The sequence below is a fragment of the Bradyrhizobium sp. STM 3843 genome, assembly GCF_000239815.1.
GTDB lineage: Bacteria > Pseudomonadota > Alphaproteobacteria > Rhizobiales > Xanthobacteraceae > Bradyrhizobium.
Genome location: NZ_CAFK01000097.1, coordinates 1 through 40515 on the forward strand (window position 1 = coordinate 1; position 40515 = coordinate 40515).

The window sequence follows — 40515 nt, forward strand, 5'->3', positions numbered from 1 at the left end:
CCGTGACGAGATGGTTCTGACGAGCGGGTGCGCGTTTGCGCCTCGCGCGTCGTTTTGCGTTTTGGTGGTCTGAAGAACGAAGTTGGGACGTTTTGGTTCCGAACCTCGCGCTTCCGACCTTCGAAATGGATCGAAATTCAACCCGAAAGGCGGTGGCAGCCGCCGTTTCGGAAGGTCCGCCCCTCCGGGCGACGAAATGAGAGGCCACGATGGCGCAGCAGACATTCACCGGTCGCAAACGCGTTCGCAAGTTTTTTGGACACATCAAGGAAGTCGCGGAGATGCCGAACCTCATCGAGGTTCAGAAGGCGTCTTATGACCAGTTCCTGATGGTGGACGAGCCCACCGGCGGGCGGGCGGACGAGGGCCTGCAGGCGGTGTTCCGCTCGGTGTTCCCGATCTCCGACTTCTCGGGCACCTCGATGCTGGAATTCGTCCGCTATGAATTCGAGCCCCCGAAATATGACGTCGACGAGTGCCGTCAGCGCGGCATGACCTTTGCTGCGCCGCTCAAGGTGACCTTGCGCCTCATCGTGTTCGATATCGACGAGGAGACCGGCGCCAAGTCGGTGAAGGACATCAAGGAGCAGGACGTGTACATGGGCGACATCCCGCTCATGACCATGAACGGCACCTTCATCGTCAACGGCACCGAGCGCGTCATCGTTTCGCAGATGCACCGTTCGCCGGGCGTGTTCTTCGACCATGACAAGGGCAAGACCCATTCGTCGGGCAAGCTCCTGTTCGCCGCCCGCGTCATTCCCTATCGCGGCTCCTGGCTCGACATCGAGTTCGACGCCAAGGACATCGTGTTCGCGCGCATCGACCGTCGCCGCAAGCTGCCGGTGACGTCGCTGATGTTCGCGCTCGGCCTTGACGGCGAGCAGATCCTGTCGACCTTCTACAAGAAGATCATCTACAAGCGCGCCAAGGATGGCTGGCGCGTGCCGTTCGACGCCAACCGCTTCCGCGGCTACTCGACCAGCAACGACCTGATCGACGCCGACACCGGCAAGGTCGTGCTCGATGCCGGCAAGAAGCTCACCGTGCGTGCCGCCCGCCAGCTCCAGGAGAAGGGGCTGAAGGCCTTGCGCATGGGCGACGAGGAGGTGCTCGGCAACTACATCGCCGAGGATCTCGTTAACCCGAAGACCGGCGAGATCCATGCCGAAGCGGGCGAGGAGATCACCGACAAGCTGATGAAGCTGTTGAACGAGCAGGGCTACAAGGACCTGCCGCTGCTCGACATCGACCATGTCAATGTCGGCCCCTACATCCGCAACACGCTCAATGCCGACAAGAACATGACGCGCGAGGACGCGCTGTTCGACATCTACCGCGTGATGCGTCCGGGCGAGCCGCCGACGCTGGAGTCCGCGCAGGCGATGTTCCAGTCGCTGTTCTTCGACGCCGAGCGCTACGACCTGTCCGCGGTCGGTCGCGTCAAGATGAACATGCGCCTCGAGCTCGATGCGCCCGATACCCAGCGCACGCTGCGCAAGGAAGACATTCTGGCGGTCATCAAGACGCTGGTCGACCTGCGTGACGGCAAGGGCGAGATCGACGACATCGACCATCTCGGCAACCGCCGCGTCCGCTCGGTCGGCGAGTTGATGGAGAACCAGTACCGTATCGGTCTGCTCCGCATGGAGCGTGCCATCAAGGAGCGCATGTCGAGCGTCGACATCGACACCGTGATGCCGCAGGACCTGATCAACGCGAAGCCGGCGGCCGCCGCGGTGCGCGAGTTCTTCGGCTCCTCGCAGCTGTCGCAGTTCATGGACCAGACCAACCCGCTGTCGGAGATCACCCACAAGCGGCGCCTCTCGGCGCTTGGCCCGGGCGGTCTGACCCGCGAGCGCGCCGGCTTCGAGGTGCGCGACGTGCACCCGACGCATTACGGCCGCATCTGCCCGATCGAGACGCCGGAAGGTCCGAACATCGGCCTGATCAACTCGCTCGCGACCTTCGCGCGCGTCAACAAATACGGCTTCGTCGAGACGCCCTACCGCAAGGTCAAGGACAGCCGGGTCACCGACGAGGTGGTCTATCTGTCGGCGATGGAAGAGGGGCGCTATCGCGTCGCGCAGGCCAACGTGCCGCTCGACCCGAAGGGCCGCTTCACCGAGGATCTCGTGGTCTGCCGTCATGCCGGCGAAGTCGTGCCGATGACGCCGGACAAGGTCGACTACATGGACGTGTCGCCGAAGCAGCTGGTTTCGGTGGCCGCGGCGCTGATCCCGTTCCTCGAGAACGACGACGCCAACCGCGCGCTGATGGGCTCGAACATGCAGCGCCAGGCGGTGCCGCTGGTTCGCGCCGAGGCACCGTTCGTCGGCACCGGCATGGAAGGCGTGGTGGCCCGTGACTCCGGCGCCGCGATCGCGGCGCGCCGCTCGGGCGTGATCGACCAGATCGACGCCACCCGCGTCGTCATCCGCGCCACCGAGGATCTCGATCCGACCAAGTCGGGCGTCGATATCTACCGGCTGATGAAGTATCAGCGCTCCAACCAGTCGACCTGCATCAACCAGCGTCCGCTGGTGAAGGTCGGCGATATCGTCAAGAAGGGCGACATCATCGCCGACGGTCCGTCGACCGACCTCGGCGAACTCGCGCTTGGCCGCAACGTGCTGGTCGCGTTCATGCCGTGGAACGGCTACAACTTCGAAGACTCGATCCTGCTCTCCGAGCGGATCGTGAAGGAAGACGTCTTCACCTCGATCCACATCGAGGAGTTCGAGGTGATGGCCCGTGACACCAAGCTCGGCCCTGAGGAAATCACCCGCGATATTCCGAACGTGTCGGAAGAGGCGCTGAAGAACCTCGACGAAGCCGGCATCGTCTATATCGGTGCCGAGGTCCGCGCCGGCGACATCCTGGTCGGCAAGATCACGCCGAAGGGCGAGAGCCCGATGACGCCGGAAGAGAAGCTGCTCCGCGCCATCTTCGGCGAAAAGGCCTCCGACGTCCGCGATACGTCGCTTCGCGTGCCTCCGGGCGTGCAGGGCACGATCGTGGAAGTCCGCGTGTTCAACCGCCACGGCGTCGACAAGGACGAGCGTGCGCTGGCGATCGAGCGCGAGGAGATCGAGCGCCTCGCCAAGGACCGTGACGACGAGCAGGCGATCCTCGACCGCAACGTCTACAGCCGTCTTGCCGACATGCTGGAAGGCCGCCAGGGCATCGCAGGCCCGAAGGGCTTCAAGAAGGACACCAAGATCTCCCGCGCGGTGCTCGACGAGTATCCGAAGTCGCAATGGTGGCTGTTCGCTTCGCCGAACGACAAGCTGATGGCCGAAATCGAGGCGATGCGGAAGCAGTACGATGAGTCGAAGAAGGGGCTCGAGCAGCGCTTCCTCGACAAGGTCGAGAAGCTGCAGCGCGGTGACGAATTGCCGCCTGGCGTGATGAAGATGGTCAAGGTCTTCGTCGCGGTGAAGCGCAAGATCCAGCCCGGCGACAAGATGGCCGGCCGTCACGGCAACAAGGGCGTCGTGTCCAAGATCGTGCCGATCGAGGACATGCCGTTCCTGGAAGACGGTACGCACGCGGACATCGTGCTCAATCCGCTCGGCGTGCCCTCGCGCATGAATGTCGGCCAGATCCTCGAGACCCATCTCGGCTGGGCCTGTGCCGGCCTCGGCCGGCGCATCGCGCAGACCGTGGATGCCTATCTGTCGAAGCAGGACATCAAGCCGCTGAAGGAGACGTTGAAGCGGATCTACGGCGAGGACGAGACCATCAGGACGCTCAACGACAATGAGCTGATCGAGCTTGGTCACAATCTGAGCCGCGGTGTGCCGATTGCAACGCCGGTGTTCGACGGTGCCAAGGAGAGCGACATCGAGGAGATGTTGAAGCTCGCCGGCATGGACGCTTCCGGCCAGTCGACCGTCTATGACGGGCGCACTGGCGATCCGTTCGATCGCAAGGTGACGGTGGGCTACATCTACATGCTGAAGCTGCACCATCTCGTCGACGACAAGATCCACGCGCGTTCGATCGGTCCGTACTCGCTGGTCACCCAGCAGCCGCTGGGCGGCAAGGCCCAGTTCGGCGGCCAGCGCTTTGGCGAAATGGAGGTGTGGGCGCTCGAAGCCTACGGTGCCGCCTACACGCTGCAGGAGATGCTGACCGTGAAGTCGGACGACGTCGCCGGCCGTACCAAGGTCTACGAGGCGATCGTCCGTGGCGACGACACGTTCGAGGCCGGTATTCCGGAATCGTTCAACGTGCTGGTCAAGGAAATGCGCTCGCTCGGCCTCAACGTCGACCTGCACAATTCCAAGATGGGACCGGCGCCCACGTCGGAAGCCGCCGAGTAGTTCAAGATATCAGGCCCGGCCGCCTTTGACGGCCGGGCATCGGCGCTCTTGTCCGCGGGTCAGGGCAGGGCGCCGTCTTTAAGAGATTTTCGAATTTGCTGCCGCCCCCCGATCGGCATGCGAGGAGAAGACGATGAACCAAGAAATCATGAATCTCTTCAATCCGACGACGCCGGCTCAGGTCTTCGACCAGATCCGGATTTCGATCGCGTCGCCAGAGAAGATTCTGTCCTGGTCCTACGGCGAGATCAAGAAGCCGGAAACGATCAACTACCGCACCTTCAAGCCCGAGCGCGACGGCCTGTTCTGCGCCCGCATCTTCGGGCCGATCAAGGACTATGAGTGCTTGTGCGGCAAGTACAAGCGGATGAAGTACAAGGGCATCATCTGCGAGAAGTGCTCGGTCGAGGTGACGCTGTCGCGCGTCCGGCGCGAGCGCATGGGCCATATCGAGCTCGCAGCGCCGGTCGCTCACATCTGGTTCCTGAAGTCGCTGCCGTCGCGCATCGGCCTCCTGCTCGATATGACGCTGAAGGATCTCGAGCGGATCCTGTACTTCGAGTACTACGTGGTGCTGGAGCCGGGCACGACCCCGCTCAAGGACCGTCAGCTGCTGTCGGAAGACGAGTATCTGAAGGCGCAGGACGAATACGGCCAGGACAGCTTCACCGCCATGATCGGCGCCGAGGCGATCCGCGAGCTGCTGCGCGGGCTCGAGCTCGAGAAGCTCGAGGCGACCTTGCGCGCGGAGATGCAGGAGACCGACTCCGACATCAAGCACAAGAAGCTCGCCAAGCGGCTGAAGATCGTGGAGGCGTTCCGTCACTCCGGCAACAAGCCGGAATGGATGATCATGACCGTGGTCCCGGTGATCCCGCCGGACCTGCGGCCGCTTGTGCCGCTCGACGGCGGCCGCTTCGCGACCTCGGACCTCAACGACCTCTACCGCCGCGTCATCAACCGCAACAACCGCCTGAAGCGGCTGATGGAGCTGCGCGCCCCCGACATCATCATCCGCAACGAAAAGCGCATGCTGCAGGAGGCGGTCGACGCGCTGTTCGACAACGGCCGCCGCGGCCGCGTCATCACCGGCGCCAACAAGCGGCCGCTGAAGTCGCTCGCCGACATGCTGAAGGGCAAGCAGGGCCGCTTCCGCCAGAACCTGCTCGGCAAGCGCGTCGACTATTCGGGCCGCTCCGTGATCGTGGTCGGTCCCGAGCTGCGCCTGCATCAGTGCGGCCTGCCGAAGAAGATGGCGCTCGAGCTGTTCAAGCCGTTCATCTATTCGCGGCTCGACGCCAAGGGCCTGTCGACGACCGTGAAGCAGGCGAAGAAGCTGGTGGAGAAGGAGCGGCCCGAGGTCTGGGACATCCTGGACGAGGTGATCCGCGAGCATCCGGTGCTGTTGAACCGCGCGCCGACTCTGCACCGCCTCGGCATTCAGGCGTTCGAGCCGGTCCTGATCGAGGGCAAGGCGATCCAGCTGCATCCCTTGGTCTGCGCCGCGTTCAACGCCGACTTCGACGGCGACCAGATGGCCGTGCACGTTCCGCTGTCGCTCGAAGCGCAGCTGGAAGCGCGCGTCCTGATGATGTCGACCAACAACATCCTGCATCCGGCGAACGGTCAGCCGATCATCGTGCCGTCGCAGGACATCGTGCTCGGTCTCTACTATCTCTCGATCATGCGCGAGGGCATGCCCGGCGAGGGCAAGTCGTTCGGCGACATGGCCGAGCTCGAGCACGCGCTGCATGCCAAGGTCATCCACCTTCACAGCAAGATCAAATATCGCTGGGATGGCATGGACGAGACCGGCAAGATGGCCAAGCGCTGGATCGAGACCACCGCGGGCCGCGTGATGCTCGGCAACGTGCTGCCGAAGCATCCGAAGATTTCGTACGAAATCATCAACAAGCTGATGACCAAGCGCGAAATCTCCGGCGTGATCGATCAGGTCTACCGTCACTGCGGCCAGAAGGAGACCGTGATCTTCTGCGACCGCATCATGGCGCTCGGCTTCTACAATGCCTTCAAGGCCGGCATCTCGTTCGGCAAGGACGACATGGTCGTGCCGCAGGGCAAGTGGAAGATCGTCGATACCACCCGTACGCTGGCGAAGGATTTCGAGCAGCAGTACAATGACGGTCTGATCACCCATGGCGAGAAGTACAACAAGGTCGTCGACGCCTGGTCGAAGGCGACCGAGGAAATCGCCAAGGCGATGATGAAGGAGATCTCGGCGACCAAGAAGACCGCGACGGGCGCGGATGCCGACATCAACTCGATCTACATGATGGCGCATTCCGGTGCGCGCGGTTCGCCGGCCCAGATGCGTCAGCTCGCGGGCATGCGCGGCCTGATGGCCAAGCCGTCAGGCGAGATCATCGAGACGCCGATCATCTCCAACTTCAAGGAGGGGCTCTCGGTGCTCGAATACTTCAACTCGACCCACGGCGCCCGCAAGGGCCTCGCGGACACCGCGTTGAAGACCGCGAACTCGGGCTACCTGACCCGCCGTCTGGTCGACGTGGCGCAGGATTGCATCATCACGCAGGACGATTGCGGCACCAAGCTCGGCATCAAGATGCGCGCCATCGTCGATGCCGGCACCGTGGTGGCTTCGCTCGGCTCGCGCATCCTGGGTCGCGTCCCTTGCGACGACGTGCGTGATCCCTCGAGCAACACCGTGCTGGTGAAGGCCGGCACGCTGATGGAGGAGAGCCATGTCGACGCCATCCAGCAGGCCGGCGTCCAGGAGGTGAAGATCCGTTCGGCTCTGACCTGCGAGCTCGTCAACGGCATCTGCATGATGTGCTACGGCCGCGATCTGGCCCGCGGCACCCCGGTCAACCACGGTGAGGCCGTCGGCGTCATCGCCGCGCAATCGATCGGTGAGCCCGGCACCCAGTTGACCATGCGCACGTTCCACATCGGCGGCGCGGCGCAGCTCAACGAGCAGTCCTTCGTTGAATCGAACTTCGAAGGCAAGGTCGTGATCAAGAACAAGGCCATCGCCCGCAACAGCGAAGGCCATCTGATCGCGATGGTGCGCAACATGGTGGTGTCGATCGTCGATCCCGACGGCAGCGAGCGTGCGACGCACCGTATCCAGTACGGTTCGCGCATGCATGTCGACGACGGCGACATGATCAAGCGTGGCCAGCGCATCGCCGAGTGGGATCCTTACACCCGCCCGGTGCTGTCGGAGGCTGAGGGTACCATCGACTTCGAGGATCTGGTCGAGGGGCAGTCGATCTCCGAGACGCTCGACGAATCGACCGGTATCGCCAAGCGCGTCGTCATCGACTGGCGCTCGACGCGTGGCGGCGCCGATCTGCGTCCCGCCATCGTAGTCAAGGGCAAGGACGGCAAGGTGCTGAAGCTGGCCCGTGGCGGCGATGCCCGCTATATGCTGCCGGTCGACGCCATTCTGTCGGTCGACGTCGGATCGACGGTCAAGTCGGGCGATATCCTTGCCCGTATCTCGACCGAGAGCGCCAAGACCCGTGACATCACCGGCGGTCTGCCGCGGGTGGCGGAGCTGTTCGAAGCGCGCAAGCCGAAGGATGCGGCGATCATCGCGGAAATCGCGGGCACCATCCGGTTTGGCCGCGACTACAAGAACAAGCGTCGCATCTCGATCGAGCCGATGGACAAGACCGAAGAGGCGCGCGAGTACCTGATCCCGAAGGGCAAGCACATCCATCTGCAGGACGGCGACATCGTCGAAAAGGGCGATTTCATCGTCGAAGGCAATCCGGCGCCGCACGACATCCTGGCGATCAAGGGCATCGAGGAGCTCGCGGCCTATCTGGTCAACGAGATCCAGGAGGTCTACCGGCTGCAGGGCGTGCTCATCAACGACAAGCACATCGAGGTGATTGTCCGTCAGATGCTGCAGAAGATCGAGGTCACCGACCAGGGCGATACCGACATGATCGCGGGCGAACAGGTCGACAAGATCGAGTTCGACGCGACCAACGAGAAGGCCAAGGAGGAGGGCAAGAAGCCCGCCACCGGCACCCCGGTTCTGCTCGGCATCACCAAGGCGAGCCTGCAGACCCGGTCGTTCTTCTCGGCGGCATCGTTCCAGGAGACCACCCGCGTCCTCACGGAAGCGGCGGTCAACGGCAAGATCGATCCGCTCGAGGGTCTCAAGGAGAACGTCATCGTCGGCCGCCTGATCCCGGCCGGCACCGGCGCCTCCATGGCGCGAATCCGCGAGGTCGCCGTGAAGCGCGACAAGCTGATTCTCGACGAGCGCGAGAAGCAGGCGGCCATCGTGCCGGCCCAGCCCGAGCCGCAGCCGCAGCCCTTAGCGCTGCCGCCGGCCGAATAGCCGTAGATCTACGGGGTGCGCCTCGGCGCCCCCCGCAAGTCATTCATCAAGCGGAGAAGAGGCCGGCTGTCGCCGGCCTTTTCTTGACATTTTCTTGTCGTGTTGCAGAGGCGCATCCCTGTTGTTCATCTTCCCTTCAGGCAAAAAGGCGCTTCTGAGGACCATCTGATCCGCCATGATGATTTCCTCCGACCACCACGACGCGCGCCGATTTGCTTGAGCGCAAAGCTTGTGCGGACAGGTTGGGCTATGGCCGATCGAGCCCCGAGGGTGGCAAGACCCCCTGATATCGACGACCGGCGACGTTATGGACGCCCGGAGATAGCGGAACGCTGATGCTTGACCTTGCAATTGTAGGCGGTGGCCCCGGCGGGCTCATGAGCGCCTGGTACCTCCGGAAGAAGTTGGGCGACCTCTGCAAGGTCACGATCTTCGAAGCCTCCGACCGGCTGGGCGGCAAGATCGTCTCGCGCAAATTCGACACTGCGCCGGCGATGTACGAGGCGGGCGTCGCCGAGATCTACGACTACTCGATGACCGGCCCCGATCCGTTGCGCGAGCTGATCCAGCATTTCGGCCTGCAGACCATCCCGATGGATGCCATGCAGGTGCAGCTCGACGGCGATCTGCTCGACGACGTTCCGGGCCTGCGCCGCAAATACGGACCGAAGACTGCGGCCGCGGTCGAGGACTTCCGCAAGCGCTGCACCGAGGTGATCTCGCCCGTCGAATATTACGAGGGCGTCGGCGCGCACGACAACGAGCATCCCTGGGCCTACATGACCTGCGAGCAATTGCTCGACAAGGAGGTCGAGGATGCCACGGCCAAGCGCTTCTTCAAGGTGATGGCGCGGTCCGACATCGCGACAGAGGCCCACAACACCAACGGGCTGAACGCGCTGAAGAACTTCGTGATGGATATCGACGGCTATATCGGCCTGTATTCGATCCAGAACGGCAATGAGCAGCTGATCGAGTGCCTGCGCTCCGAGGTCGATGCCGATATCCAGCTCAATCACCGCGTGCTGAAAGTCGGCAAGACCGATTCCGGCCGCTACCGGATCAACATGATGAACGGCAAGGGGCCGGAGACGCGCGAGTTCGATCTCGTGCTGGTCTGCCTGCCGCATTCGTGGCTCGCCACGCTCGGCTGGGAAGGCGAGAGCCTGCGCAAGTCGATGGTCAAGCACGTCGCCTATTTCGACCGTCCCGCGCATTATCTGCGCGTGTCGATCCTGTTCGACGAGCCGTTCTGGGGCGACAAGATCCCGGGCTCCTGGTTCATGTCGGAAGCGTTCGGCGGCTGCTGCATCTATAACGAGGGCTCGCGTCACGATGTCGGCCGGCACGGCGTCTTGAACTGGCTGATTGCCGGCTCCGATGCGCTCGCCTTCGCCAACCTGTCCGATCAGGATCTGATCGATGCCGCGTTGAAGTCGCTGCCGGCCGCTCTCGGTGATGCCCGCGCGCATTTCATGGAAGGCAAGATCCATCGCTGGCTGTCGTCGGTGAATGCGCTGCCCGGCGGCCTGCCGGTGCGCGACGTCATGACCAATCACCGGCCCGAGCCGAAGGACCATCCGGGCATCGTGGTGGTTGGTGACTATCTGTTCGATTCGACCTTGAACGGGCTGCTCGACTCCTCGGACGCGGCGACCGACATCATCCTGACCGAGATGATGCGGCTGCGTCGGGCTCGCGCCCAGGCGGAGACGCCGCTCTCGGACAAGATCGATCGCGATTATTTCGAGAACTATCGCGGGCAGGGAGCTTACAGCGAGGCATGGCGGCAGTTCACCGACCCGGCCTATCTGCTCGAGCTGATCAAGATCGTCTGGAACCGGGCCCGCGGCTACAAGCTCCTGGTGGCGGGATCGGCGAGCGGCGAGCTGGTGGGGGCGCTGCGCGACCGCGGCATCGATGCCTGGGGCATCGAGAACAACCGTTATATTCACGGCAAGACGCCGAAGGCGCTCAAGAAGTTCAACAAGCTTGGCTCGATCACCGACATGCCGTTCAAGAACGGCGAGTTCGACTTCGTGTTCGAGACCAGCCTGTGCCATCTGGGCGAAAAGCAGGTGCCGCGCGCGATCCGCGAGTTCAACCGCGTGATCAAGACCGGGCTGGTGTTCGGTTCGATCACCTCGGACATGGCGCCGGCGCTGATCGATCGCTACGATCTCCTGCGCGGCGTGAAGAAGCTCGGCACCTGGTGGGAATGGTCGGAATTGTTCTTCGGCAACGGGTTCGACCTGTCGATGCATCGCCGCGACTGCGCCGATGAATTGTGGACGGCGACGCTCGCCGCCAACAAGGGGCCGGGCCAGTGGTACGCCGACGCGGACAGCCTGCGCTATTCGTTCTTCGACAAGGTCGAGGACGAGGACTGAGGGACTGAGGCGGCGGCGAGCGTCGTAACGGCCGCATCGACGGCGTTGTTCCGTATCATGGGAGCCGGGCGAAACCCTCGCCCGACTGTGCCGATTGCGTGACAGCAACCGGCCGCCACCGCGCGCAATGTGGCGCGAAGCCGCGGCAGCGCTAGCTGCGGCCGGACGCAGGTGTTAAAGCCGGAACGCGCGAGTCTTCCCAGGTCAGGCCGTGCAGCATCGGTTGGTTCAATGGCGCCCAAAAGTTCAGTGTCGGACGGTCGGCAACCCGCTTCCAAAGGCGATCCCGCCGAGGATCCGGACAAGCTCGTCGCAGCCAAGACCGCCATCGCCAAAACGGGGGCCCCCCGGGTCGAGGGGGCCAAGGTGCCATCTGCGGGCAAGCCCGCACCGCCGCCCGATGATGACGATGATGAAGACGACGACGAGGCGGAAGACGAGGCGGGCGACGAGGACGAGGATGACGATCTCGACCTCGACGAAGACGACGACGAGGATGATGAGGATCTCGTCGTCTTTACCGCCCGGGAGGCCGCCGGCGCGTTAGCGACGATCTACGGATTCGTCGCGCCACTGCTCGCCAAATACAAGAAGATCCTGGCTTTCGTCACCTTGGGCGTCCTGGTCGAGACGCTGTTCAACGTGATCATGCCGCTCAGCCTGAAATTCCTGATCGACGACGCGCTCGGCGAGGAGGATTTCGAGGCGCTCTATCGCATCCTCGGCGTGCTCGCGGCCGCCGGCATCTTCACCTCGATCGTCGCGGTCCTCTACGAGCGCTGGGACGCCCGGCTTGCCGCCTGCGTCATCTCCGACGTGCGCACGCGGCTGTTCGAACACGTCCAGAATCTCCCTGCGGCCTTTTTCCAGCGCACCAAGCGCGGCGAGATCCTGTCGCGCTTTTCGGTCGACATGTCGGCGTTCGAAGGCGCGGTAAAGAGCTTCTCGAGCAGCGCGGCGCTGCCGTTCTTCGAGCTGATCGCCGGCATCATCTTGATGCTGTTCCTGAACTGGCAGCTCGCGGCGGTCGCGCTGCTGGTGTTTCCGATCACGCTGATCGGCCCGCGGATCCTGACGCCCAAGGCGGTGCAGGCCAATTACGAGCAGAAGGTCAACGAATCGTCGTTGCTCGGCGTCATCCAGGAGAACATCGCAGCGCAAGCTGTGATCAAGGCCTTCAGCCTGCATCGCAGGGTGTTCGGCTGGTTCACGCTGCGCAACGATGCGGCGCGGCAGCGGATGGCCTCCGCCATCTTCCTGTCGACCATGGTCGAGCGCACCGTGACCATCGCGGTCTTGCTGCTCCATTTGGTCGTGCTGGCGCTCGGCGCCTATCTCGCCACCAAGGGCCAGATCACGATCGGAACCTTCGTCACCTTCGAAAGCGCCTTCTGGGAGGTGTCCTACAACATCGCCCATGTCATGCATTTCATCCCGGTGTCGATCTCGTCCGCCGCGGCCATCCGGCACATGCAGGAGCTCCTGGACGAGCCGACCCGGGGCGCCGACCGCCCGGGCGCGCCGGACCTGCCGCGCATCAGCCACGACATCACCTTCGAGCGCGTCACCTTTCAATACGAGGGCAGCGAGGCGCCGGTGCTCGACAATCTCAGCCTCAAGCTCGACGTCGGCAAGCGCATCGCGATCGTGGGGCCGAGCGGCTCCGGCAAGAGCACGCTGCTCAATCTGATCCTGCGGCTCTATGTGCCGGACGAGGGCCGCGTGACCATCGACGGTGTCGACATCCGCAAGGTGACCCGCGATTCGCTGCGGGGGAGCATGGCGGTGGTGTTCCAGGAGAACATGCTGTTCAACATGTCGCTGCGGGAGAATATCCGGCTTGGCAAGGAGGGCGCGACCGACGCCGAGGTCGAGGAGGCCGCCAAGAAGGCGGAGATCCACCGCTACATCATGAGCCTGCCGCAGAAATACGACACCCTGGTCGGCGAGCGCGGCGACACGCTCTCAGGCGGACAGCGCCAGCGCATCGCCATTGCCCGGGCGATCATCCGCAACCCGTCGGTGCTGCTGTTGGACGAGGCCACGTCGGCGCTCGACCAGACCACCGAGGCTGCCATCAACCGCACGCTTCTGAAGGTCGCCAAGGGCCGGACCATGATCTGGTCGACCCACCGGCTGACATCGGTGGTCGAGATGGATGAGATCATCGTCATCTCCGGCGGCCGCGCCATCGAGCGTGGCACCCATGCCGGGCTGCTCGCCAAGAACGGCGTCTATCGCAAGCTCTGGGACGACCAGGGCCACATGCCGCAGATGGCCGCCCAGGCCGTTGCGGACGGCGGCGAGGACGATGACGAGGATGACGACGAGGCGTGAGCGCGTGGTCGGCCATTGGCTGAGCCAGACACTCCGCCGCGAGGGAATCGATCGGCCTGTGCCTCGTCTCAAAGCTTCCCGGTGCGAGATTCGGCGGGCAGGCGGGATGCGAATCGGCTGGGATCTCGGAAACTTTGGCGCAATGCAGCATTGCAGTGACGATTGGGTCGCAGGCGACCGCCGGCGATCGGAATGTCCTTATCACTGGTTCGCTGTTGCCTTGCGGAATGCAAAGAAGGGCTTATCTCCTTGGTAAATCGGGATAATCCCAGTCGAAACCAGACCCGATGCGGGCTGTCTCGTAAGCCCGGCCGCGGGAGCGAAGGGCGGCGCCCGGCGCCGACCGAAAGCTGAGGCGCCAGAGGCCTTTCTTCTGGTCTCTTGCAGCATCGTTTTGCTTGACTTGGTTATTTACCGCTTATAAAAGGCGCCCACTTAACGACAGGCGGTGAGCTTCGCCAGCGTCGGTACGGACCACCCATCCCGCTCAGTTAATGGGCCGCTCTGAAAAGAGCAGGGACGGGCACCACCCTCGACGAATGCCGCTCAAACGCTGTCGATTATAGCTAGGCAATGCCAGGACGATTTTAGTTCTCTTGAGCATGTTCTCTTGAGATCAAACTCGGATGCATGACCTCGGTAAGTGGCTGGACAGCTCGCGCTGACCGGCTCCGACTGCGGTCCTCTGTGGCGTCAAGCGCTTTCCGTTCAGCAATGAGCGGTTGGCGTGTTTTCGCTTTGCGCGGGTATTTTTCCGCGCCGGGCGGCCGGTGAGGCGGGGAACCTCAGACAGAATTTGCGGGCGTCGCGTGAGGCGGCTTCCGTGTGAACGTTGAGAAGGGTGAAGGCCAAGATGCCGACGATCAACCAGCTGATCGCAAATCCGCGCGTCGTGCAGAAGTCGCGCAAGAAGGTGCCGGCGCTGCAGCAGTCGCCGCAGAAGCGCGGCGTTTGCACGCGCGTCTACACCACGACCCCGAAGAAGCCGAACTCGGCGCTCCGCAAGGTCGCCAAGGTGCGCCTGACCAACGGCTTCGAGGTGATCGGCTACATCCCGGGTGAGGGCCATAACCTGCAGGAGCACTCGGTGGTCATGATCCGCGGTGGCCGCGTCAAGGACTTGCCGGGCGTGCGCTACCACATTCTCCGCGGCGTGCTGGATACCCAGGGCGTCAAGAACCGTAAGCAGCGCCGTTCGAAGTATGGCGCGAAGCGTCCCAAGTAAGACGTTCGAGATAAGCGGGAACAGAACACAATGTCGCGTCGCCATTCAGCCGAAAAGCGTGAAGTTCTTCCGGATCCGAAGTTCGGGAACGTCATCGTGACCAAGTTCATGAACTCGGTCATGTATGCCGGCAAGAAGTCGGTCGCCGAAGGTATCGTCTACGGCGCGTTCGGCCTCATCGAAGCCAAGACCAAGCAGAGCCCGCTGACGGTGTTCGAGCAGGCGCTCGAGAACGTGATGCCGACCATCGAAGTGCGCTCCCGCCGCGTTGGTGGTGCGACCTATCAGGTGCCGGTCGAAGTGCGTTCGACGCGTCGGCAGGCTCTGGGAATTCGCTGGCTGATCTCGGCGGCACGCGATCGCAACGAGAAGACGATGACCGAGCGGCTTTCGGCGGAGTTGCTCGACGCTTCGAACAACCGGGGGAACGCCGTCAAGAAGCGCGAAGACGTGCATCGCATGGCGGAAGCCAACCGCGCCTTCTCGCATTATCGCTGGTAACGGCGACCCGAACGGAAATTTAGGAACAGGTCCATGCCCCGCCAACATGCCATCGAGGACTACCGCAACTTCGGTATCATGGCGCATATCGACGCCGGTAAGACCACGACCACCGAACGCATTCTCTATTACACTGGCAAGAGCCACAAAATCGGCGAGGTGCACGAAGGTGCCGCGACGATGGACTGGATGGAGCAGGAGCAGGAGCGCGGCATCACGATCACGTCGGCCGCGACCACTGCGTTCTGGAACGGCAAGCGTCTGAACATCATCGACACCCCCGGCCACGTCGACTTCACGATTGAGGTCGAGCGTTCGCTGCGCGTGCTCGACGGCGCCGTGTGCGTGCTCGACTCCAACCAGGGCGTCGAGCCGCAGACCGAGACCGTCTGGCGCCAGGGCGACAAGTACAAGGTGCCGCGCATCGTCTTCGCCAACAAGATGGACAAGACCGGTGCCGACTTCTTCAAGTGCCTGGCCGACATCGTCGACCGCCTGGGCGCGAAGCCGGTTGCGATCCAGCTGCCGATCGGCGCCGAGAACAACTTCAAGGGCGTCGTCGACCTCGTGAAGATGCAGGGCATCGTCTGGAACGACGAGTCGCTCGGCGCGAAGTTCGACTATGTCGACATCCCGGCCGACCTCGTCGACCAGGCCAAGGAATATCGCGAGAAGCTGGTGGAAGCCGCCGTCGAGCTCGACGACGACGCCATGGCCGCCTATCTCGATGGCAAGGAGCCGGACGAGGCGACGCTGAAGAGGCTGCTGCGCAAGGCGGTGCTGACCGGCGCGTTCTATCCGGTGCTGTGCGGCTCGGCCTTCAAGAACAAGGGCGTGCAGCCCTTGCTCGACGCCGTGGTCGACTATCTGCCGTCGCCGCTCGACGTGCCCGCGATCAAGGGCACCGACGACAAGGGCAACGAGATCGTGCGCAAGGCGGACGACAAGGAGCCGCTGTCGCTGCTCGCGTTCAAGATCATGGACGACCCGTTCGTCGGCACCATCACCTTCTGCCGCATCTATTCGGGCATCCTGCAGAGCGGCACCGGCGTCGTGAACTCGACCCGCGAGAAGAAGGAGCGGATCGGCCGCATGCTTCTGATGCATGCGAACAACCGCGAAGACATCAAGGAAGCCTATGCCGGCGACATCGTCGCGCTGGCGGGCCTCAAGGAAGCGCGCACCGGTGACACGCTGTGCGATCCGACCCATCAGGTGATCCTGGAAAAGATGGAATTCCCGGAGCCGGTGATCGAGATCGCGATCGAGCCGAAGTCGAAGGCGGACCAGGAGAAGCTCGGCATCGCGCTGGCGAAGCTCGCGGCGGAAGATCCGTCGTTCCGGGTGTCGACCGATCACGAGTCCGGCCAGACCATCCTCAAGGGCATGGGCGAACTCCATCTCGACATCAAGGTCGACATCCTGAAGCGGACCTACAAGGTGGACGCCAACATCGGTGCGCCGCAGGTGGCGTTCCGTGAGCGCATCACCAAGCCGGCCAATGTGGACTACACCCACAAGAAGCAGACCGGCGGCACCGGCCAGTTCGCGGCCGTGAGCCTCGTGGTCGAGCCGAACGAGCCGGGTGGCGGCTACGTGTTCGAGTCCAAGATCGTCGGCGGTGCGGTTCCGAAGGAATACATCCCGGGCGTCGAGAAGGGCATCGAGAGCGTGCTCGGCTCGGGCGTGGTCGCCGGCTTCCCGGTGGTCGACGTCAAGGTGGCGCTGGTCGACGGCAAGTATCACGACGTCGACTCCTCGGCGCTGGCCTTCGAAATCGCATCGCGCGCGGCCTTCCGCGAGGCGCTGCAAAAGGGCAAGTCGGTTCTGCTCGAGCCGATCATGAAGGTCGAGGTGGTGACGCCGGAAGACTACACCGGTTCGGTCATCGGCGATCTGAACTCGCGTCGTGGCCAGATCCAGGGCCAGGACATGCGCGGCAATGCCAACGTCATCAATGCGATGGTGCCGCTCATGAACATGTTCGGTTACGTGAATAACCTGCGCTCGATGAGCCAGGGGCGCGCAACCTTCACGATGCAGTTCGACCACTACGCGGAAGCGCCGGCCAACGTGTCGGCAGAAGTCCAGAAGAAGTTTGCCTGATTGTCGTTAGCTCAAGTTAGCGACTGAACGGAGAGTCAAATGGCCAAAGCAAAGTTTGAACGTAACAAACCGCACTGCAACATCGGCACGATCGGTCACGTCGACCATGGCAAGACCTCGCTGACGGCAGCGATCACCAAGATCCTGGCCGAGACCGGCGGTGCGACGTTCACGGCATACGACCAGATCGACAAGGCGCCGGAAGAGAAGGCCCGCGGCATCACCATCTCGACCGCGCACGTCGAGTACGAGACCAAGAACCGCCACTACGCCCACGTCGACTGCCCCGGCCACGCCGACTACGTGAAGAACATGATCACCGGCGCCGCCCAGATGGACGGTGCGATCCTGGTCGTGTCGGCCGCTGACGGCCCGATGCCGCAGACCCGTGAGCACATCCTGCTCGCCCGCCAGGTCGGCGTGCCCGCGCTGGTCGTGTTCCTCAACAAGTGCGACATGGTCGACGATCCGGAGCTCCTGGAGCTCGTCGAGCTCGAGGTCCGCGAGCTGCTCTCGAAGTACGAATTCCCGGGCGACAAGATCCCGATCATCAAGGGCTCGGCGCTGGCCGCTCTCGAAGATTCGGACAAGAAGCTCGGCCATGACGCCATCCTCGAGCTGATGCGCAATGTCGACGAGTACATTCCGCAGCCGGAGCGTCCGATCGACCAGCCGTTCCTGATGCCGGTGGAAGACGTGTTCTCGATCTCGGGCCGCGGCACCGTGGTGACCGGTCGTGTCGAGCGCGGCATCGTGAAGGTGGGCGACGAAATCGAGATCGTCGGCATCCGTCCGACCCAGAAGACCACCGTGACCGGCGTCGAAATGTTCCGCAAGCTGCTCGATCAGGGTCAGGCTGGCGACAACATCGGTGCGCTGCTCCGCGGCACCAAGCGCGAGGAAGTCGAGCGCGGCCAGGTGCTGTGCAAGCCGGGTTCGGTCAAGCCGCACACCAAGTTCAAGGCCGAGGCTTACATCCTCACCAAGGAAGAGGGCGGCCGCCATACGCCGTTCTTCACCAACTACCGCCCGCAGTTCTATTTCCGCACCACCGACGTGACCGGTGTCGTGCATCTGCCGGAAGGCACCGAGATGGTGATGCCGGGCGACAACATCGCGATGGAAGTGCACCTGATCGTGCCGATCGCGATGGAAGAGAAGCTGCGCTTCGCCATCCGTGAAGGCGGCCGCACCGTCGGCGCCGGCGTCGTCGCCTCGATCATCGAGTAACAAGCGATAGGGAATGGCGAGTGGCGGGTGGACCAGATCCATACGCTACTCGCTACTCGCCACTCACTAGAGAAAGCATACGGCAATGAACGGCCAGAACATTCGCATCCGTCTCAAGGCGTTCGACCATCGTATCCTCGATACGTCGACGCGGGAGATCGTGAACACGGCGAAACGCACCGGCGCCCAGGTTCGCGGACCCATTCCGCTGCCGACCCGCATCGAGAAGTTCACCGTCAACCGTTCGCCGCACGTCGACAAGAAGAGCCGTGAGCAGTTCGAGATGCGCACCCACAAGCGCCTGCTCGACATTGTCGATCCGACTCCGCAGACGGTCGATGCTCTCATGAAGCTCGATCTGGCCGCCGGCGTCGACGTCGAGATCAAGCTCTAAGTTTTTGGATTCACGTCCGCAATTTGTGGACACACAGAAGAACAGGATGCACGCCGATGCGCTCCGGAGTGATCGCACAAAAGGTCGGGATGACGCGGGTCTTCACAGAGGCCGGCGAACATATCCCCGTGACCGTGCTGAAGCTCGGCAACTGCCAGGTGGTTGGTCACCGCACCAAAGAAAAGAACGGCTATGTCGCGCTGCAGCTCGGCAGCGGCAGCCGCAAGACGGTCTACTTGCCGAAGGCCGAGCGCGGTCAGTTCGCCGTCGCCAAGGTCGAGCCGAAGCGCAAGGTCGCCGAATTCCGCGTCAGCGAAGATGCGCTGATTCCGGTCGGCGCCGAGATCCAGGCCGATCATTTCGTCGTCGGCCAGTTCGTCGACGTCACCGGCACCTCGGTCGGTAAGGGCTTCGCCGGCGGTATGAAGCGCTGGAATTTCGGCGGTCTGCGCGCCACGCACGGCGTGTCGATCTCGCACCGTTCGATCGGTTCGACCGGTGGCCGTCAGGACCCCGGCAAGACCTGGAAGAACAAGAAGATGCCCGGTCACATGGGCGTCGATCGCGTCACCACGCTCAACCTGCGGGTGGTGCAGACGGATGTCGAGCGCGGCCTGATCCTGGTGGAAGGCGCGGTGCCCGGCTCCAAGGGCGGCTGGATCTCGGTGCGCGACGCCGTGAAGAAGCCTCTGCCGAAGGAAGCGCCGAAGCCCGGCAAGTTCAAGGTCGCGACCGAGCAGGCTGAAGCGCCGGCCGAGCAGGAGGGCGCATAACATGGAACTGAAAGTCACGACCCTCGAGGGCAAGGAAGCCGGCTCGGTCCAGCTGTCCGACGCCATCTTCGGCCTCGATCCGCGCCAGGACATCATCGCGCGCTGCGTGCAGTGGCAGCTGAACAAGCGCCAGGCCGGCACCCACAAGGCCAAGGGCCGCGCCGAGATCTGGCGCACCGGCAAGAAGATGTACAAGCAGAAGGGCACCGGCGGTGCCCGTCACGGCTCGGCCCGCGTGCCGCAGTTCCGTGGCGGTGGCCGCGCCTTCGGTCCGGTGGTGCGTTCGCACGCCACCGATCTGCCGAAGAAGGTGCGCGCGCTGGCGCTCAAGCATGCGCTGTCGGCCAAGGCCAAGGACGGCGACCTGATCGTGCTGGAGAACGCCACGCTGGAAGCTGCCAAGACCAAGGCGCTGGTCGGGCATTTCTCCGGGCTCGGCCTCACCAACGCGCTGATCATCGACGGCGCCGAGCTGCATGGCGGCTTCGCCAACGCGGCCCGCAACATCCCCAACATGGACGTGCTGCCGATCCAGGGCATCAACGTCTACGACATCCTGCGCCGTCAGAAGCTGGTGCTGACCAAGGCGGCGATCGATGCGCTGGAGGCGCGCTTCAAATGAAGACCATCGATCCGCGCCATTACGACATCATCCTCTCGCCGGTCGTGACCGAAAAGGCGACCTACGCCTCGGAGCACAACAAGGTTCTGTTCAAGGTCGCCGCCAAGGCCACCAAGCCGCAGATCAAAGAGGCGATCGAGAAGCTGTTCGACGTGAAGGTCAAGAGCGTCAACACGCTCGTCCGCAAGGGCAAGACCAAGGTGTTCCGCGGCCATCTCGGGTCGCAGTCGGACTCCAAGCGCGCGATCGTGACCCTTGAAGAGGGCCACCGCATCGACGTGACCACCGGGCTATAAGGCTGCACTGCCATGGCATTGAAGACATTCAACCCCACGACGCCGGGCCAGCGCCAGCTGGTGATGGTCGATCGTTCCGCGCTCTACAAGGGCAAGCCGGTCAAGGCTCTGACCGAGGGCAAGCTGGGAAGCGGCGGCCGCAACAACACCGGCCGCATCACCGTGCGTTTCCGCGGCGGCGGCCACAAGCAGGCCTACCGCAACGTCGATTTCAAGCGCGAGAAGGTGGACGTTCCCGCCACCGTCGAGCGGCTGGAATATGATCCGAACCGCACCGGCTTTATCGCCCTGATCAAGTATCAGGACGGCGAGCTGGCCTACATCCTGGCGCCGCAGCGGCTTGCAGTCGGCGACACCATCGTCGCCGGCAACTATGTCGACGTGAAGCCCGGCAACGTCATGCCGCTGGGCAACATGCCGGTCGGCACGATCGTGCACAACATCGAGGTCAAGATCGGCAAGGGCGGCCAGCTGGCTCGTTCGGCCGGCACCTACGCCCAGATCGTCGGTCGCGACCAGGACTACGTGATCCTGCGCTTGAACTCGGGCGAGCAGCGCCTGGTGCACGGCCGTTGCCGCGGCACCATCGGTGCGGTGTCGAACCCGGACCACATGAACATCTCGATCGGCAAGGCCGGGCGCAAGCGCTGGCTGGGTCGTCGCCCGCATAACCGCGGCGTCGCCATGAACCCGATCGACCACCCGCACGGCGGCGGCGAAGGCCGTACCTCCGGCGGTCGTCACCCGGTCACTCCGTGGGGCAAGCCTACCAAGGGCAAGAAGACCCGCACCAACAAGTCGACCGATAAATTCATTCTCCTCAGCCGCCACAAGCGGAAGAAGTAAGGAACGCCGGACATGGTTCGTTCAGTCTGGAAAGGCCCGTTCGTCGAGGCGTCGCTGCTGAAGAAGGCAGATGCGGCGCGTGCGTCCGGCCGTCATGACGTGATCAAGATCTGGAGCCGCCGCTCGACCATCCTGCCGCAGTTCGTCGGGCTGACGTTCGGCGTCTACAACGGCCAGAAGCACGTGCCGGTGGCGGTCAACGAGGAAATGGTCGGGCACAAGTTCGGCGAGTTCTCGCCGACCCGGACCTTCCACGGTCACTCCGGCGATAAGAAAGCCAAGAAAGCCTAAAGGGTAGGCCTAAAGAGACAGGCCTTAGGGATTTAAGCGATGAGCAAACCAAAGCGCGAACGGAGCCTCCCGGACAACGAGGCCAAGGCGGTCGCCCGGATGCTCCGGGTGAGCCCGCAGAAGCTCAACCTGGTCGCCCAGATGATCCGCGGCCGGAAGGCCTCTTCTGCGCTCGCCGACCTGCAGTTCTCGCGCAAGCGGATCGCGGTCGACGTCAAGAAGTGCCTGGAATCGGCGATCGCCAACGCCGAGAACAACCACGATCTCGAGGTCGACGATCTCATCGTGTCGGAAGCCTTCGTCGGCAACGGCATCGTCATGAAGCGTTTCTCGCCGCGCGGCCGTGGCCGTTCGGGCCGCATTTTCAAACCATTTTCGCAGCTGACGATCGTCGTTCGTCAGGTCGAGGCGAGCGCGTAAGCGCTGGGAGAATACGATGGGTCAAAAGATCAATCCGATCGGCTTGCGTCTCGGCATCAACCGGACCTGGGATTCGCGCTGGTTCGCCGGCAAGGCCGAGTACGGAAAGCTGTTGCATGAAGACGTCAAGATCCGCGAGATCCTGCACAAGGAGCTCAAGCAGGCAGCTGTCGCGCGCATCGTCATCGAGCGTCCGCACAAGAAGTGCCGGGTGACCATCCACTCGGCGCGTCCGGGTGTGGTGATCGGCAAGAAGGGCGCCGACATCGACAAGCTGCGCAAGCGGGTCGCCGACATCACCTCGTCGGACGTCGTCATCAACATCGTCGAGATCCGCAAGCCGGAGCTCGATGCGACCCTGGTCGCGGAATCGATCGCGCAGCAGCTGGAGCGCCGCGTCGCCTTCCGCCGTGCCATGAAGCGCGCCGTGCAGTCGGCGATGCGTCTGGGCGCCGAAGGCATCCGCATCAACTGCTCGGGCCGTCTGGGTGGCGCGGAAATCGCCCGCATGGAGTGGTATCGCGAGGGGCGGGTGCCGCTGCACACGCTGCGCGCCGACATCGACTACGGCACGGCGACCGCATTCACGACCTTCGGCACCTGCGGCGTGAAGGTCTGGATCTTCAAGGGCGAGATCCTCGAGCACGATCCGATGGCGCAGGACAAGCGGATGGCCGAGGGCGACGGTGGCGGCGGTTCGCAGCGCTCCCGCCGCGACGCGGCCTGATAGACGCCGCGAGAACATAGGTTTGAGGGCTAACAGCCATGATGCAACCAAAGAAAACCAAGTTCCGAAAGGCGCATAAGGGCCGTATCCGCGGCGTTGCGTCCTCGGGCGCGACGCTGGCCTTCGGCCAGTTCGGGCTGAAGGCCATGGAGCCGGAGCGCGTCACCGCGCGCCAGATCGAGGCCGCCCGCCGCGCGCTGACCCGTCACATGAAGCGCGCCGGCCGCGTCTGGATCCGCGTGTTCCCCGACGTTCCGGTGTCGAAGAAGCCGGCCGAAGTCCGCATGGGCTCCGGCAAGGGTTCGCCGGAATTGTGGGTGGCGCGGGTCAAGCCGGGCCGGGTGATGTTCGAGATCGACGGCGTGAGCAACCAGATCGCGCGTGAGGCGCTGCTATTGGCGGCCGCCAAGCTGCCGATCAAGACGCGCTTCGTCGAGCGCATTGCGGAGTAACGGACATGGCCGAGATGAAAGTTTCCGACATCCGCGCGATGAGCCCCGATCAGATGGAGGACGCCATCCTCAATCTGAAGAAGGAGCGCTTCAACCTGCGCTTCCAGCGCGCCACCGGGCAGCTGGAGAACACCTCGCGCCTCAAGGAGGCGCGCCGCGACATCGCCCGCATCAAGACCATCGCCGCGCAGCAGCGCGCCAAGACCAAGTAAGAGGCTCGACACATGCCGAAACGGACCCTTCAGGGCGTTGTCGTCAGCGACAAGCAGGCCAAGACCGTGGTGGTGCGCGTCGACCGGCGCTTCACCCACCCGATCTACAAGAAGACCATCCGCCGCTCCAAGAACTACCACGCCCACGACGAGAGCAACGAGTTCAAGCCGGGCGACACGGTGTGGATCGAGGAGAGCCGGCCGATCTCGAAGTTGAAGCGCTGGACCGTGATCCGGGGCGAACACAAGAAAACCGCCTGAGGCGGACCGGCCCGTAACGGCCGGTTTCGTATTCGGGAGCAAGTCAAGGCGCGACTGTCTCGCGCGAGCATTTAAAGAGGACGAGGTGCATCAATGATTCAGATGCAGACCAACCTCGACGTGGCCGACAATTCCGGCGCACGCCGTGTCATGTGTATCAAGGTGCTTGGCGGCTCCAAGCGCCGCTACGCCACCGTCGGCGACATCATCGTGGTGTCGATCAAGGAAGCGATTCCGCGCGGCAAGGTGAAGAAGGGCGACGTCATGAAGGCCGTCGTGGTGCGCGTCCGCAAGGACATCCGCCGCGCCGACGGTTCGGTGATCCGCTTCGACCGCAACGCCGCCGTTCTGATCAACAATCAGTCCGAGCCGGTCGGCACCCGTATCTTCGGGCCGGTGCCGCGCGAGCTGCGCGCCAAGAACCACATGAAGATCATTTCGCTCGCGCCGGAGGTGCTGTGATGGCTGCCAAGATCCGCAAGGGCGATAAGGTCATCGTGCTGACCGGCCGCGACAAGGGTCGCACCGGCGAGGTGTTCGAGGTGCGCCCGGACGCGGGCACCGCGCTGGTGCGCGGCGTCAACATGGTGAAGCGCCACCAGAAGCAGACGGCGCAGCAGGAGGGCGGCATCATCTCCAAGGAGGCGCCGATCCAACTGTCCAACATCGCGTATCTCGGCAAGGACGGTAAGCCGACGCGCGTCGGATTCAAGGTTCTGGCAGACGGCAAGAAGGTCCGCGTCGCCAAGAGCTCGGGAGCAGAGATCGATGGCTGAGACCGCTTACCTGCCGCGTCTGCGCGCGGAATATGATCGCAAGATCAAGAGCCAGCTGACCGAGAAGTTCGGCTATGACAACGTCATGCAGGTGCCGCGGCTCGACAAGGTCGTGCTGAACATGGGCATCGGCGAGGCCGTCAACGACCGCAAGAAGGCGGAGACGGCGGCGGCTGACCTGTCGCTGATCGCGGGCCAGAAGGCCGTCGTGACCTATTCGCGGGTCGCGATCGCGACTTTCAAGCTGCGCGAGAACCAGCCGATCGGCTGCAAGGTGACCCTGCGCAAGGCGCGCATGTACGAATTCATCGACCGCCTGGTCAACGTCGCGCTGCCGCGCGTCCGCGACTTCCGCGGCCTGAACCCGAAGAGCTTCGACGGCCGCGGCAACTACTCGCTCGGCATCAAGGAGCACATCATCTTCCCCGAGATCGATTTCGACAAGGCGGGGGAGAGCTGGGGCATGGACATCACGGTGTGCACCACCGCGCGCACCGACGACGAGGCACGTGCCCTTCTGACCGCATTCAATTTCCCGTTCCGGCAGTGAGACGCTCAAGTTCGAGCAGCTCAAACGCGGATACCTAGGAGCCAAGCATGGCAAAGAAGAGTTCAGTCGAGAAGAACAACCGGCGCAAGCGGATGGCGAAGAACGCCGGTCCGAAGCGTGCGCGGTTGAAGGCGATCATCGCCGACAAGAGTAAGCCGATGGAGGAGCGCTTCGCCGCGACCCTGAAGCTGGCGGAAATGCCGCGCAACTCGTCGACGACCCGGATTCGCAATCGCTGCGAGCTGACCGGGCGTCCGCGCTCGAACTATCGCAAGAACAAGCTGAGCCGCATCGCGCTGCGCGAGCTGGGCTCGAAGGGCCTGGTTCCGGGCCTCGTGAAGTCGAGCTGGTAAGGAGGGTCGCTCATGTCAACGCACGATCCCATCAGCGATCTGATCACCCGCATCCGCAACGCGCAGATGCGTTCGAAGTCGAAGGTCTCGACCCCCGGCTCGAAGATGCGCGCCAGCGTGCTCGAGGTCTTGAAGTCGGAAGGCTACATCCGCGGCTATGCCACGGTGGAGCATCCGTCGGGCCGCAGCGAGATCGAGATCGAGCTGAAATATTTCGACGGTGAGCCCGTGATCCGCGAGATCGAGCGGGTCTCGAAGCCTGGCCGGCGGGTCTACACCTCGGTGAAGAACCTGCCGCGCGTGAACAACGGGCTCGGAATTTCGGTGTTGTCGACGCCGAAGGGAATCATGGCCGATCATGACGCGCGTGACGCGAATGTCGGCGGTGAAGTTCTCTTCACGGTGTTCTAAGAAGGATTTGGGCCATGTCACGTATTGGCAAGAAGCCAGTGGCGGTGCCGTCCGGTGTGACGGCGAGCGTCGACGGCCAGACCGTCAAGATGAAGGGGCCGAAGGGCCAGCTTCAGTTCATCGTCCATGACGATGTCGAGGTGAAGTTCGAGAACGGTCAGGTCAAGGTCGCCCCGCGCGCCGAGACCAAGCGGGCGCGTTCGCTTTACGGCACCGCCCGGGCGCAGATCGCCAACCTGGTCGAGGGCGTCACCAAGGGCTTCGAGAAGAAGCTCGAGATCACCGGCGTCGGCTACCGCGCCGCGATGCAGGGCAAGAACCTGCAGCTCGCGCTCGGCTACAGCCACGACGTGGTCTACACGATCCCGGAAGGCATCACGATCACCGTGCCGAAGCCGACCGAGATCACCGTCACCGGCATCGACTCGCAGCGGGTCGGGCAGGTTGCGGCCGAGATCCGTGCTTACCGTCCGCCGGAGCCCTATAAGGGCAAGGGCGTGAAGTACGCGGGTGAATTCATCTTCCGCAAGGAAGGCAAGAAGAAGTAACGGAGCCGGTCATGACGAGAGCCAAGGTTACGAATGCCCGGCGCAAGCAGCGCGTCAGGCTGTCGCTGCGCCGCTCCGCAGGCGGCCGTCCGCGCCTGTCGGTGTTCCGTTCGTCGAAGCACATCTATGCGCAGGTCATCGACGACCTGAAGGGCGAGACGCTCGCCTCTGCGTCGTCGATGGAGAAGGAGATGCGCACGGTCGGCAACACGGGTGCCAACATCGATGCCGCCAAGGCGGTGGGCAAGCTGCTCGCCGAGCGCGCGGTGAAGGCGGGCATCAAGGAAGTCGTGTTCGATCGCGGCGGCTATCTCTATCACGGCCGTGTCAAGGCATTGGCGGATGCGGCGCGCGAGAGCGGGCTGAGCTTCTAAGATTTAAAACGGATACGGGCTCTACGCCCTTTTGAGAGATCGGATAGCACCATGGCAGGTGAACGCGAACGCGGCGGCCGCGAACGGAGCAAGGAGCGCGAGGAGCGCGACAGCGAGTTCGTCGACAAGCTCGTCCACATCAATCGTGTCGCGAAGGTCGTGAAGGGCGGTAAGCGCTTCGGCTTTGCCGCACTCGTCGTGATCGGCGACCAGAAGGGCCGGGTCGGCTTCGGCCACGGCAAGGCGCGCGAGGTGCCGGAGGCGATCCGCAAGGCCACCGACTCCGCCAAGCGCAACCTGACCCGGGTGGCGCTGCGCGAGGGCCGCACCCTGCATCACGACATTTTCGGCCGCCATGGCGCCGGCCGCGTCTACCTGCGTGCCGCTCCGGCCGGTACCGGCATCATCGCCGGCGGTCCGATGCGCGCGGTGTTCGAGACGCTCGGCATCCAGGACGTGGTCGCGAAGTCGATCGGCTCGTCGAACCCGTACAACATGGTGCGCGCGACCTTCAACGCGCTGAAGCACCAGGACTCACCGCGCTCGGTCGCGGCGCGTCGCAACATCAAGGTGTCGACCCTGCAGGCTCGTCGCGTCGGCGGCGATGCCGAAGCTTCAGCCGATTAAGGTTGGGCCGACTAACGACAGCGCGCGGCGGATGCTGCGCATCTCGGAGTGAAGACGATGGCTAGCGCCAAGACGATCAAGGTCGAGCAGATCGGTAGCCCGATCCGCCGCCACCACTCGCAGCGTTCGACCCTGATCGGGTTGAAGCTCAACAAGATTGGCCGGGTCGCCGAGCTGCCGGATTCGCCGGAAGTTCGTGGCATGATCACCAAGGTTCAACATCTCGTCCGCGTCGTCGACGGGAAGTAAGTTCGAAGGAGAAGGGCCATGAGGCTCAGCGAGATCGCCGACAATTCGGGCGCGCGCAAGAAGCGCATGCGCGTCGGCCGCGGCATCGGGTCGGGCAAGGGCAAGACCTCGGGTCGCGGCGGCAAGGGCCAGACCGCGCGCTCGGGCGTGCGCATCAAGGGCTTCGAGGGCGGCCAGATGCCGATGCATCGCCGTCTGCCGAAGCGCGGCTTCAACAACGTCTTCCGGCTGGATTTCGTCGAGATCAATCTCGACCGCATCCAGCAGGCGATCGACGCCAAGAAGCTCGATGCCGGCAGCGTCATCAATGCCGAAGCGCTGGTGAAGTCCGGTGCGCTGCGTCGCGCTAAGGACGGTGTCCGGCTGCTGGGCCGTGGCGAACTCAAGGCGAAGGTCAACATCGAGGTGCATGGCGCTTCGAAGTCGGCGATCGCTGCGGTCGAGAAGGCCGGCGGCACCGTGAAGATCCTGGCGCCCGCGCCGGCCGAAGGCGGCGAAGCGGCGTAACATCTGCGTCATCGCTCTGCCTTAAGCGTGAGCAGCGCAGGCAGGGCGATAGACAGAATGAACCCGCGCACCAAATAATATCCGGCGCTTGCCCGATCTCGTGAGCCCTCGCGGGAGGAGTGGCGGGTAGGGCCGGGAGAAAGCCAAAGATGGTCTCAGCAGCGGAACAACTGGCGGCAAACATCAACCTTGGCGACTTTGCCAAGAACGAAGAGCTGAAAAAGCGCATCTGGTTCACCCTCGGCGCGCTGCTCGTCTACCGCCTCGGGACCTACATTCCGCTGCCCGGCATCGATCCCGCGATCTGGGATTCGGTGTTCCGCACCCAGGCCGGCGGCATTCTCGGCATGTTCAACATGTTCGCCGGCGGCGGCATCCACCGCATGGCGATCTTCGCGCTGAACATCATGCCGTACATCTCGGCATCGATCATCATTCAGCTCCTGACTACCGTCTCGCCGCAGCTGGAAGCTCTGAAAAAGGAAGGCGAGGCCGGCCGCAAGACGCTGAATCAGTACACGCGCTACCTCACGGTGATTCTTGCCGCGGTGCAGTCCTACGGCATCGCGGTTGGGCTGGAAGGCGCCGGCAACGTCGTCAGCGATCCCGGCCTGTTCTTCCGCCTGTCCACCGCGATCACCCTGACCGGCGGCACCATGTTCCTGATGTGGCTCGGCGAGCAGATCACCTCGCGCGGCATCGGCAACGGCATTTCGCTGATCATCCTGTCCGGCATCGTGGCGGAGCTGCCGTCCGCGCTCGCCAACATGCTCGAGCTCGGCCGCCAGGGCGCCATGTCGACCGGCGTGATCCTGCTGGTGATCATCATGGCGGTCGCCGTGATCGCCTTCATCGTGTTCATGGAGCGCGCCCAGCGCCGGCTCTTGATCCAGTATCCGAAGCGCCAGGTCGGCAATAAGATGTTCGAGGGCCAATCCTCGCATCTGCCGCTGAAGCTCAATACCTCCGGCGTGATTCCGCCGATCTTCGCCTCGTCGCTGCTGCTGCTGCCGACCACGGTCGCCAATTTCAATGCGGGGCGGGGACCGGAGTGGTTCCAGTGGATCACGACCCAGCTCGGCCATGGCCGGCCGCTGTTCCTGATCCTGTATCTGGCCCTGATCCTGTTCTTCGCCTTCTTCTATACCGCGATCGTGTTCAACCCGACCGAGACGGCGGACAACCTGAAGAAGCATGGCGGGTTCATCCCGGGCATCCGGCCGGGCGAGCGCACCGCGGAATATATCGACTATGTGCTGTCTCGGATCACGGTGATCGGCGCCATCTATCTGGCAATCGTTTGTTTGATTCCGGAAATTCTGATTTCCTACGCCTCCGTGCCGTTCTACTTTGGCGGCACCTCGCTTCTGATCGTGGTCAGCGTGACGATGGATACCGTGGCGCAGATTCAGGGTTATCTGCTGGCCCATCAATATGAAGGCCTGATCAGGAAGTCGAAATTGCGGGGGCGGCGCCGCGGCTAGGGGTCCGGCGTCAACCCGGGAAACCAACAAGCCAAGAACAAGGTGCGCGGGACGGTCGCTCACCGTGTGCCGGGGGGCGAATTGAAATGAGACTTATTCTTCTGGGACCGCCGGGATCGGGCAAGGGTACGCAGGCACAGCGTCTGGTGCAGCGCTACGGCATCGTCCAATTGTCGACCGGTGACATGCTGCGGGCAGCGGTGGCGGCGGAAACCCCGATCGGGCTGAAAGCCAAGGACATCATGGCCGCCGGTCATTTGGTACCGGACGAGGTCGTAGTCGGCATCATCGCCGACCGGATCGAGCAGCCGGATGCCCATAACGGCTTCATCCTGGACGGCTTTCCGCGCACGGTGCGGCAGGCCGAGGAGCTCGACGAGTTGCTCCAGACCAAGCAGATGACGCTGGACGCCGTGATCGAGCTCAAGGTCAACGAGAGCGTGCTCCTGGAGCGCGTGGAGCGCCGAGCGGCGGAGATGCGGGCCCGCGGCGAGGCCGTGCGGCCGGACGACACCCCGGAAGTGCTGACCAGACGGCTGGCGAGCTATCGCGACCAGACCGAGCCGCTGATTCACTATTATTCCGACCACCGCATGCTTGCCACCGTCGACGGCATGATGTCGATCGAGGAGGTCACCCAGGAGATCGAGCGGATTCTGACAGCGGTCGGTGCCGGCGGCACCAGCCGCGCCGCCAAGAAGGCGACCTCCGCCAAGCGCAGCCCCAAAAACGCTAAGGCCAAGGCTGGCAAGGCCAAGGCTGGCAAGGCCAAGACCGCTAAGGCCAAGGCTGGTAAAAAAGCCGTCAACAAGGCTGCGGCCAAAACCGACCGCAAGACGGCGGCAAAGTCCGGCACGGGCCGAAAGGTGGCCAAGAAAGCTGGGAAGGCGGCTAAAAAGGCCGGGAAAACGGTAAAAAAGACCGCCAAGAAGGCGACCAGGCGCGCGGCGGCGGCCGCCAGCAAGGCCTCCAAGGGGACGCGGAAGACGGCCGGAAAGGCTGTAAAAAAGCAGCGAAAAGCGAAGTCAAGAGCCTAGGAGCGGTTGACGACAGCCGTATGAATCCCTTAATAAGCCCGCATCCAAGTCGGATAGTTTTCAAAAAGATGCCGGGCCCCACGAATCGAGGGGTGGGCGTCTTGTTCGCGTTTGCGGACGTCTGCCCGAGATAGCGAGAAGGAAGGCCGGTCCGCAAGCGAGATCGGTGACAGGAGAGAAGTCCGTGGCCCGTATTGCCGGTGTCAACATCCCGACCAATAAGCGCGTGCTGATCGCGCTCCAGTACATCCATGGCATCGGCCCGAAGATCGCGGCCGACATCGTGGAAAAGGTCAAGATTGCCGAGGATCGCCGCGTCAACCAGCTGAGCGACCAGGAAGTCCTGCAGATCCGCGAAGTGATCGACCGCGACTATGTCGTCGAGGGCGACCTGCGGCGCGAGACCGGCATCAACATCAAGCGGCTGATGGATCTCGGCTGCTATCGCGGCCTGCGTCATCGCCGCGGCCTCCCGGTGCGCGGTCAGCGCACCCACACCAATGCGCGCACGCGCAAAGGTCCGGCCAAGGCGATCGCCGGCAAGAAGAAGTAATTTGGCGACTAGCGAATGGCTGACAGCGAATAGGGCAGAAACCCTATTTGCTGTTCGCCACTCGCCATTCGCTTTTTCGGTGTAGCCGCTGGCATGACGGCGGCGTTGAGATCGTGAGAAAGGTACCTATATGGCTAAGGAAGCCGGACGCGTTCGCCGTCGTGAGCGCAAGAACATTGCCTCTGGCGTCGCGCATGTGAACTCGTCGTTCAACAACACCACCATCACCATCACCGACGCGCAGGGCAACACGATTGCCTGGTCGTCGGCGGGCACGATGGGGTTCAAGGGATCGCGCAAGTCGACCCCCTATGCCGCGCAAGTTGCGGCGGAGGACGTCTCCAAGAAGGCCCAGGAACATGGCATGCGCACGCTCGAGGTCGAGGTCGCAGGTCCGGGTTCCGGCCGCGAGTCGGCGCTGCGCGCGCTGCAGGCTGCGGGCTTCACCGTCACCTCGATCCGCGACGTGACGACGATCCCGCATAATGGCTGCCGTCCGCGCAAGCGTCGGCGGGTGTGATGTGAAGGAGGCGGGCCGCAGGTCCGCCTCGTTGTGCTTTTGAGCGATTTGATTGCCGCGCGATCTGATGCGCGGGTCTCCAACGCCAGCCGTTCAGACCGCGAGGGCTGGCCCGTATGGGTGAAACAGTGACGATCCAGAAGAATTGGCAAGAATTGATTCGGCCGAACAAGCTCCAGGTCACGCCGGGTTCCGACGCGACCCGTTTCGCCACCGTGGTTGCCGAGCCGCTGGAGCGCGGCTTCGGCCAGACGCTGGGCAATGCGCTGCGTCGCATCCTGCTGTCGTCGCTGCAGGGCGCCGCCGTGCAGTCGGTGCACATCGACGGCGTGCTGCATGAGTTCTCCTCGATCGCAGGCGTTCGCGAGGACGTCACCGACATCGTGCTGAACATCAAGGACATCTCGATCAAGATGCAGGGCGAAGGCCCCAAGCGCATGGTCGTGAAGAAGCAGGGTCCTGGTGCCGTCACAGCCGGCGACATCCAGACCGTCGGCGACGTCGTTGTGCTCAATCCGGAGCTGCAGATCTGCACGCTGGATGACGGCGCCGAGATCCGCATGGAGTTCACGGTGACCACCGGCAAGGGCTATGTGCCGGCCGAGCGCAACCGTCCTGAGGATGCGCCGATCGGCCTGATCCCGATCGACAGCCTGTTCTCGCCGGTCCGCAAGGTCTCCTACAAGGTCGAGAACACCCGCGAGGGCCAGATCCTCGACTACGACAAGCTGACCATGACGATCGAGACCAACGGCGCGATCTCGCCGGAGGACGCGGTGGCCTATGCTGCGCGCATCCTGCAGGACCAGCTCAACGTCTTCGTCAACTTCGAAGAGCCGCGCAAGGAAGTCGCGCAGGAGATCATCCCCGATCTCGCCTTCAACCCGGCCTTCCTCAAGAAGGTGGACGAGCTCGAGCTGTCGGTGCGTTCGGCCAACTGCCTGAAGAACGACAACATTGTCTATATCGGCGATCTCGTGCAGAAGTCGGAAGCGGAGATGCTGCGCACCCCGAACTTCGGCCGCAAGTCGCTGAACGAGATCAAGGAAGTGCTGGCTCAGATGGGGCTGCATCTCGGCATGGAAGTGCCGGGTTGGCCGCCGGAGAACATCGACGAGCTCGCCAAGCGCTTCGAAGATCACTACTGATTTTCGTCATTTCGGGGCGATGCGCAGCATCGAACCCTCAGGTGCGCAGTTGCGCACCGAGAATCTCGAGATTCGGGGCTCGCCTCTTCGAGGTGCCCCGGAATGACTGACCCGGGCGAACGCAGGCAGCCCACCTGAGCAGATGTCCGACGAACCGTCGCGGCAGATTGAAATGAAGGACTAAGACAATGCGTCACGGCAAGGTTCATCGGAAGCTCAACCGCACCGCCGAGCACCGCAAGGCGATGTTCGCCAACATGTGCGCCGCGCTGATCAAGCACGAGCAGATCGTCACCACGCTGCCGAAGGCCAAGGAGCTGCGGCCGATCGTCGAGAAGCTGGTCACCCTCGGCAAGAAGGGTGGCCTTTCGCTGCGCCGCCAGGCGGCGTCGGAGCTGCGCGACGAGGCGATGACCAAGAAGCTGTTCGACGTGCTGGCGGCCCGCTACAAGGACCGCAACGGCGGCTACACCCGCATCATCAAGGCCGGCTTCCGCTACGGCGACAACGCCGCCATGGCGGTGATCGAGTTCGTCGATCGCGACGTCGATGCCAAGGGCCAGGATTCCGGTCCGGTCCAGGAGACCTCGGAAGCGGCGTAAGCTTGCTCCGGTCCAGGGTTTTTGAAAGCGGCGCCTTCGGGCGCCGCTTTTATTTTGAGGATCAGCTCTGCACACAGCGCGTTGGGTGTCGGCGCTGCGCCATCCCACATGCGTTCGATTGCACAACGGGAGCTGCTCATGCACATCGACCTCTCAGGAAAGACTGCCCTGGTCACCGGTTCCACCGCCGGCATCGGCCTTGCCATTGCCAAGGGGCTCGCCGCCTCCGGCGCCGAGGTGATCGTCAATGGCCGCAGCCGGGATCGCGTCGACGCGGCGGTCGCTCAGATCAAGGCCGCGCATGCGGGCGCCAAGGTCCGCGGCATTGCCGGCGACGTCGGCACGATCGAGGGCTGTAATGATCTGGTCACGGCGCTTCCCGAGGTCGACATCCTCATTAACAACACCGGCATCTACGGGGCGCAGGATTTCTTCGAGATCTCGGACGAGGAGTGGAGCCGGTATTTCGAGATCAACGTGATGTCGGGCGTGCGGATGGCGCGCGCCTACATGCAGGGCATGCTGAAGCGCAATTGGGGTCGCATCGTCTTCATCTCCTCGGAGTCGGCGCTGAACATCCCGACCGAGATGATCCAGTACGGCATGACCAAGACCGCGCAGCTTGCGATCTCGCGCGGGCTCGCCAAGCTGACGCGCGGCACCGGTGTGACCGTCAATTCCGTTCTTCCCGGGCCGACGCTGTCCGAGGGCGTCGAGACCTTCGTCAAGGATCTCGCGCGCCAGAACGGCCAGTCGGAGCAGGAGGCGGCGGCGAATTTCGTCAAGCAGCACCGTCCGGGCTCGCTGCTGCAGCGCTTCGCCAGCGTCGACGAGGTCGCCAACATGGTCGTCTATGTCGCCTCGAAGGAGGCTTCCTTCACCAATGGGGCCGCGTTGCGCGTCGAAGGCGGCCTGGTCGATACCATCGCTTAGCTCCCGTACCCGGGCGGCGGCCTGTCCGATCCCCGTGGTCGCGCTGGACCGCCGTCCGATTTTCGTCGAGGGTATTGTGCCGGGATACCCAGCGAATCGAAGCTGATGACCTTGATATCTCCCCGCCGGAAGCGGCGGCTCAAGCTGATCTCCGCGCGCTGGCAGCGGCGGGTGCTGTTCGTGGCCGGCGGTCTCGTCGTCGGTGCGGCCGCGGTGGCGCTGGCGAAGCTGGCCGACGAAGCGCAACTCGCCTTCAGCTGGCTGTTGTCGCAGTCGCGCTATGCGGCGCTGCTGATGACGCCGGCGGGCTTTGCGCTGTCAGTGTATCTCACCCGGCGTTTCTTCCCGAATGCGCAAGGCAGCGGCATTCCGCAGGCGATTGCGGCGCGCCATCTCTCCGACACCCGCGCGCGCAACGCCTTGGTCTCGATCCGCATCGCGATCGGCAAGATCGTGCTGACGCTGTTGGGCCTTCTTTGTGGCGCGTCCGTCGGCCGCGAAGGCCCGACCGTGCAGGTCGGCGCCTCCATCATGTTCGCGCTCGGCCGGCTTTCGCCGCGGCGCCAGCCCGGACTGATCCTGGCCGGTGCGGCGGCCGGCGTCGCTGCGGCGTTCAATACGCCGCTGGCCGGCATCGTGTTCGGGATCGAGGAGATGAGCCGCGCTTTCGAGACCCGCACCTCGAGCCTCATCATCGCGACCGTCATCGCCGCCGGCCTGACCTCACTGGCCCTGATGGGCAACTACACCTATTTCGGCTCGACGCCGATCGCGCTGGGCCGGGGGATCGACTGGCTGGCAGTCCCCCTCTGTGGCGTGCTCGGCGGGGCGATGGGTGGGCTGTTCAGCCGCATCCTGATCACCCTGGCGCGGGGCTCTGCCGGTCCGGCAGGCCAGGCCATCAAGCGCTACCCGCTGGTCTTCGCGCTGTTGTGCGGCTTTGCCGTTGCGCTGTGCGGCCTGATCTCGGGTGATACGATCTATGGCACCGGCTATGCACAGGTGAAGGCGGCGCTGGAGACCGGCACGCCGCTGCCGCAAAACTTTGGCCTCCTGAAATTCCTCGCGACCACCTTTGCCGCGATCAGCGGCATTCCCGGCGGCATCTTCGCGCCGTCGCTCGCGGTCGGCGCCGGGCTCGGCGCCAATGTCGCGTCGCTGTTTCACGATACGCCACTGGCGCCGATCCTGCTGCTCGGCATGGTGTCCTATTTCGCCGGCGTCGTGCAGGCGCCGATCACCGCCTTCGTCATCGTCACCGAGATGACCGACAATCACGCGATGGTGGTGCCGGTCATGATGGCGTCGCTGATCGCCTACGGCACCTCGCGACTGATCTGCGAGGAGGGGCTCTATCATGCCCTCGCCAAGGGCTTTGTCGCCAAGGCAGAGCAGGGATGAACTAATAAGCAAGACTCCGGCGCAAATGCGCCGCGAAAATGATCTCGTATTCCTCAGCCGTCATCGTCCGCGAAGGCGGACGATCCAGTACGCCGCGGCTTGTCGGTCGGGCACCGAGGCCGCTGGAATACTGGATCACCCGCCTTCGCGGGTGATGACAGCGCATCTAATTGGCGACTGCGCTGTTTGAGAAGCGCTCCTACCACCCCTCCAGCACGATCTTGCCGCGGGCCTTGTTGCTCTCGATCAGCGCGTGGGCCCGCTTGAGATTGGCGGCGTTGATGGTGCCGTAGTTGTCGCCGAGCGTGGTGCGGATCACGCCCTTGTCGATCAGGTCGGCGACGTCGTTGAGCAGATTGTGCTGGGCGATGATGTCGGGCGTGGTGAAGGAGGAGCGCGTGAACATCGATTCCCAGTGGATCGAGATCGCCTTGCCCTTGAAGGCGGTGGCGGCGAACTCGGTGGGATCATCGATCAGGCCGAACTTGCCCTGCGGCGCCATGAACTCGATGATCTGCTTGTAGTGCTGGTCGGTGTGGGTGAGGCTTGCAACCAGTTCGACCGGCGGCAGCTTCAAGGCCTCGATCTGCCCCTTCATCGGCTGGTTGTGGTCGATCACTGCATGTGCGCCGAGCTTAAGGCACCAGTCGCGCGATTCCGCTCGCGTCGCGGTGGCAAGCACGGTCAGCCCCGTCAGACGCCGCGCGAGCTGGATCAGGATCGAGCCTACGCCGCCGGCGCCGCCCGTGATCAGCAGCGTCCGCGCATCGAGGCTCTTGCCGGGGACGGCGCCGAGCCGATCGAACAACAGTTCCCAGGCTGTAATCGAGGTGAGGGGAAGCGCGGCGGCTTCCGCAAAGGAGAGGCTCTTCGGCTTGCGGCCGACGATCCGCTCGTCGACCAGGTGGAATTCGGAATTGGTCCCCTGGCGCAGGATCGAACCGGCATAGGCCACCTCGTCGCCCGGCTTGAACAGCGTGACCTCCGGGCCGACCGCGTCGACCACGCCGGTCGCGTCATAGCCGAGGATCTTGACCTCGCCCTCGGGCGGGGCGGCGCGCTTGCGAACCTTGGTGTCGACCGGATTGACCGAGACCGCCTTCACCGCGACGCGGATATCGCGCCCCTTGGGCTCGGGCTTGGCGGCTTCGACATCGATCAGGGCGTTCGCATCCTCGATCGGCAGGGATTTCTTGTAACCGACGGCCTTCATCGTGAACCTCCGTTTCGAATGGCTCGTAACGCGCTAACTGTCCTGTTGGCATCAAATGCACAAGTACTGTAAAAACAGGGAACTAGTCCCCGTTTGGATACTATTGGACGAATCTCGATGAAACGGCGCGATTTCGGGCGCAGGCCCGGCTGTGCGGTGGAGGCCACGCTCGATCTGATCGACGGCAAGTGGAAAGGGGTGATTCTCTACCACCTGCAGGAGGGCTGCCAGCGCTTCGGCGAGCTGCGGCGGCGGATGCCCGGCATCACCCAGCGGATGCTGACCAAGCAGCTGCGCGCGCTGGAGGAGGACAAGTTGATCATCCGCACGGTCTATGCCGAGGTGCCGCCGCGGGTCGAATACAGCCTTTCGGAGGTCGGCGAGACCCTGCGGCCGGTGATCGACATCCTCAAGGCCTGGGGCGAGAGCCACCAGGAACGGCTGTCCTGCGCCCCCGTTCACGACGAGATCGTCAAAACGCCTCATCCGGCGGCGTAAGCTTGGCCGGCCTCCCTGTTCCGCCTATATCGAAGGCATTCAATTCCAGGATTCTCCGAATGACGTTGATCAGAACTTTCGCTGCACTGCTGCTCTCGGTGCTGGCTGCGGCTCCTGCGCTGGCGCAGGAGCGCCGCGTGCCGTCCTCGCCGGCCGAGATCAAGCTCTCCTATGCGCCGATCGTGCAGCGCGTGCAGCCCGCCGTCGTCAACGTCTATGCCGCCAAGATGGTGCAGAACCACAACCCGTTCCTGGATGATCCGATCTTCCGCAAATTCTTCGGGCTGCAAGGCGGGCCGCAGGAGCAGATGCAGCGTTCGCTCGGTTCGGGCGTGATGGTCGATCCCTCCGGCCTGGTCGTTACCAACGTGCACGTCATCGAGGGCGCCGACGAGGTGAAGGTCTCGCTGTCGGACAAGCGCGAATTCGAAGCCGAGATCATGCTGAAGGACACCCGCAGCGATCTCGCGGTGCTCAAGTTGAAGAACGTGAAGGAGAAGTTCGCGACCCTCGACTTCGCCAATTCGGACGAGCTGATGGTCGGCGACGTCGTGCTCGCGATCGGCAATCCGTTCGGCGTCGGCCAGACCGTGACGCATGGCATCATCTCGGCGTTGGCGCGCACCCAGGTCGGCATCACCGACTACCAGTTCTTCATCCAGACCGATGCGCCGATCAATCCCGGCAATTCCGGCGGCGCGCTGGTGGACATGACCGGACGGCTCGCCGGCATCAACACCGCGATCTATTCGCGCTCCGGCGGTTCGCAGGGCATCGGCTTTGCGATTCCAGCCAACATGGTGCGGGTCGTGGTCGCCTCGGCCAAGAGCGGCGGCAAGGCCGTGAAGCGGCCCTGGCTCGGCGCCAAGCTGCAGGCAGTGACGCCTGAGATCGCCGAGAGTCTCGGCCTGCGCTCGCCGACCGGCGCGCTGGTCGCAAGCGTGGTGCCGAACAGCCCGGCAGCGCGCGCCGGATTGAAGGAATCGGATCTGATCACCGCGATCGACGGCCAGGCCATCGAGGACCCCAACGCGTTCGACTATCGCTTTGCCACCCGTCCGCTCGGCGGCAGCGCCGAAGTCGAGGTGCAGCGCGGCGGTAAGCCGGTCAAGCTCGCGATGCCGCTGGAGACCGCCCCCGATGGCGGCCGCAACGAGATCGTGATCAGCGGCCGTTCGCCGTTCCAGGGCGCACGCGTCGCCAACATCTCGCCCGCGCTGGCGGACGAGCTGCATCTCGATGCCGATACCGAAGGCGTCGTCATCGTCGAGCCGGGCGACGGCACGCCGGCCGCCAATGTCGGCTTCCAGAAGGGCGACATCATCATGGCCGTGAATAGCCAGCGCATCGGCAAGACCTCGGAACTGGAGAAGGCCTCGCGCGACACCGCCCGCGTCTGGCGCATCACGCTGCTGCGTGCCGGCCAGCAGATCAACGTTACGCTCGGCGGATGAGTCCGAAGCGCCCCCAGCAAGGACCAAGTCTCTTCGCTGCGGCGGGGCTGGAGCAGGATGCGCCGCGTCCGCTTCCCGAAAAGCTGCGGCCGCACAAGCTGTCCGACGTCGTGGGCCAGGATCACATCCTCGGCCCCGACGGCGCGCTGACGCGCATGCTGGAGACGCGCACGCTGGGCTCGCTGATCTTCTGGGGGCCGCCGGGCACCGGCAAGACCACGGTGGCACGGCTCCTGGCCGATGCCACCGAGCTGCATTTCGAGCAGATCTCGGCGGTGTTCTCCGGCGTTGCCGATCTGAAGAAGGCGTTCGATGCGGCGCGGGCGCGCCGCGAGACCGGCAAGGGGACGCTGCTGTTCGTCGACGAGGTGCACCGCTTCAACCGCGCGCAGCAGGATTCCTTTCTGCCCGTGATGGAAGACGGCACGGTGGTGCTGGTCGGCGCCACCACGGAGAATCCGTCGTTCGAGCTCAACGCGGCGCTTTTGTCGCGCGCCCGCGTGCTGGTGTTCCATTCGCTCGATGCTGCCGCGATCGAGAAGCTCTATGCCAATGCGGAAGCGGTCGAGGGCCGCAAGCTGCCACTGGATGATGAAGCGCGCGCCGTGCTGATCCGGATGGCCGATGGCGATGGCCGCGCCGCATTGACGCTCGCCGAAGAGGTCTGGCGCTCCGCGCGCAAGGACGAGATCTTCAATGCGGCACAGCTGCAGGAGATCCTGCAGCGCCGCGCGCCGATCTACGACAAATCGGCCGACGGTCACTACAATCTGATCTCGGCGCTGCATAAGTCGGTGCGCGGCTCCGATCCCGATGCGGCGCTGTATTACTTCGCGCGCATGCTCGATGCTGGCGAAGACCCGCTGTTCCTGGCGCGCCGTATCGTGCGCATGGCGGTGGAAGACATTGGCCTTGCCGATCCGCAGGCGCTGGTCATCGCCAATGCCGCCAAGGATGCCTATGACTTCTTAGGCTCTCCCGAGGGCGAGCTCGCGATCGCCCAGGCCGTGATCTATGTCGCGACCGCGCCGAAATCGAACGCGGCCTACAAGGCGTTCGGTGCGGCCAAGCGGGTGGCGAAAGAGGGCGGTTCGCTGCTGCCGCCCAAGCACATTCTCAACGCGCCGACCAGGCTGATGCAGAACGAAGGCTATGGCTCCGGCTATCAGTACGACCACGACGCGCCGGACGCTTTTTCGGGCCAGGACTATTTCCCCGAGAGCCTCGGTCGCCAGCACTTTTATGATCCGCCGGAGCGCGGTTTCGAGCGCGAGATCAGGAAGCGGCTGGAATACTGGGACCGCTTGAGAAAAGAGCGCGGCGATTGAACCTTTCCGGGCGTGTCCGCACCAAATTTATGGCACATCCTCAACTTAGAGTAGCGGTGTCATCGCGCTCCGAGCGCAGTGCGATGGAATTTTGAGAACGCGATTTTTTCTGTGGGGTGTGGCCCAATGACGGGAGGCTGCGACCATGGTTTTCACACGCAAAAATGTCTGGGAGCTCGGCGACACCTGGCCGATCCGA

General features: G+C 63.8%; 42 protein-coding genes. 40 read left to right on the forward strand and 2 right to left on the reverse strand.

Annotated features, from left to right (window positions below; translation table 11 throughout):
• The first annotated feature begins 209 nt into the window (after positions 1 to 209).
• Together rpoB and rpoC are read left to right on the forward strand one after the other, a co-directional pair.
• Entirely contained in the window at positions 210 to 4328 is a 4119-nt protein-coding gene (gene rpoB / locus BRAS3843_RS13135; protein ID WP_008969392.1) for a DNA-directed RNA polymerase subunit beta, read from the forward strand.
• A gap of 133 nt (positions 4329 to 4461) precedes the next feature.
• Positions 4462 to 8667, forward strand: a complete 4206-nt coding sequence (gene rpoC, locus BRAS3843_RS13140) for a DNA-directed RNA polymerase subunit beta' (protein ID WP_008969393.1) — start codon at positions 4462 to 4464, stop codon at positions 8665 to 8667.
• 39 nt (positions 8668 to 8706) lie between these two features.
• Here the strand turns inward: rpoC and BRAS3843_RS41480 are convergent, their stop codons facing one another.
• Positions 8707 to 8844, reverse strand: a complete 138-nt coding sequence (locus BRAS3843_RS41480) for a hypothetical protein (RefSeq protein ID WP_175361118.1) — start codon at positions 8842 to 8844, stop codon at positions 8707 to 8709.
• A gap of 158 nt (positions 8845 to 9002) precedes the next feature.
• Here BRAS3843_RS41480 and BRAS3843_RS13145 point away from each other — a divergent pair, with 158 nt between their 5' ends.
• The 35 genes from BRAS3843_RS13145 to BRAS3843_RS13315 all read left to right on the forward strand — a co-directional run bounded on the left by BRAS3843_RS13145 (position 9003) and on the right by BRAS3843_RS13315 (position 35823).
• Positions 9003 to 11057 (forward strand): FAD-dependent oxidoreductase, encoded by a 2055-nt coding sequence (locus BRAS3843_RS13145; RefSeq protein ID WP_008969394.1) that lies wholly within the window; start codon positions 9003 to 9005, stop codon positions 11055 to 11057.
• A gap of 231 nt (positions 11058 to 11288) precedes the next feature.
• A complete protein-coding gene (locus tag BRAS3843_RS13150) occupies positions 11289 to 13394 on the forward strand; it encodes an ABC transporter ATP-binding protein (protein WP_008969395.1) in 2106 nt (701 codons plus the stop codon).
• Between the two features lie 853 nt (positions 13395 to 14247).
• Positions 14248 to 14619, forward strand: a complete 372-nt coding sequence (gene rpsL, locus BRAS3843_RS13155) for a 30S ribosomal protein S12 (protein ID WP_008969396.1) — start codon at positions 14248 to 14250, stop codon at positions 14617 to 14619.
• Positions 14620 to 14649: 30 nt separating this feature from the next.
• Positions 14650 to 15120: a 30S ribosomal protein S7 gene (rpsG, locus tag BRAS3843_RS13160; protein ID WP_008969397.1), complete on the forward strand. Its 471-nt coding sequence runs from the start codon at positions 14650 to 14652 to the stop codon at positions 15118 to 15120.
• A 33-nt stretch (positions 15121 to 15153) separates the two neighbouring features.
• A complete protein-coding gene (gene fusA / locus BRAS3843_RS13165) occupies positions 15154 to 17226 on the forward strand; it encodes an elongation factor G (RefSeq protein WP_008969398.1) in 2073 nt (690 codons plus the stop codon).
• A gap of 39 nt (positions 17227 to 17265) precedes the next feature.
• Positions 17266 to 18456: an elongation factor Tu gene (gene tuf / locus BRAS3843_RS13170; protein WP_008969399.1), complete on the forward strand. Its 1191-nt coding sequence runs from the start codon at positions 17266 to 17268 to the stop codon at positions 18454 to 18456.
• Between the two features lie 85 nt (positions 18457 to 18541).
• Positions 18542 to 18850, forward strand: coding sequence for a 30S ribosomal protein S10 (gene rpsJ / locus BRAS3843_RS13175; protein ID WP_002712302.1), 309 nt, complete (start codon positions 18542 to 18544; stop codon positions 18848 to 18850).
• A gap of 56 nt (positions 18851 to 18906) precedes the next feature.
• The gene (rplC, locus tag BRAS3843_RS13180) at positions 18907 to 19623 is read left to right on the forward strand and encodes a 50S ribosomal protein L3 (RefSeq protein WP_008969400.1); all 717 of its coding nucleotides are present in this window, start codon (positions 18907 to 18909) and stop codon (positions 19621 to 19623) included.
• A gap of 1 nt (position 19624) precedes the next feature.
• Positions 19625 to 20245, forward strand: coding sequence for a 50S ribosomal protein L4 (gene rplD, locus BRAS3843_RS13185; RefSeq protein ID WP_008969401.1), 621 nt, complete (start codon positions 19625 to 19627; stop codon positions 20243 to 20245).
• Positions 20242 to 20541: a 50S ribosomal protein L23 gene (locus BRAS3843_RS13190; RefSeq protein ID WP_008969402.1), complete on the forward strand. Its 300-nt coding sequence runs from the start codon at positions 20242 to 20244 to the stop codon at positions 20539 to 20541. Before rplD ends, BRAS3843_RS13190 begins: the two co-directional genes overlap by 4 nt.
• A gap of 12 nt (positions 20542 to 20553) precedes the next feature.
• Positions 20554 to 21387 carry a 50S ribosomal protein L2 gene (rplB, locus tag BRAS3843_RS13195; protein WP_008969403.1) on the forward strand — a complete coding sequence of 278 codons (834 nt, stop codon included), beginning with the start codon at positions 20554 to 20556 and terminating at the stop codon, positions 21385 to 21387.
• Between the two features lie 12 nt (positions 21388 to 21399).
• Complete coding sequence (gene rpsS, locus BRAS3843_RS13200; RefSeq protein ID WP_008963465.1) at positions 21400 to 21678, forward strand: 30S ribosomal protein S19; 279 nt, start codon at positions 21400 to 21402, stop codon at positions 21676 to 21678.
• 39 nt (positions 21679 to 21717) lie between these two features.
• The gene (gene rplV, locus BRAS3843_RS13205; protein ID WP_008969404.1) at positions 21718 to 22098 is read left to right on the forward strand and encodes a 50S ribosomal protein L22; all 381 of its coding nucleotides are present in this window, start codon (positions 21718 to 21720) and stop codon (positions 22096 to 22098) included.
• Between the two features lie 16 nt (positions 22099 to 22114).
• On the forward strand, positions 22115 to 22825 hold the full coding sequence (gene rpsC, locus BRAS3843_RS13210) for a 30S ribosomal protein S3 (protein ID WP_008969405.1): 711 nt from the start codon (positions 22115 to 22117) through the stop codon (positions 22823 to 22825).
• Positions 22826 to 22863: 38 nt separating this feature from the next.
• Positions 22864 to 23277, forward strand: coding sequence for a 50S ribosomal protein L16 (rplP, locus tag BRAS3843_RS13215; protein ID WP_008969406.1), 414 nt, complete (start codon positions 22864 to 22866; stop codon positions 23275 to 23277).
• 5 nt (positions 23278 to 23282) lie between these two features.
• Entirely contained in the window at positions 23283 to 23489 is a 207-nt protein-coding gene (gene rpmC, locus BRAS3843_RS13220; RefSeq protein WP_035981628.1) for a 50S ribosomal protein L29, read from the forward strand.
• A gap of 12 nt (positions 23490 to 23501) precedes the next feature.
• The gene (rpsQ, locus tag BRAS3843_RS13225; RefSeq protein ID WP_008969408.1) at positions 23502 to 23750 is read left to right on the forward strand and encodes a 30S ribosomal protein S17; all 249 of its coding nucleotides are present in this window, start codon (positions 23502 to 23504) and stop codon (positions 23748 to 23750) included.
• Positions 23751 to 23843: 93 nt separating this feature from the next.
• The gene (gene rplN, locus BRAS3843_RS13230) at positions 23844 to 24212 is read left to right on the forward strand and encodes a 50S ribosomal protein L14 (RefSeq protein ID WP_006611848.1); all 369 of its coding nucleotides are present in this window, start codon (positions 23844 to 23846) and stop codon (positions 24210 to 24212) included.
• Positions 24212 to 24526, forward strand: a complete 315-nt coding sequence (rplX, locus tag BRAS3843_RS13235) for a 50S ribosomal protein L24 (RefSeq protein WP_008969409.1) — start codon at positions 24212 to 24214, stop codon at positions 24524 to 24526. Before rplN ends, rplX begins: the two co-directional genes overlap by 1 nt.
• Positions 24519 to 25076, forward strand: a complete 558-nt coding sequence (rplE, locus tag BRAS3843_RS13240; RefSeq protein ID WP_008969410.1) for a 50S ribosomal protein L5 — start codon at positions 24519 to 24521, stop codon at positions 25074 to 25076. Before rplX ends, rplE begins: the two co-directional genes overlap by 8 nt.
• A 47-nt stretch (positions 25077 to 25123) precedes the next feature.
• Positions 25124 to 25429 (forward strand): 30S ribosomal protein S14, encoded by a 306-nt coding sequence (gene rpsN, locus BRAS3843_RS13245; protein ID WP_035981630.1) that lies wholly within the window; start codon positions 25124 to 25126, stop codon positions 25427 to 25429.
• 12 nt (positions 25430 to 25441) lie between these two features.
• On the forward strand, positions 25442 to 25840 hold the full coding sequence (rpsH, locus tag BRAS3843_RS13250; RefSeq protein WP_008969412.1) for a 30S ribosomal protein S8: 399 nt from the start codon (positions 25442 to 25444) through the stop codon (positions 25838 to 25840).
• 14 nt (positions 25841 to 25854) lie between these two features.
• Positions 25855 to 26388 carry a 50S ribosomal protein L6 gene (rplF, locus tag BRAS3843_RS13255; RefSeq protein WP_008969413.1) on the forward strand — a complete coding sequence of 178 codons (534 nt, stop codon included), beginning with the start codon at positions 25855 to 25857 and terminating at the stop codon, positions 26386 to 26388.
• Between the two features lie 11 nt (positions 26389 to 26399).
• Complete coding sequence (gene rplR / locus BRAS3843_RS13260) at positions 26400 to 26762, forward strand: 50S ribosomal protein L18 (protein ID WP_008969414.1); 363 nt, start codon at positions 26400 to 26402, stop codon at positions 26760 to 26762.
• A 51-nt stretch (positions 26763 to 26813) separates the two neighbouring features.
• Positions 26814 to 27389 carry a 30S ribosomal protein S5 gene (gene rpsE, locus BRAS3843_RS13265; RefSeq protein WP_008969415.1) on the forward strand — a complete coding sequence of 192 codons (576 nt, stop codon included), beginning with the start codon at positions 26814 to 26816 and terminating at the stop codon, positions 27387 to 27389.
• Positions 27390 to 27446: 57 nt separating this feature from the next.
• Positions 27447 to 27638: a 50S ribosomal protein L30 gene (gene rpmD / locus BRAS3843_RS13270; RefSeq protein WP_008969416.1), complete on the forward strand. Its 192-nt coding sequence runs from the start codon at positions 27447 to 27449 to the stop codon at positions 27636 to 27638.
• A gap of 18 nt (positions 27639 to 27656) precedes the next feature.
• Complete coding sequence (rplO, locus tag BRAS3843_RS13275) at positions 27657 to 28145, forward strand: 50S ribosomal protein L15 (RefSeq protein ID WP_008969417.1); 489 nt, start codon at positions 27657 to 27659, stop codon at positions 28143 to 28145.
• A gap of 149 nt (positions 28146 to 28294) precedes the next feature.
• Positions 28295 to 29629 carry a preprotein translocase subunit SecY gene (gene secY, locus BRAS3843_RS13280; RefSeq protein ID WP_008969418.1) on the forward strand — a complete coding sequence of 445 codons (1335 nt, stop codon included), beginning with the start codon at positions 28295 to 28297 and terminating at the stop codon, positions 29627 to 29629.
• Between the two features lie 86 nt (positions 29630 to 29715).
• A complete protein-coding gene (locus BRAS3843_RS13285; RefSeq protein ID WP_008969419.1) occupies positions 29716 to 30666 on the forward strand; it encodes an adenylate kinase in 951 nt (316 codons plus the stop codon).
• Positions 30667 to 30850: 184 nt separating this feature from the next.
• A complete protein-coding gene (gene rpsM / locus BRAS3843_RS13290) occupies positions 30851 to 31219 on the forward strand; it encodes a 30S ribosomal protein S13 (RefSeq protein ID WP_008969420.1) in 369 nt (122 codons plus the stop codon).
• A gap of 130 nt (positions 31220 to 31349) precedes the next feature.
• A complete protein-coding gene (gene rpsK / locus BRAS3843_RS13295) occupies positions 31350 to 31739 on the forward strand; it encodes a 30S ribosomal protein S11 (protein ID WP_008969421.1) in 390 nt (129 codons plus the stop codon).
• 116 nt (positions 31740 to 31855) lie between these two features.
• Positions 31856 to 32887, forward strand: coding sequence for a DNA-directed RNA polymerase subunit alpha (locus BRAS3843_RS13300; RefSeq protein WP_035981631.1), 1032 nt, complete (start codon positions 31856 to 31858; stop codon positions 32885 to 32887).
• Positions 32888 to 33075: 188 nt separating this feature from the next.
• A complete protein-coding gene (gene rplQ, locus BRAS3843_RS13305) occupies positions 33076 to 33489 on the forward strand; it encodes a 50S ribosomal protein L17 (protein WP_008969423.1) in 414 nt (137 codons plus the stop codon).
• A gap of 138 nt (positions 33490 to 33627) precedes the next feature.
• Positions 33628 to 34422, forward strand: coding sequence for an SDR family oxidoreductase (locus tag BRAS3843_RS13310; RefSeq protein WP_008969424.1), 795 nt, complete (start codon positions 33628 to 33630; stop codon positions 34420 to 34422).
• A gap of 105 nt (positions 34423 to 34527) precedes the next feature.
• Positions 34528 to 35823, forward strand: coding sequence for a chloride channel protein (locus BRAS3843_RS13315; protein WP_008969425.1), 1296 nt, complete (start codon positions 34528 to 34530; stop codon positions 35821 to 35823).
• Between the two features lie 199 nt (positions 35824 to 36022).
• Here the strand turns inward: BRAS3843_RS13315 and BRAS3843_RS13320 are convergent, their stop codons facing one another.
• The gene (locus BRAS3843_RS13320; protein WP_008969426.1) at positions 36023 to 37036 is read right to left on the reverse strand and encodes a zinc-binding alcohol dehydrogenase family protein; all 1014 of its coding nucleotides are present in this window, start codon (positions 37034 to 37036) and stop codon (positions 36023 to 36025) included.
• A gap of 117 nt (positions 37037 to 37153) precedes the next feature.
• On the opposite strand from BRAS3843_RS13320, the gene BRAS3843_RS13325 reads away from it, so the two are divergent.
• The 3 genes from BRAS3843_RS13325 to BRAS3843_RS13335 are packed head-to-tail and all read left to right on the forward strand — an operon-like array spanning position 37154 to position 40316.
• The gene (locus tag BRAS3843_RS13325; RefSeq protein ID WP_008969427.1) at positions 37154 to 37534 is read left to right on the forward strand and encodes a helix-turn-helix domain-containing protein; all 381 of its coding nucleotides are present in this window, start codon (positions 37154 to 37156) and stop codon (positions 37532 to 37534) included.
• A 59-nt stretch (positions 37535 to 37593) separates the two neighbouring features.
• Entirely contained in the window at positions 37594 to 38988 is a 1395-nt protein-coding gene (locus tag BRAS3843_RS13330) for a DegQ family serine endoprotease (RefSeq protein ID WP_008969428.1), read from the forward strand.
• The gene (locus BRAS3843_RS13335) at positions 38985 to 40316 is read left to right on the forward strand and encodes a replication-associated recombination protein A (RefSeq protein ID WP_008969429.1); all 1332 of its coding nucleotides are present in this window, start codon (positions 38985 to 38987) and stop codon (positions 40314 to 40316) included. The genes BRAS3843_RS13330 and BRAS3843_RS13335 overlap by 4 nt, the downstream gene beginning before the upstream one ends.
• Positions 40317 to 40515: the final 199 nt, after the last annotated feature.

Bases quoted from the DNA above. Each gene is read 5' to 3' on its own strand.
- rpsL (WP_008969396.1), top strand. From the start codon at position 14,248: ATGCCGACGATCAACCAGCTGATCGCAAATCCGCGCGTCGTGCAGAAG.
- rpmC (WP_035981628.1), top strand. From the start codon at position 23,283: ATGGCCGAGATGAAAGTTTCCGACATCCGCGCGATGAGCCCCGATCAG.
- BRAS3843_RS13190 (WP_008969402.1), top strand. From the start codon at position 20,242: ATGAAGACCATCGATCCGCGCCATTACGACATCATCCTCTCGCCGGTC.
- BRAS3843_RS13145 (WP_008969394.1), top strand. From the start codon at position 9,003: ATGCTTGACCTTGCAATTGTAGGCGGTGGCCCCGGCGGGCTCATGAGC.
- rplD (WP_008969401.1), top strand. From the start codon at position 19,625: ATGGAACTGAAAGTCACGACCCTCGAGGGCAAGGAAGCCGGCTCGGTC.
- BRAS3843_RS41480 (WP_175361118.1), bottom strand. From the start codon at position 8,844: ATGGCGGATCAGATGGTCCTCAGAAGCGCCTTTTTGCCTGAAGGGAAG.
- BRAS3843_RS13300 (WP_035981631.1), top strand. From the start codon at position 31,856: ATGGGTGAAACAGTGACGATCCAGAAGAATTGGCAAGAATTGATTCGG.
- rpsS (WP_008963465.1), top strand. From the start codon at position 21,400: ATGGTTCGTTCAGTCTGGAAAGGCCCGTTCGTCGAGGCGTCGCTGCTG.
- BRAS3843_RS13320 (WP_008969426.1), bottom strand. From the start codon at position 37,036: ATGAAGGCCGTCGGTTACAAGAAATCCCTGCCGATCGAGGATGCGAAC.
- rpoC (WP_008969393.1), top strand. From the start codon at position 4,462: ATGAACCAAGAAATCATGAATCTCTTCAATCCGACGACGCCGGCTCAG.
- rplB (WP_008969403.1), top strand. From the start codon at position 20,554: ATGGCATTGAAGACATTCAACCCCACGACGCCGGGCCAGCGCCAGCTG.
- rpsN (WP_035981630.1), top strand. From the start codon at position 25,124: ATGGCAAAGAAGAGTTCAGTCGAGAAGAACAACCGGCGCAAGCGGATG.
- BRAS3843_RS13315 (WP_008969425.1), top strand. From the start codon at position 34,528: ATGACCTTGATATCTCCCCGCCGGAAGCGGCGGCTCAAGCTGATCTCC.
- BRAS3843_RS13310 (WP_008969424.1), top strand. From the start codon at position 33,628: ATGCACATCGACCTCTCAGGAAAGACTGCCCTGGTCACCGGTTCCACC.
- rplR (WP_008969414.1), top strand. From the start codon at position 26,400: ATGACGAGAGCCAAGGTTACGAATGCCCGGCGCAAGCAGCGCGTCAGG.
- rpsE (WP_008969415.1), top strand. From the start codon at position 26,814: ATGGCAGGTGAACGCGAACGCGGCGGCCGCGAACGGAGCAAGGAGCGC.
- rplP (WP_008969406.1), top strand. From the start codon at position 22,864: ATGATGCAACCAAAGAAAACCAAGTTCCGAAAGGCGCATAAGGGCCGT.
- secY (WP_008969418.1), top strand. From the start codon at position 28,295: ATGGTCTCAGCAGCGGAACAACTGGCGGCAAACATCAACCTTGGCGAC.
- rpsC (WP_008969405.1), top strand. From the start codon at position 22,115: ATGGGTCAAAAGATCAATCCGATCGGCTTGCGTCTCGGCATCAACCGG.
- rpsQ (WP_008969408.1), top strand. From the start codon at position 23,502: ATGCCGAAACGGACCCTTCAGGGCGTTGTCGTCAGCGACAAGCAGGCC.
- BRAS3843_RS13325 (WP_008969427.1), top strand. From the start codon at position 37,154: ATGAAACGGCGCGATTTCGGGCGCAGGCCCGGCTGTGCGGTGGAGGCC.
- rplQ (WP_008969423.1), top strand. From the start codon at position 33,076: ATGCGTCACGGCAAGGTTCATCGGAAGCTCAACCGCACCGCCGAGCAC.
- BRAS3843_RS13335 (WP_008969429.1), top strand. From the start codon at position 38,985: ATGAGTCCGAAGCGCCCCCAGCAAGGACCAAGTCTCTTCGCTGCGGCG.
- rpsJ (WP_002712302.1), top strand. From the start codon at position 18,542: ATGAACGGCCAGAACATTCGCATCCGTCTCAAGGCGTTCGACCATCGT.
- rplV (WP_008969404.1), top strand. From the start codon at position 21,718: ATGAGCAAACCAAAGCGCGAACGGAGCCTCCCGGACAACGAGGCCAAG.
- rplE (WP_008969410.1), top strand. From the start codon at position 24,519: ATGGCTGAGACCGCTTACCTGCCGCGTCTGCGCGCGGAATATGATCGC.
- rplX (WP_008969409.1), top strand. From the start codon at position 24,212: ATGGCTGCCAAGATCCGCAAGGGCGATAAGGTCATCGTGCTGACCGGC.
- rplN (WP_006611848.1), top strand. From the start codon at position 23,844: ATGATTCAGATGCAGACCAACCTCGACGTGGCCGACAATTCCGGCGCA.
- rplC (WP_008969400.1), top strand. From the start codon at position 18,907: ATGCGCTCCGGAGTGATCGCACAAAAGGTCGGGATGACGCGGGTCTTC.
- rpoB (WP_008969392.1), top strand. From the start codon at position 210: ATGGCGCAGCAGACATTCACCGGTCGCAAACGCGTTCGCAAGTTTTTT.
- BRAS3843_RS13285 (WP_008969419.1), top strand. From the start codon at position 29,716: ATGAGACTTATTCTTCTGGGACCGCCGGGATCGGGCAAGGGTACGCAG.
- rplF (WP_008969413.1), top strand. From the start codon at position 25,855: ATGTCACGTATTGGCAAGAAGCCAGTGGCGGTGCCGTCCGGTGTGACG.
- fusA (WP_008969398.1), top strand. From the start codon at position 15,154: ATGCCCCGCCAACATGCCATCGAGGACTACCGCAACTTCGGTATCATG.
- rpsG (WP_008969397.1), top strand. From the start codon at position 14,650: ATGTCGCGTCGCCATTCAGCCGAAAAGCGTGAAGTTCTTCCGGATCCG.
- tuf (WP_008969399.1), top strand. From the start codon at position 17,266: ATGGCCAAAGCAAAGTTTGAACGTAACAAACCGCACTGCAACATCGGC.
- BRAS3843_RS13150 (WP_008969395.1), top strand. From the start codon at position 11,289: ATGGCGCCCAAAAGTTCAGTGTCGGACGGTCGGCAACCCGCTTCCAAA.
- rpsK (WP_008969421.1), top strand. From the start codon at position 31,350: ATGGCTAAGGAAGCCGGACGCGTTCGCCGTCGTGAGCGCAAGAACATT.
- BRAS3843_RS13330 (WP_008969428.1), top strand. From the start codon at position 37,594: ATGACGTTGATCAGAACTTTCGCTGCACTGCTGCTCTCGGTGCTGGCT.
- rplO (WP_008969417.1), top strand. From the start codon at position 27,657: ATGAGGCTCAGCGAGATCGCCGACAATTCGGGCGCGCGCAAGAAGCGC.
- rpsH (WP_008969412.1), top strand. From the start codon at position 25,442: ATGTCAACGCACGATCCCATCAGCGATCTGATCACCCGCATCCGCAAC.
- rpmD (WP_008969416.1), top strand. From the start codon at position 27,447: ATGGCTAGCGCCAAGACGATCAAGGTCGAGCAGATCGGTAGCCCGATC.